Origin of the sequence: Streptomyces sp. NPDC052040 (assembly GCF_044548405.1) — a bacterium.
Classification (GTDB): Bacteria; Actinomycetota; Actinomycetes; order Streptomycetales; family Streptomycetaceae; genus Streptomyces.
The window spans coordinates 114,462-159,178 of the sequence record NZ_JBIUBV010000016.1; the positions used below are offsets into that span (position 1 = coordinate 114,462).

A 44,717-nucleotide genomic window follows, 5' to 3' on the forward strand; every position below is an offset into this window, starting at 1 on the left:
GCCTGCGCCGCGAAGTGCACGGCCTGCTGGGAGGATCCGCACTGCCGGTCGACGGTCACGCCGGGTACTTCCTCGGGCAGTCCGGCCGCGAGCCAGCTGGTGCGGGCGATGTCCCCGGCCTGCGGTCCGACCGTGTCCAGGCAGCCGAACACCACGTCGTCCACGGCGGCCGGGTCCACGCCGGAACGGGTCATCAGGGCTTTGAGCACATGGGCGCCCAGATCGGCGGGGTGGACCGTGCTCAGTCCTCCCCGGCGCCGTCCGACGGGCGTGCGGACCGCTTCGACGACATAGGCCTCGGCCATGGTCAACTCCCTGGCGGTGGACGGTTGGCAGTTACGGTTCGGTGCGTACGGCGATCCCGTCGAGGACCATCGACAGGTACTGCCGGGCGATCTCCTCCGGGCTGTGCCGGCCGCCGGGCCGGTACCAGGAGGCGGCGACCCACACGGTGTCGCGGACGAAGCGGTAGGTGAGCCGGATGTCGAGGTCGGCGCGGAAGACCCGGGCGGCGACGCCGCGCTCCAGGGTCGACAGCCATGCCTTCTCGAATCTGCGCTGTGACTCGGCGAGGAACGCGAAGCGTTCCTGGGCGGCGAGCTGCCGGGACTCCTTCTGGTAGATGGCGACGGCGGCGCGGTGCCGGTCGATCTCCCGGAAGGACTCGGTGACCAGCGCCTCCAGGGTTTCGCGGGGGCCGAGTTCGGACTCCAGGACGGTGTCGTAGCCGCCCCACAGCTCGTCGAGGAAGGAGCGCAGGATCTCCTCCAGCATCGATTCCTTGGAGTCGAAGTGGTAGTAGAGGCTGCCCGCGAGCATTCCGGCGTGGTCCGCGATGGTGCGGACGGTGGTGGCGTTGTAGCCCTGTTCGGCGAAGACCTCGGCGGCGGTGTCGAGGAGTTCGCGGCGGCGTGCGGGGGCGGCGGTCACCTGGGGCTTCTTCTTGGTCGGCACGGGTCCATTGTGGTCCCGGGAGCGCTGGTCCACGGCACGCCTCCGGTACGGCCCTAGGGGTGCTGGCTGCTGACGGCGACGACCTCGCCGGTCATGTAGGAGGAGTAGCCGGAGGCCAAGAAGACGATCACATTGGCCACCTCCCCGGGCTCGGCGGGCCGTCCGTAGGCCTCCCGGGCGGTCAGTTCCCGCAGCAGCGCGGGCGTGGTGGTCTTCGCCAGGTGGGGGTGCAGGGCGAGGCTGGGCGCGACGGCGTTGACCCGCACCCCGTAGGCGGCGGCCTCGATCGCGGCGCAGCGGGTCAGGGCCATCACGCCCGCCTTCGCGGCCGCGTAGTGGGCCTGTCCGGCCTGGGCGCGCCAGCCGAGCACGGAGGCGTTGTTGACGATCACGCCGCCGCCGGTCTCCCGCATCGAGCGCAGGGCGGCGCGGGTGCAGCGGAAGGTGCCGTTCAGCGTGACGTCGAGCACCGTGGACCACTGCTCGTCGGTCATGTCGGCGAGTGCGGCGGTGCCGCCGAGGCCCGCGTTGTTGACGACGATGTCCAGCCGCCCGTGCAGCCGGGCGGCCGTCTCGAAGAGGGCCTCCACCTGGGGCTGGTCGGTGACGTCGCAGCGGGCCGCGGCCACCGCCCCGCCGAACTCCCGGCTCAGCAAGGCCTCGTGGTCCGCGAGTCTGCGCGGATGGGCGTCGCTGATCAGCACGCGGGCGCCCTCCTCCAGGAAGCGCCGCGCGGTGGCGCCTCCGATGCCCGTCCCGGCCGCCGCGGTGATGACGGCGGTGCGGCCCGTGAGCAGCCCGTGGCCGGGCACGTGACCCGGACTCTCGACGCCTGTCATAGCCACACGCTAACCTACCAAACACTTGTTAGGGAAGCCGTCGCCGAAGGGTGCCGCCCATGGACCTCACCCCCTCGCCCGCCGACGCGGCCTTCCGCGCCGAAGCCCGGTCCTGGCTGGCCGTGCATGTGCCCCGGGTGCCGCTGCCCTCCCTGGAGACCGAGGAGGGTTTCGCGGCCCACCGCGCCTGGGAGGCGGAACTCGCCGCGGACCGCTGGTCGGTGGTGTCCTGGCCGTCCCGGTACGGCGGACGGGACTGCGGGCCGGTGCGCAGCCTCGTCTTCGAGGAGGAGTACTACGCGGCGCGCGCCCCGGGCCGCGTCGGGCAGAACGGCATCGGGCTGCTGGCGCCGACCCTGTTCGCGTACGGCACACAGGAGCAGCGGGCCCGGGTGCTGGTGCCGATGGCCGCGGGCGAGGTGGTCTGGGCGCAGGCGTGGTCGGAGCCCGAGGCCGGTTCCGACTTGGCGGCCCTGCGGTCCAGGGCCGTGCGCACGCGGGGCGGCTGGCTGCTGTGCGGGCAGAAGACCTGGTCGTCGCGGGCGGCCTTCGCGGACCGCGCCTTCGGGCTGTTCCGCTGCGATCCGGACACCCCGCAGCCGCACCAGGGCCTGGTGTACGTCATGTTCGACCTGCGCGCGCCCGGGGTCACGGTCCGGCCCATCGGCCGGCTGGACGGCAGACCGGCCTTCGCCGAACTCTTCCTGGACGAGGTGTTCGTGCCCGACGAGGACGTGATCGGCGAGCCGGGCCAGGGCTGGCGGATAGCGATGTCGGCGACGGCCGACGAGCGCGGGCTCACCCTGCGGTCCCCCGGCCGCTATCTGGCCGCCGCCGACCGGCTGCTCCGGCTCTGGCGGGAGTGCGGAAGCCCCGCCTCGGCGGCCGACCGGGTGGCCGACGCCCTGATCGGCGCCCGTGCGTACCAGCTGTCCGCCCGGGCGACGGCCGCCCGGCTGCTGGCGGGCGAGAGGGTCGGTCCCGAGGCGAGTCTCACCAAGGTCTTCTGGTCGGAGTACGACATCGCGCTGCACGAGACGGCGCTCGATCTGCTGGCCGAGGAGGGGGAACGGGCAGACACCGACTGGTCCGAGGGCTATGTCTTCTCCCTGGCGGGCCCGCTCTACGCGGGCACCAACGAGATCCAGCGCGACATCATCGCCGAGCGCCTGCTCGGCCTGCCGAAGGGCCGCCGCTGATGCGCTTTCCGCTCACCGCCGAGCAGCGCGCCTTCGCCCGCTCGCTGGACGCCCTGCTGACGGCCGCCGACACCCCCTCGGTGATCCGGGCCTGGGGCGCGGGCGACCGGCGCGCGGGCCGGGCGCTGTGGTCGGAGATCGCCGGGGCCGGGGTCTTCGCGCTGGCGGTTCCCGAGGCGTACGAGGGGGTCGGCCCGCTGCCGCCGGACCTGGCCGTGGCCTGTGTGGAGCTGGGGCGGCACGCGGTGCCGGGTCCGTTGGCGGAGACGGTGCTCGCGGCGGTCCTGCTGGCGGGGCATCCCGAGCGGGCGGCGCGGCTGCTGCCGCCGCTGGTCGCGGGGAAGACCATGGTCACGGTGGGCGGGGCGTACGCCGTGGACGGTGACGCGGCGGATGTGGTGCTGTCCCTTGGGGACGGGCGGGTGCGGCTGGCGCCCGGCTGCCGCCCCGAGGTGCGGCCCTCACTGGATCCCGCCCGTCGGCTCGCCGTCCCGCTGCCCGGCGGGGAGGTGCTGTGCCCCGCCGTCCCGCCGGGTGCCCTCGACTGGGCCCGGCTGGCCACGGCCGCTCAGGCGCTGGGCGTGGGGCTCGCTCTGCTGGACCGGACCGTCTCCTACGCCGGGCAGCGGGTCCAGTTCGGAGTGCCCGTCGGCTCCTTCCAGGCGGTCAAGCACCGGCTGGCGGACACCGCGGTCGCCCTGGAGTTCGCGGAGCCGCTGGTCTTCGGCGCCGCGCTGTCGATGGCCCCGGCGGACATCGCCGCGGCGAAGGTCGCGGCGTGCGAGGCGGCGTACGGAGCCGCCCGGACCGCGCTCCAGGTGCACGGCGCGATCGGGTACACCGCCGAGTACGACCTGTCGCTGTGGCTGACCAGGGCCCGTGCGCTGCGCGGTGCGTGGGGCACCCCGGCGCAGTGCCGGGCCGCCGTGCTCGCCGGGCGGGAGCAGGACCTCTGATGCTCAGACCACGATGCCCCGGGCCCGGGCCGCCGCCAGCCACTGCGGGAAGCCGCCCACCAGCCGGTCGTACAGCTCGGCGTCGGGCACCGCCCGCGGGTCCCGCCCCGCATGGAAGAAGCCCGCGCTGTCGACGACCCGCTGATCCGGCACCGGCAGCTCGTCCAGCCTGCGCAGAAAGTCGAACTGCCTGCTGTCCGGGTCGCCGAACCCGACGAACTGCCAGTACAGCGGCAGCGCGGCGGCCTTGCAGAGATGGCGCTCCGCGGCGAACCTGCCGCTGGGGCCGCCGTCGGTCTGGAAGACCACCAGCGCGGGGCCCCGGGCGCCGCTGTCCAGGTAGTGGTCGATGACGGCGTCCATCGCGTGGTGGTAGGCGGTCCTGCCCATGTGCCCGAGACCGGCCGCGATCCGTTCGATCCGCCCCCGGTGGTCGGCGAGGGAGATACCGGCGAGGGCGTCGACGTCCGTGGAGAAGAAGACGCCGAAGTTATCCAGATGGCGTATGGGCGGTGACTCCGGTCTTGGGCTGACCTCGGCCTCAGCCGCTCCGCGCTCTACCGGAACTCCGCAAACACCGCGCAGGCACCGCCGTCGAACCCATCGGGCAGGAAGGCTGAACCGGGCCGACAGTTCACGTCTGTCCTTGCTGGCCGCACAAGCTGCGCCGGAAGCGGCGGTCCAGGGAGACTCGGCGTGTGGGATTCCGGGCCTGTGTCGTGAAGGAGTTGGGGCACTTCGTCGGGGGCAGGCGCCACGGCGCGACGGTGGTCTCCCGGGGACACAGAAGTACTCCCTATGGTGGTGAAGCGCTCCCGGTACCACCTGGTGGCGGGGGGAGTTTTCCGGTTGCGTTTCCTTAAGGCGCTTTAGCGCGGGCCGAACGCCTTGGAATCTTGCCGCGCCGTCCTCCCCGAGTCTCTGCCCTCTTTCGTGCGGATGGCGCCTCACCGACCCGCCACCCACAGCAGAGGTGCATGATGAGCAACTCGATAGCCCCGGCCGTGGAACGACCGAGCCTGACCGCCGTATCGCCGACGGCCGCGGTCGTGCGGGCGGTGTCCACGATTCCGGTGGGGGCCAAGCCGCTGGGGGTAGCGACGGATCCCCTGGGGCTGCATGCGTATGTGGCCAACAGTGGCTCTGGCACAGTCAGCGTGCTGGACGTCGGAGAACTGACCGTTTCCACCGCGCTGGGTCCCTACAACACCCCTACGGCGTTGGCGGTGAGCCCGGACAGCACCTTGGTCTATGCGACGGACAGCACCGCGAACGCTGTCCGTACCGGACAAAAGGCCGTGCTCGCGGTCATCGACACGATCGCCGTGGGGAACAATCCCAACGGGCTTGCCGTGAACCCCAGCGGCATCCGCCTCTATGTCACCAATCAGGACTCGGCCACTCTCAGCGTGATCGACACGCTCACCAGCGCCATCCTGACGACGATCCCGGTCGGCTCCCAGCCCACCGGCGTCGCGGTCGACGTCACCGGGCTGGAGGTGTACGTAGCGAACACCGCCGACAACACCCTCAGCGTGATCACCACCCCCAACACCGTGGTAGCGACCATCGGCGGCCTGTCCGCCCCGCTCGGGGTGGCGGTCTCCCGCGACACCCGGCACGTCTACGTGACCAACAGCACAGCGAACACCGTCAGCGTCATCGACACCGCCACCAGGACGATCACCGCCACCATCGCGGTGGGCACCACCCCCTGGGGAGTGGCGAGCAGCTCCGACAACCGCTGGGTGTATGTGGCCAACCACGGATCCGACACCGTCAGCGTCATCGACGCCACCACCAACACGGTTACTGACACCATCACGGTCGGACACCAGCCCGCCGGGATTGCGGTCACCCCCAACAACCTCGACGTCTACGTGGCCAACAACGGTGCGAACACCGTCAGCATCATCCAGACCCTCAACGAGATGGCTCCCACCCTGGGGCCCCAGCAGGGTGGGACGAAGGTGACGATCACCGGCACCGGTCTCGCCGGCGCCACCTCGGTGAAATTCAACGCCGTCGCCGCCCCCATCCTCGCCAGCACAGCCAACCGGATCGTTGTGGCGACCCCGCCCGGCGTCGGTACCGCACAGGTCACCGTCACCACCCCGGGAGGCACCAGCAACCCCAAGCCCTTCACCTACTACCCCAGCGGCAGCGCCTCCTCCCTCACCCCCGCCGCCGGCCCGACGGTCGGCCGCAACACCGTCACCATCGACGGCTCGAAACTTGCCACCGCCAACGCGGTGCTGTTCGGCACCCTGCTGGCCCCACCCCTGATCGTCTCCGACCAGCAGATCACCGCAGCCGTCCCACCCGCCACCGGTCCCGGTGTCGTACCCGTCACCGTCACCACCGCCGGCGGCCTCGCCACCAAAACACTCACCTACACCTACGTCGACCCACCGGCGCTCACCGGCCTGAGCACCACCACCGGAAGCCAATTCGGCGGCAACGTCACCGACCTCACCGGCCGGAACCTGGGAACCGCCACCTACGTCACCTTCAACGGCGTCAACGCCCTGTTCAGCACCGGATCCGACAACACCCTGGCCGCCGTGGTCCCCCCCAGCCCCACCACCGGCACCGTGGACGTCACCGTCACCACCGCCGGCGGCACCAGCACCCTGCCCGGCGCCTACACCTACATCTGACGGCGAGTGCGGAAGACCTGGCCGCCCGGCCCGACGCCAAGCAACGGGCTGCCCTGGAAGGGCTGCTGGTCATCGCGAGTTGCTTCCCTGTGCCGGATACCGCCCTCGTCGACTACCACCCACTGCACACTCCCGTCAGCGGACACAGCACGCTCCGCCCGGTAGTGACGGGGCAGCACATCTGCTGTAACCAACGTGCCTTAACACCCCCGGATATCATGTAGGCAAGTAGAGATCCACCCTACTTACCTCACATAACTCACGACTTCTGGTTGCCCAAGATAAACCGGGACACTTCCGTGGTCGTCGAGGTGCGCGGACAGCCCGAGCACCCGCTCGGCGAGCGCCTGCACACTGCCGTCCCGGTAGTAGGGGCGCATGGATCCGGAGTGGTCCACCACCAGGTAGACGGCGGCCCGCTGGCCGTCCAGCCCGTGCTTGACCAGGGAGACCCCGGCGGTCCGGTACAGACCGGCCAGTCCGGGAGCGGTCTCCTCGACCTTGCTCAGACTGATCGCGGCCATGCGGGCTCCCTGGTCGAGATGTGCGACGGCGCCCGCCCCAGTCCGGTCGGGGACGTGGGGGACGGGCGCCGTCTGTGTTCCGTACGCCTTTGTACGGGACGCTTTGGGTGACCCTGGGGGTCAGTTGTGCACCGGTCAGACCGCCAGGGCGCGGTCCGTCGGACGGATGGGAGCCGGCAGGTCGCTGGCACCCGTGAGGTAACGGTCGACACCGTGGGCGGCCGAGCGGCCCTCGGCGATCGCCCAGACGATCAGGGACTGGCCGCGGCCGGCGTCACCCGCCACGAACACTCCCGGCACGTTGGTGTGGAAGTCGGCGTCGCGGGCGATGTTACCTCGTTCGTCGAGGTCCAGGCCGAACTGGTCGACCAGCCCGTTCTCCCGGTCGGTGCCGGTGAAGCCCATGGCGAGGGTGACCAGCTGCGCCGGGATCCGCCGCTCGGTGCCCGGCTTCTGGACCGGACGGCCGTCGGTGAACTCGATCTCGGCCAGGTGCAGCCACTGCACATTGCCGTCCTCGTCGCCCTCGAAGTGGGTGGTGGAGACCGAGTAGACGCGGTCGCCGCCCTCCTCGTGGGCCGAGGTGACCTTGTAGAGGATCGGGAAGGTCGGCCAGGGCTGGTTGGCGGGGTGCCGCTCGTCGTTCGGGCGGGGCATGATCTCCAGCTGGGTGACGGAGGCCGCGCCCTGGCGGTGGGCGGTGCCCACGCAGTCCGCGCCGGTGTCACCGCCGCCGATCACGACGACGTGCTTGCCCTCGGCGGAGATCGGGGGGCTGACGTAGTCGCCCTCCTGCACCTTGTTGGACAGGGGCAGGTACTCCATGGCCTGGTGGACGCCCTTGAGTTCGCGTCCGGGGACCGGCAGGTCGCGTGCGGTGGTCGCGCCCGCGGCGATCACCACGGCGTCGTACCGCTTGCGCAGATCCGTCGCCCTGAGGTCGCGGCCGACCTCAACGCCGGTACGGAAGCGGGTGCCCTCCGCGCGCATCTGCTCGATACGGCGGTTGATGTGCCGCTTCTCCATCTTGAACTCGGGGATGCCGTAGCGCAGCAGGCCGCCGACGCGGTCCGCCCGCTCGTAGACCGCGACCGTGTGACCGGCGCGGGTGAGCTGCTGGGCGGCGGCGAGGCCCGCCGGGCCCGAGCCGATGACCGCGACCGTCTTGCCGGACAGGCGCTCGGGGGCCTGCGGCCGGACGGTGCCGTCCTCCCACGCCTTGTCGATGATCGAGACCTCGACGTTCTTGATGGTGACCGGGGCCTGGTTGATGCCGAGCACACACGCCGACTCGCACGGGGCGGGGCACAGGCGGCCCGTGAACTCGGGGAAGTTGTTGGTGGCGTGCAGCCGCTCGTAGGCCCCGGCCCAGTCCTCGCGGTAGGCGTAGTCGTTCCACTCGGGGATCAGGTTGCCGAGCGGACAGCCGTTGTGGCAGAAGGGGATCCCGCAGTCCATGCAGCGGCTGGCCTGCTTGCTGATGATCGGCAGCAGCGAGCCGGGGACGTAGACCTCGTTCCAGTCCTTGACGCGCTCGCCCACCGGGCGGGACTCGGCGACCTCGCGGCCGTGCGTCAGGAAGCCCTTGGGATCAGCCATGGGTCGCCGCCTCCATCATCTTCTCGGTGATCTCGGTCTCGGTGAGACCGGCTCGCTCGGCGGCGTCCTTGGCGGCGAGCACTGCCTTGTAGGTGCTGGGGATGATCTTGCTGAAGCGGGCCGCGGCCGTGTCCCAGTCGGCGAGCAGCTTCTCGGCGACCGTGGAGCCGGTCTCCTCGGCGTGGCGGCGCACCACGTCGTGCAGCCACTGCCGGTCGGTGTCGTCCAGGGCCTCGACGGCCCCCTGGTTCCCGGCGTTGACGTGGTCGGGGTCCAGGTCGATGACGTAGGCGACACCGCCCGACATACCGGCGGCGAAGTTGCGGCCGGTCTCACCGAGCACGACCGCGTGGCCGCCGGTCATGTACTCGCAGCCGTGGTCGCCCACGCCCTCGGAGACCACCAGCGCACCGGAGTTGCGGACGCAGAACCGCTCGCCGGTGCGGCCGCGCAGGAACAGCTCGCCGCCGGTGGCGCCGTAGGCGAGGGTGTTGCCCGCGATGGTGGAGTACTCGGCGAGGTGCTCGGCCGCGCGGTCGGGGCGGACGACGACCCGGCCGCCGGACAGGCCCTTGCCGACGTAGTCGTTGGCGTCGCCCTCCAGCCGCAGGGTGATGCCGCGCGGCAGGAACGCGCCGAAGGACTGGCCCGCGGAGCCGGTGAAGGTGATGTCGATGGTGTCGTCGGGCAGGCCCGCGCCGCCGAACTTCTTCGTCACCTCGTGGCCGAGCATGGTGCCGACCGTGCGGTTGATGTTGCGGATCGCGACCTGGGCGCGCACCGGCTGGGCCTCGGCCTGCGAGTTCGCGGAGAGGGCGTCGGCGGCGAGCTTGATCAGCTCGTTGTCGAGCGCCTTCTCCAGGCCGTGGTCCTGGGCGACGACCTGGTGGCGCACCGCGCCCTCGGGCAGCTCGGGCACGTGGAACAGCGGTTCCAGGTCCAGGCCCTGCGCCTTCCAGTGGTCGACCGCGCGGGTCACGTCGAGGGCCTCGGCGTGGCCGACGGCCTCGTCGATGGAGCGGAAGCCCAGCTCCGCGAGGAGTTCGCGGACCTCCTCGGCGATGAAGCGGAAGAAGTTGACGATGTACTCGGCCTTGCCGGTGAAGCGGTCGCGCAGCACCGGGTTCTGGGTGGCGATGCCGACCGGGCAGGTGTCCAGGTGGCAGACGCGCATCATGATGCAGCCGGAGACCACCAGCGGCGCGGTCGCGAAGCCGAACTCCTCGGCGCCCAGCAGGGCGGCGATGACGACGTCCCGGCCGGTCTTCAGCTGGCCGTCGGTCTGCACGACGATGCGGTCGCGCAGGCCGTTGAGCAGCAGGGTCTGCTGGGTCTCGGCGAGGCCCAGCTCCCAGGGGCCGCCCGCGTGCTTGAGCGAGGTGAGCGGGGAGGCGCCCGTGCCGCCGTCGTGGCCGGAGATCAGGACGACGTCCGCGTGCGCCTTGGACACGCCCGCGGCGACCGTGCCGACGCCGACCTCGGAGACCAGCTTCACATGGATGCGGGCGCCCGGGTTGGCGTTCTTGAGGTCGTGGATCAGCTGGGCCAGGTCCTCGATGGAGTAGATGTCGTGGTGCGGCGGCGGGGAGATCAGGCCGACGCCGGGGGTGGAGTGCCGGGTCTTGGCCACCCAGGGGTAGACCTTGTGGCCGGGCAGCTGGCCGCCCTCGCCGGGCTTGGCGCCCTGGGCCATCTTGATCTGGATGTCGTCCGCGTTGACAAGGTACTCGGAGGTCACGCCGAAGCGGCCGGAGGCCACCTGCTTGATCGCCGAGCGGCGGGCCGGGTCGTAGAGGCGCTCGGGGTCCTCGCCGCCCTCACCGGTGTTGGACTTGGCGCCCAGCTGGTTCATGGCGATGGCCAGCGTCTCGTGCGCCTCCTGGGAGATGGAGCCGTACGACATGGCGCCGGTGGAGAAGCGCTTGACGATCTCGGAGACGGGCTCGACCTCGTCCAGGGGGATCGACGGGCGGCCGCTCTTGAAGCCGAACAGGCCGCGCAGCGTCATCAGGCGCTCGGACTGCTCGTTCACCCGGTCCGTGTACTTCTTGAAGATGTCGTACCGGGCGGTGCGGGTGGAGTGCTGGAGGCGGAAGACCGTCTCCGGGTCGAACAGGTGGGGCTCGCCCTCGCGGCGCCACTGGTACTCGCCACCGATCTCCAGGGCGCGGTGCGCGGGGGCGATGCCGGAGGCGGGGTAGGCCTTGGCGTGGCGGGCGGCGACCTCGCGGGCGACGACGTCGATGCCAACACCGCCGATCTTGGTGGCGGTGCCGTTGAAGTACTCGTCGACGAAGCCCTGGTCCAGGCCGACGCCCTCGAAGACCTGGGCGCCGCGGTAGGAGGCGACGGTCGAGATGCCCATCTTGGACATGACCTTCAGGACGCCCTTGCCGAGGGCGTAGATCAGGTTGCGGATGGCGTCCTCGGCCTCGACACCCGGCAGGAACGTTCCCGCCCGGACCAGGTCCTCCACGGACTCCATCGCCAGGTAGGGGTTGACGGCCGCGGCGCCGTAGCCGATGAGCAGGGCGACATGGTGGACCTCGCGGACGTCGCCGGCCTCGACCAGGAGGCCCACATGGGTGCGCTCCTTGGTGCGGATGAGGTGGTGGTGGACGGCCGCGGTGAGCAGCAGCGAGGGGATCGGCGCGTGCTCGGCGTCGGAGTGGCGGTCGGACAGCACGATCAGCCGGGCGCCGTTGTCGATGGCGGCGTCGGCCTCGGCGCAGATCTCGCGGATCCGGGCGGCGAGGGACTCGCCGCCGCCGGAGACCCGGTAGAGGCCGGAGAGGGTGGCCGCCTTCATGCCCGGCATGTCGCCGTCGGCGTTGATGTGGATGAGCTTGGCCAGCTCGTCGTTGTCGATCACCGGGAAGGGCAGCAGCACACTGCGGCAGGAGGCCGCGGTGGGCTCCAGCAGATTGCCCTCGGGGCCCAGCGAGGAGCGCAGCGAGGTGACCAGTTCCTCGCGGATCGCGTCCAGCGGCGGGTTGGTGACCTGGGCGAACAGCTGGGTGAAGTAGTCGAAGAGCAGCCGGGGGCGCTCGGACAGCGCGGCGATCGGCGAGTCGGTGCCCATGGAGCCGATCGGCTCGGCGCCGGACCTGGCCATGGGGGCGAGGAGGACGCGCAGTTCCTCCTCGGTGTAGCCGAAGGTCTGCTGGCGGCGGGTGACCGAGGCGTGGGTGTGGACGATGTGCTCGCGCTCGGGCAGGTCGCCGAGTTCGATCTCGCCCGCCTCCAGCCACTCCAGGTAGGGCTGCTCGGCGGCCAGGCCGGCCTTGATCTCGTCGTCCTCAATGATGCGGTGCTCGGCGGTGTCGACGAGGAACATCCGGCCGGGCTGGAGGCGGCCCTTGCGGACGACCTTGGCGGGGTCGATGTCCAGGACGCCGACCTCGGAGCCAAGGACGACGAGGCCGTCGTCGGTGACCCAGTAGCGGCCCGGGCGCAGACCGTTGCGGTCGAGCACCGCGCCGACCTGGGTGCCGTCGGTGAAGGTGACGCAGGCGGGGCCGTCCCAGGGCTCCATCATCGTGGAGTGGTACTGGTAGAAGGCGCGCCGGGCCGGGTCCATGGAGTCGTGGTTCTCCCACGCCTCCGGGATCATCATCAGCACGGAGTGCGGCAGCGAGCGGCCGCCGAGGTGCAGGAGTTCGAGCACCTCGTCGAAGGAGGCGGAGTCGGAGGCGTCCGGCGTACAGATCGGGAAGATCCGCTCCAGCCGCTCCTGGGGGCCGAAGAGGTCGGAGAGCAGCTGCGACTCGCGGGCACGCATCCAGTTGCGGTTGCCCTTGACCGTGTTGATCTCGCCGTTGTGGGCGACGAAGCGGTACGGGTGGGCGAGCGGCCAGCTCGGGAAGGTGTTGGTGGAGAAGCGCGAGTGGACCAGGGCGATGGCCGAGGCGAAGCGGCGGTCGGAGAGGTCCGGGAAGAAGGGCTCCAGCTGGCCGGTGGTCAGCATGCCCTTGTACACAATCGTGCGCGCGGACAGCGACGGGAAGTAGACACCGGCCTCGCGCTCGGCGCGCTTGCGCAGCACGAAGGCCGTGCGGTCCAGGTCGATGCCCCGGCTGGCGCCGTCGCTCACGAAGAGCTGGCGGAAGACCGGCATGGTGGAGCGGGCGGTGGCACCGAGCAGCTCGGGCGCGACGGGGACCTCGCGCCAGCCGAGGACGGTGAGACCTTCCTCGGCGGCGATCGTCTCGATCTGTGAGACGGCCTCGGCGGTCGTCGCCTCGGGCAGGAAGGCGATGCCCACGGCATAGCCGCCCGCCTCGGGCAGTGCGAATCCGGCCACCTCGCGGAAGAAGCCGTCGGGCACCTGGGAGAGGATGCCGGCCCCGTCTCCGGAGTCGGGCTCGGAGCCCGTGGCGCCGCGGTGCTCCAGGTTGCGCAGAACCGTGAGCGCCTGCTCGACCAGCGCATGGCTCGCCTCGCCGGTGAGGGTGGCCACAAAGCCGACGCCGCAGGCGTCGTGCTCATTGCGGGGGTCGTACATACCCTGCGCAGCAGGGCGAGCATCCATGAACGACCAGTTCCGGCCGTTCGTGGAATGCTGGGACGGCTGGCGCGGCGTACGCATCGGCTCTCCCGTCGTCGTCAAGTGGCATGTGCGGTGCCGAGGGACGACGTTGGCCCTCTGCGTCGGGTGCAAAATTTCGTGCAGGTTACATGATGGAGTGGATCTCGGAAAGTGGATAGCCCATTCCAGCATGCGGACATCGGGAGTGCGGCACGGGTTTCCCGCACGGTGACGGAAGCCTGGGGGGCGCGAGCGGACAGATCGGTGTCCGTCGGGCCGGGAGGCGGGCGTCGTCGCCCGCCGGCGGTGTGGTGGCGCAGGCTTCATTGCCCGCGGCGCTTACGGCTCATGCCCTGTGGTCAGGCACTCGAAACCGTGACGTAACGACTACTTATGCGATCCCTCGCATACATAGCGCGTTCTCTATCCTACGGCGGTCCCGAACAGGCTGCCCAGGGCGTACGTCACACCCGCCGCGGCGCCGCCGAGCACCAGCTGCCGCAGTCCGCTGTACCACCAGCTGCGTGCCGTCACCCGGGCCACGACCGCACCGCAGGCGAAGAGCCCGAACAGGGCGAGCAGCACCGCGGGCCACAGGGAGTGGGCGCCGAGCAGATACGGCAGCACGGGCAGCAGCGCGCCGAGCGCGAAGGAGCCGAAGCTCGACACGGCCGCCACCAGCGGGGAGGGCAGGTCGCCGGGGTCGACGCCGAGCTCCTCGCGGGCATGTATCTCCAGCGCCTGCTCCGGGTCGCGGGAGAGCTGCCGGGCGACCTCCCGCGCGAGTGCGGGCTCGACTCCCCGGCTCTCGTAGAGCGCCGCCAACTCCCGCTGCTCGTCGTCGGGATGCTTGTGCAGCTCGCGGCGCTCGACGTCCAGCTCGGCCTGGACCAGCTCACGCTGGGAGGCGACGGAGGTGTACTCGCCCGCCGCCATGGAGAAGGCCCCGGCGGCCAGGCCCGCGAGGCCGGTGATGATGATGGTCTGCTGGCCGACGGCCCCACCGGCGACACCGGTCATCAGGGCCAGGTTGGACACCAGTCCGTCCATGGCACCGAAGACCGCCGGCCGCAGCCAGCCGCCGTTGACATCGCGGTGGGTGTGGTTGTCCCGGTGCGCCTCGTGCAGCGTCGCCTCGGTCTCGATGATGGCCATGCCCTGGTCCCCCAAGCAGCTTGTTTGGACTGTTTCCACTTTTCGACAACGCCAAAACTACGCCGTTCCTGACCGCGCCGCCAGCAAGGAAAGGCTGCGCTAACCTGCGCCTTTGGCACTGAGTGCTCATCCATGCACGGCTGTCGGACGGGTGATGCTGAGGCCGGTGAGGCTCGCCGCGAGGGCCCCGGTGGCACAGATCCGCAAAGCGGTCGGCGCCGCGGACCGGGGACGGGGCGCCCAGAGAGAAGAGGCTCCCTATGGCTTCCATCGCCTGCCCTCCCCCGGCCCCGGCCCCCGGAGCGATGTCCGCCCTGCGGGACCGGGCGCGCGGCGCGCTGCTGGGGCTCGCCGTCGGGGACGCGCTGGGCGCCCCCGCCGAGAATCTGAAGCCGTCCGAGATCCGCGCCCGCTGGGGGCGCATCACGGGATACGTCACCGAGCGGCCCTGCGGCACGGACGACACCGAGTACGCGATCTTCTCGGGGCTGCTGCTGGCCCGCCACGGTTCCGCGCTCACCGTGGCGCATGTGGAGGCGGCCTGGCACCGGTGGATCGCGGACCGGGACGAGGGCCCCTTCCGCGGGGCGGGCTTCAGCGAGCGGGGCACGCTGGAGAACCTCCGCCGGGGCCTCGCGGCGCCCGTCTCCGCACAGCACCGGCACGCCTGGAGCGACGGCCTGGCCATGCGGGCGGCACCCTTCGGCGTCTTCGCCGCGGGCCGCCCCGTGGAAGCGGCCCGGCTGGTGGCCGTCGACGGCTCGGTGAGCCATGAGGGAGAGGGCATCTACGGCGGTCAGGCGGTCGCCGCCGGGGTGGCGGCGGCGATGGCGGGGGCGCCGACGGCCGCCGTGGTGGCCTCGGCCCTCGCGGTGGTCCCGGACGACTCCTGGACGGCCCGCTCCCTGCGGCGCGCGGTCGCGGCGGCCCACGGGGGCGCCCGCGCGGTCCGCTCCGCGGTGGTGATCGGCGGCTACCCCTGGACGGACCTCGCCCCCGAGGCGGTGGCGCTGGCCTTCGGCGCGTACGCGGCGGCGGACGGCGACTTCAGGGAGTCGGTGCTCACCGCGGTGAACATGGGCCGCGACGCCGACACCACCGCGGCGGTCGCGGGCGCGCTGGCGGGCGCGGCCCGCGGCCTCTCGGCGATCCCGGCCGACTGGGCGGCGGCGATCGGCCCGGTCCGCGGCCGCTGCCTGCCCTCCATGGCGGGTCACCACGTACTGGAGGTGGCCGACCTCCTGACTCCGGAGACCGCCTCCCGGCACACCCCCGCCATGACTCCCCGGGCGCAGCTCGCGGCCCCGCCCCTGCCTGCGGAAACCGGCCGACGGGGGCAGCCCGCCGGTACCGGTGCCATGCGGCCGCACACGGCCGACGGGACGGCGCGACCGGCCGCGGAAGCCGGGCCCGCCGGAACCGCTGTCGCGGCCCCCGGCAGAGGCGCCGCCCCCGGGGGCGAGCCGCCGCGGCGCGGCGGACCTCCGCTCCGGGACGCCCGGACGCAGCCCGATCCCTCGGCCTACGCGGAGGCGGCGTATGTGGCCGCGGTGGACGAGGACGAGGTGGAGTCGTGAGCGCGCCCGCCGGGCCCTGCCCACGCGCCGGGAACGAGGGCGCACGCGCAGGTGAGGCCGTACGCAAAGTACGGGACGGCGTGGCCGTACGGGACGGCGTGGCCGTACGCAAAGGCTCAGACGGAGGCGAACGCAAGGCCGAACGCGAAGGCGCGGAAGGATGCGAGCGGGAGGCCGTGCGCAAAGGCACGGACGGAGACCACGTCGTGGCCGTACGCAAAGACGTGGCCGTGCGCGAAGGTACGGCCTCCCGGCGGATCGAAGGGCTCCTGCTCGGGCTTGCCGCCGGGGATGCCGCCGGGTGGCCGGCGGCCCGGCACCGGGCCGCCCGGATGCCCGAGTGGACCCGGCGGCTCACCCGTGAGCTGGACAGCTTCGCCGAGCAGAACGCGACCACCACCCTGCCCGTGCCGATCGCGCTCAATCAGCCGCCGGAGCCGCTGCGGCTGGGGCCCTCGGACGACGCCGAGTGGGCGGCGTTCGCGGCGGAGGCGGTACTGCGGGCCGGGGACGGCAGCGCGCTCGGCGACCTCGACCGGCCGCGCAGAATGCGCGCGGCCCTCGATCTGTCCTGGAACACCCTCGCCGCCGAGGTCGCCGCGGCGGCCGACCGCGCGCCCGAGGCGGAGTCGGCGGTCCTGCCGCTGCGCGCCCGTATCTCCGTGCGGGCGGGCCTCGGCAATCTGGCCACCGGTCTGCGCCCGCCCGCCACCGGCCACGACAATCCGCACTACTTCGACGACGCGGCCTGCGTACGGGCCTGTGTGCTGGCGGTGGCGCACCCGGGAGAGCCGCGGCTCGCCGCCGAACTGGCGGAGTTCGACGCCCGTTACACCCAGGACGGCGACGGGGTGCACGGGGCGCGCGCCATGGCCGCGGCCCTCTCGCTCGCCCTGTCCGGGGAACCGGTGGGGCGGTGTGTCGCGGCCGCGCTGGCCGAACTCCCCGAGGGCACTGAGATCGGCCGCAACGCCCGGCACGCGCTGGCGCTGGCCCGGGAGGGCGACGGCGCCTTCTCCGTCGTACCCCTGCTCGAACACCAGATCGTCGACCATGTCTACAGCTACGGTGTGGCGGCCGCGGAGACCGTCCCCGTCGCACTCGCCCTGGCGGCCGCGGCCCGCGGCCGGATCGCCGAGGCCGTGCCCGCCGCCGCCTGCCTGTCGCGGGTCGCCGACTCCGCACCGGCCCTGGCGGGCGCGCTGACCGGGGCGATCGACGGCGGCGGGGCGATCCCGGCCGCCTGGCGCGACGCCTGCCGCACCCTGTCCGGCTGTGCGCTGCCACGGCTCGGCGGCACCGACCTCGTACACCTCGCCGAACTCCTGGAGACCACGGAACTGACCGCTCCAGGTGGATGATTCGGGACATGACGCCCACTTCTGACGAGACGCCCCCTCTCGACGAACGCATCACCGGCGCCCTGGTCGGCGCCGCCGTCGGCGACGCCCTCGGCGGCCCGGTCGAGGGCTACTCCCCCGCGCAGATCGTCGAGCGGCACGGCGGCCGGGTGCACGGAATCGTCGGACCCTGGCACGGCGACGCCTGGCGGACCGCCCGCCCCCTGGCCCCGTACCACAAGGGCGACGGCCATGTCACCGACGACACCTTGATGACGCATGCGCTGGTGCGGGTGTACGCGGCGGTCCGCGACCACCTCGACGCCTACGCGGTCGCCGACCACCTGGTCCCGGACCTGATGACCAACCCGCGCTGGATCCCGGAGCTGGAGGCGGAGACCGTCCCCCTGCGACGGCTCTTCCTGGCGGAGAAGTGGCTGGTGAGCAGGGTGCACTACGGCCATGTCGACCCGCGCGAGGCGGGCAGCGGCAATATCGTCAACTGCGGTGCGGCGATGTACATGGCACCGGTGGGCCTGGTCAACGCGGCCAATCCGGCGGGGGCGTACGCCGAGGCGCTGGACGTGGCGGGCGCGCACCAGTCGTCGTACGGCAGGGAGGCGGCCGGGGTGTTCGCCGCGGCGGTGGCGGCGGCGTGCACACCGGGCGCGACCGCCGACTCGGTCGTGGGCGCGTGTCTGTCGCTGGCGAAGGACGGTACGCGCGCCGCCATCGAGGCGGTCTGCGACACGGCGTCCCGCCATGCGGACTTCGAGTCCGCGCTGCGTCCGCTGCGGGAGGCGGTGGCCCCCTACGACACGGTCGGACCGGACTACCGCACCCCGTCGCTGGGCGCCCGCCGCCCCTCCCGGCTGCACGCCATCGAGGAACTCCCGGTGGCGCTGGGCATGGTGGTGGTGGCGCGCGGCGACTACCGGCACGCGGTGCTCGGTTCGGTCAACTACGGCCGGGACTGTGACTCCATCGCGACGATGGCGGGCGCCATCACGGGCGCGCTGGGCTCGGAGGTGCCGTCCTACTGGGCGAAGGAGGTCGCGGAGGCCAGCCGTCTGGATCTGCACGCCCCGGCGCGGGCGCTGACGGAGGTCGCCCGGGAGATCTTCGCCCGGGACGTGCACCGCCGCCGGGCCCATGAGGCGGCGTTCGCCGGGATGGAGGGCCCGAGATGCTCCGACTGACCTGGGTCCAGTCGGAGGACCTCCTCGGCCATGAGCTGCGCCAGTCGGCGCACGAGGGGCGCGAGACGGCGGCCGTGGCGGCGCGCTGGCACCGGGCGGGCGGCCCCGAGGCCCCGGCGCGCGCGGGCGCCTCCGCGGGCCCGGTATCCCCGTATCTGCGGATGCTGGCCGAGGACCTGCTCGACGAACTGGCCGATCTGCCCAGCCCGTCCGCGGACCGCGAGCCAACCTGTCTGGAGCGCATCAAGGCCCTGTGCCCCGACTGGCCGGACCGGGCCCAGGGCGCCGCGGTCCCGGCCGAGGCCCGCTACGAGGCCGCCTGGCTCGGCCGGGCCATCGGCTGCCTGCTGGGCAAGCCCGTGGAGAAGCTCCCGCTGGACGGCATCCGCGCACTCGCCCGCGCCACGGACAACTGGCCGCTGCACACCTGGTTCACGGCTCGCGGGGTACCGGCCGACCTCGCCGGGCGCCACCCCTGGAACCGCCGCTCCGCGGGGAACTCCCTCGCCGAGAACATCGACGGCATGCCCGAGGACGACGACCTCGACTACCCGCTTCTGAATCTGCTGCTCCTCGCCCGCCACGGCAAGGACTTCACCACCGACGACGTGGCCCGGCTCTGGCTCGGTGAACTGCCCGCGGGACGCACCTTCACCGCCGAACGCGTCGCCTACCGCAATCTGCTCGGCGGGATCGAGCCCCCGCGCACGGCCCGCCACCGCAACCCCTTCCGCGAGTGGATCGGCGCCCTGATCCGTGCGGACGTCCACGGCTGGACCAGCCCGGGCGACCCGGCCGCCGCGGCCGGGCGGGCCCACCGCGACGCCGTGCTCACCCACACCGCGAACGGTGTCTACGCGGCCATGTTCACCGCCGCCGCGCTCGCCGAGGCGGCCACCGGCACCCCCGATGTCCACCACTGTCTGCGCACCGGACTCACCGTGGTCCCGCCCGGCTCGCGGCTGGCCCGCGCCGTCCGGCACGCGATCCAACTCGCGTGCCGTACGCGGGACTTCGATGCCGTGGTGGACGAACTCCACGCCGTGCACCGGATGTACCACTGGGTCCACGCCGTCCCCAACACCGCCCTGATCGCGGCGGCCCTCACCCACGCCGACGGCGACTTCACCGGCTCCGTGTGCCGTGCGGTGTCCGGGGGCTGGGACACGGATTCCAACGGCGCCACCGCGGGCAGCCTCGCGGGGCTGCTGGCCGGACGCCCGGCGGCGCTGCCCGAGCGCTGGCGGGCCCCGCTCAAGAACCGGCTGACCACCTCCGTCGGCGACTTCAACGGCATCGGCTTCGACGCCCTGGCCCACCTCACCCACCGGGAAGCCCACCGCTCATGACCGCGCCCCTCACCGGCCTCCGCGTCCTCGATCTCGCGACCCTCTTCGCCGGTCCCCTCGCCGCCACCCTCCTCGGCGACTTCGGCGCCGAGGTCGTCAAGGTCGAGCACCCGACCCGTCCGGACCCCTCGCGCGGCCACGGCCCGGCGAAGGACGGGGTGGGCCTGTGGTGGAAGCTGCTGGGCCGCAACAAGCGCACCATGACCCTGGATCTGTCCCGGCCCGGCGGGCGGACGACCCTGCTGCGGCTGGCCGCCACCGCGGATGTGGTGATCGAGAACTTCCGCCCGGGCACGCTGGAGAAGTGGGGCCTGGGCTGGGAGGAACTGTCGGCAGCCAACCCCCGGCTGGTCCTCGCCCGGGTCACCGCCTTCGGCCAGTACGGGCCCTGCGCCCACCGGCCCGGCTTCGGCACGCTCGCGGAGGCGCTGAGCGGCTTCGCGGCCATCACCGGGGAGCCGGACGCCCCGCCCACGCTGCCGCCGTTCGGACTGGCGGACTCCATCGCGGCCCTGACGACGGCCTACGCGGTGCTGACCGCCCTCGCGGGCCGGGACCGCACCGGCCGGGGGCAGGTCGTGGACCTGGCAATCATCGAGCCGATCCTCACCGTCCTCGGACCGCAGCCGATCTGGTACGACCAGCTGGGCCATGTCCAGGGGCGCACCGGCAACCGCTCCCAGAACAACGCCCCGCGCAACACCTATCGCACCGCGGACGGCGGCTGGGTCGCCGTCTCGACCTCCGCGCAGTCCGTCGCCGAGCGGGTGATGCGCCTGGTGGGCCGGCCCGAGGTGATCGAGGAGCCGTGGTTCGCGACCGGGGAGGGCCGGGCTCGGCACGCGGAGGTGCTGGACGAGGCGGTCGGCGGGTGGATCGCCCGCCATGGCCGCGCGGAGGTGCTGAAGCGGTTCGACGAGGCCGAGGCGGCCGCGGCGCCGGTGCAGGACGTACGGGACGTGATGACCGACCCGCAGTACACGGCCCTGGAGACGATCACCACGGTCCCCGACCCGGAACTGGGCCCGCTGCGGATGCAGAACGTGCTGTTCCGGCTCTCCGGCACACCCGGCGCGATCCGCTGGGCGGGCCGCCCGCACAGCGCGGACACCCGGGAGATCCTCGGCGAACTGGGCCTCACCGACGAGGAGATCGCCGCGCTCGCGGCGGAGGGGGCCCTGTGAGCGGCGGCACGGGCCATCCCCCGCTCACCCTGCTGTACGCGCCCGGGGACCGCCCCGAGGTGGTCGGCAAGGCCCTGCGGGCGGGCGCGGACGTGGTGCTGGTCGACCTGGAGGACGCGGTCGCCCCGGACCGCAAGGAGTTCGCCCGGTCGGCGACGGCGGAGCGGCTGTCCGAGCACCTTCCGGTGCCCGTCCATGTCCGGGTGAACGCGCCGGACAGCCCCTGGGCGGAGGCGGATCTCGCGGCGCTGTCGGCCCTGCCGGGGCTGGCGGGCCTGCGGCTGCCGAAGGTGACCTCGCCGTTCGACGTCGTGGAGGCGGCGGGGCGGGCCGCCCTCGTGGCGGGCCGTACGGTCCCGCTCTGCGCGCTGCTGGAGACGGCGCTCGGTGTGGAGCGGGCGTTCAGCATCGCCTCGGCGCATCCGGCGCTCCGGGGCATCGCGCTGGGCGAGGCGGACCTGCGGGCCGATCTCGGCGTACGGGAGGACACGGGGCTCGACTGGTCTCGGTCCCGGGTGGTGGTGGCCGCCCGGGCCGCCGCGCTGCCGCCGCCCACCCAGTCGATCTACCCCGACACCCGGGACCTGGAGGGGCTGGCGGTCTCCTGCGCCCGCGGCCGGGCCCTGGGCTTTCTGGGCCGGGCGGCGATCCACCCCCGCCAGCTCCCGGTCATCGAGCGGGCCTACGCGCCGACCGCGGACGAGATCTCCCGCGCGGAGGAGGTCCTGAAGGCGGCGGCCCGCGACCCGGGCGCCCAGGCCCTGCCCGACGGTCGCTTTGTCGACACCGCGGTGGTACGGGAGGCCCGGACCACCTTGGCCCTGGCCCGCCGCAGACGCTGAGGAGGCGGCCACGGGCCCCGCCGGGGCCGGGACGCGACAGGCCCCGCGCGGGCCGAAGGGCCTGGCACGCCGCGAGGGCGCCGTATCCGCGGATACGGCGCCCTCGGCCTGCACAGATGCGGGACTCAGCCCTTCTTCGCGGGCCGGGCTTCGTCCGCCGCCGGAGTCTTCGCGCCCTCCGGGGCGCCGGACGCACCGGGAGCCTCCGCCGAGGGCGCGGGCGCCTCCGGAGTCCGGTCCGCCTTCCCCGCGACCGCTTCCTCCGGCTCCGGGCCCTGCTCACCGGCCACGGGCTCCGCCGTCGCGTCGACCGGCTTCGCCTTGCCGTCGGCCGACTTCCCGGCCACCGGCTTCGCCTTGACGTCGACCGGCTTCGTCTTGACGCCGACCGGCTTCGCCTTCTCCTTGGCCGGGTCCGCGTCGCGGAGGCCCGGCTGCTCGCTGCGGCCCGGCTTGCCGTCGGTTCCGCCCTGCTGCTCGCGCAGGTCCGTGGAGTCGTCGTCGCTGCCGGGCTCCTCGCCGGGGGCGCCGCGTTCCACGATCTCCTCGCGGCCCGGACGCAGTCGCGAGGACACCACCATGTACACCACGGCGCAGACGAACACCAGCATGGCGGTCCAGTCGTTCAGCCGCAGGCCCAGGATGTGGTGCGCGTCGTCGACCCGCATGTACTCGATCCAGCCGCGGCCGACGCAGTACGCGGCCACATACAGGGCGAAGGCCCGCCCGTGCCCGAGCTGGAAGCGGCGGTCGGCCCAGATCACCAGGAACCCGACCCCGACGCACCACAGCGACTCGTACAGGAAGGTGGGGTGGTAGTAGCCGGGCACTCGGCCGCCTGCCGAGGACGTGATGTGCAGCGCCCACGGCAGGTCCGTCGGCTTGCCGTACAGCTCCTGGTTGAACCAGTTGCCCCAGCGGCCGATCGCCTGGGCGAAGGCGATGCCGGGCGCGACGGCGTCGGCGTACGAGGGGAGTGTCATGCCCCGGCGGCGGCAGCCGATCCAGGCGCCCAGCGCACCGAGGGCGATCGCGCCCCAGATCCCGAGGCCGCCCTGCCAGACCTTGAACGCGTCCACCCAGTCGCGGCCGTTGCTGAAGTACAGCTCGTAGTCCGTGATCACGTGGTAGAGACGGCCGCCGACCAGGCCGAAGGGCACCGCCCAGACGGCGATGTCGGCCACTGTGCCCGGTCGGCCGCCGCGGGCGATCCAGCGTTTGTTGCCGAGCCACACGGCCACGAAGACGCCGATGATGATGCAGAACGCGTAGCCGCGCAGCGGAACGGGGCCGAGATACAGCACTCCGCGCGACGGGCTGGGGATGTAGGCAAGTTCCATGGCAGGAACGACGCTACCGTGCCGGGCACGGAGCACGGCAACCCACCCGGCTACGGGTCCATAACGTAGGGCGCCCCCGGCGTGGCGGATCCGGGGGCACGCCGGGCGGGCGCCCTTCCTCAGGACTTGTTCGCCGCCTCCACCATCTGCTTCAGCTTGGCGGGGGTCATGGTGCGGTCGGCGTAGATGTTCTTGCCGTCGAGGAGCACGGTGGGGGTGCCGCCGAAGCCGCCGCTCTGGAAGGCGTCGTTCGACTTGGCCACCCAGCCGTCGTGGGTGCCGTCGTTCACACACTTCTCGAAGGCGGGCGTTCTCAGGCCGGGCACCTTGTCCGCCAGGCCGAGCAGTTTCGCCTTGTCGGAGAAGGTGTCCTCGGTCTCGCCCGGCTGGTTCTCGTAGAGCACGTCGTGGTACGCGCGGAACTTTCCGGCGTCCTGGGCACAGGCGGCGGCGTTGGCCGCGTTGTGCGAGCCGCTGCCGCCCGTGTTTCCGTCGATGAGCGTCGCCAGGTGGTATTCGACTCTGAGCTTTCCGGAGTCGACCAGCTGGTGGATCGTCGGGCGGTAGGCGGTCTCGAAGGCCTCGCAGGCCGGGCAGCGGAAGTCCTCCCACACCGTGAGGGTCGACTTGGCGGAGGCCTGGCCGACCGGGATCGCGAGACTGTCCTTGCCCGTCGCCCCGGAGGGCGCCACGGCGGGTCCGGAGGCGCCGTTCTTGCCGCTCTTCCCGGCGTTGGCGGCCAGCAGGCCCACCACCGCCGCAAGGCCCAGGACGCAGACGACCGAGGCGCCCACGATCAGCGCCCGGCGGCGCCTGTCCGCGGTCCTCTGCTTCTCTCGCTCGACCGCCAGCCGCTCACGGGCGGTGCGCTTTCCGTCACGGTTCTTCTCGCTCACATCCGGCAGAACGAACCGGGGAGGCGCAGCGCGCCTCCCCGACCCCAGGTCCATCCGTTCGAGTGAGAACCGGCCCGGGACTCCCGCACTTCACCCTCACGGGTGAGCCTCACCGGGGGTCCCGGGGTGTTCCGTCACGCGGTGCCGCGCACTCCCCGGGCCAGTTCGCCCGCCAGGGCCCGTACGGCCGCCAGGCCCGCCGTCTCGTCGGGGGCGTCCAGCATCAGCTTCACAAAGGCCGAGCCGACGATCACTCCGTCGGCGAAACCGGCCACCTCGGCGGCCTGCGCGGCGTTGGAGACGCCAAGACCGACGCAGACGGGCAGCTCGGTGGTCGCCCGGGTGCGCCCGACCAGGTCCTGGGCCTGGTTGCCGACCGACGCACGGGTGCCGGTGACGCCCATCAGGGAGGCCGCGTAGACGAAGCCGGAGCCCGCCGCGGTGATCTCGGCGAGCCGCTCGTCCCGGCTGCTGGGCGCGACCACGAAGACCGTGGCGAGCCCGTGCTTCTCGGCGTGCTCCCGCCACAGCGCCGACTCCTGCACGGGCAGGTCGGGCAGGATGCAGCCCGCGCCGCCCGCCTCCGCCAGCTCGGCGGTGAAGCGCTCCACGCCGTAGCGGTCGATGGGGTTCCAGTACGTCATCACGAGCACCGGCTTGCCGGTCGCCGCGTGGGCCTCGCGGACGGTGCGCATCACATCGGCGATCCGGACGCCGCCGCGCAGGGCGATGTCGTCGGCGGTCTGGATGACGGGCCCGTCGAGGACCGGGTCGCTGTGCGGCAGGCCCACCTCGACGATGTCGGCGCCGCCGTCCAGGACCTCCTTGATCGCGGCGATCCCGCCGTCGACGGTCGGGAAGCCGGCCGGCAGATAGGCGATGAGCGCGGACCGCCCCTCCGCCCGGGCGGCGGCGAGGGTGTCGGACAGCAGTCGGATGTTCCCGCTCACTTGGCGTCCCCCTCGATCTCCGCGGTGTCGCTGTCGGCGTCCGCGGCGACGGACGCATCGGTGTCGTACAGGTCGAAGTACCGGGCGGCGGTGTCCATGTCCTTGTCGCCGCGCCCGGACAGGTTGACCACGATCAGCCCGTCCTCGCCCAGTTCCCGGCCGATCTCCAGGGCGCCCGCGAGGGCGTGGGCGCTCTCGATGGCCGGGATGATCCCCTCGGTGCGGGACAGCAGGCGCAGGGCCTGCATCGCCGCGTCGTCGGTGACGGCCCGGTACTCGCCCCGGCCGCTGTCCTTGAGATACGCGTGCTCGGGGCCGATGCCCGGGTAGTCAAGACCGGCGGAGATCGAGTACGGCTCGGTGATCTGGCCCTCGTCGTCCTGGAGGACGTAGGAGCGGGAGCCGTGCAGGATGCCGGGTTCGCCCGCGGTGAGGGTGGCGGCGTGCTCGCCGGTGTCGATGCCGTGGCCCGCGGGCTCGCAGCCGACGAGGCGGACGGAGGTGTCGGGGATGAAGGCGTGGAAGAGCCCGATGGCGTTGGAGCCGCCGCCCACGCAGGCCACGGCGGCGTCGGGCAGGCGTCCGGCGCGTTCGAGGATCTGCCGCCGTGCCTCCACGCCGATCACGCGGTGGAAGTCGCGCACCATGGCCGGGAAGGGGTGGGGTCCGGCCACCGTGCCGAAGAGGTAGTGGGTGCGGTCGACGTTGGCGACCCAGTCGCGGAACGCCTCGTTGATGGCGTCCTTCAGGGTGCGGGAGCCGGACTTCACGGCGATGACCTCGGCGCCGAGCATGCGCATCCGGGCGACGTTGAGGGCCTGCCGCTGGGTGTCGATCTCACCCATGTAGATGGTGCAGTCGAGCCCGAAGAGGGCGCAGGCGGTGGCGGTGGCCACGCCGTGCTGGCCCGCGCCGGTCTCGGCGATGACCCGGGTCTTGCCCATCCGCTGGGTGAGGAGGGCCTGCCCGAGGACGTTGTTGATCTTGTGGGAGCCGGTGTGGTTGAGGTCCTCGCGCTTGAGGAACACCCGGGCGCCCCCGGCGTGCCGGGCGAACCGCGGCACCTCGGTCAGGGCGCTGGGGCGGCCGGTGTAGTGGACGAGCAGCGCGTCCAGCTCACGGGCGAACTCGGGGTCGGACTTGGCCTTGTCGTACTCGGCGGCCACCTCGTCCACGGCGGCCACCAGGGCCTCCGGGATGAACTTGCCGCCGAACGCGCCGAAGTAGCCTTCGGCGCTGGGAACCCGGCCCTCGGGGTCGGGAACGAAGAACTCGCTGGGCATACGAATACCTCACAGGGGCAAAGGCCCCGGGTCGGTCGGAACAGGGATCACATGCGGTCGGCGTGCGCACGGCATCCCGGTGGCCGCGGCCGGAGCACCTGGCTCCGCCGGACGGGGGAATGTCCCGCTTCAGGGCCCGCAGGCCCCGCTCACAACCCGGAGGGCGTCAGCCCGTCCGGACGTCGAGGGAATGTCGGGGGAATTCCGCTTCGGCTCACCGCGCGTGGCGCGCACGCGGGCGACGCCATCGCATCCCGTTCACCTGGCCCGGCTCGTCACCGATGACATAGCGCACCCGCCGCCCGTGCACCCGCCGCGCGGGCGCCCGGCAGCCACGCGGCCGGCACCCGCGGGCGAGCCGGGCATACGGGTCCCTGGTCGCCACGGTGATCGAAAGCATCATCGAAGCCAACCCTACCGGGCCGGGGCCGTCCGGGTGGCCGCCGCGCAGCGCGGGGGCCCGGTCCGGTCCCGGCGTCATCTCAGTCCCGCCCGTGCCGCAGCGCCGGGTGGGCACCCGCCGCGACCAGGTCGGCGACCGCGGTCCTCGGGTCCCGCCCGGTCACCAGGGACTCGCCCACGAGTACGGCGTCGGCGCCCTCGTTGGCGTAGGCGATCAGGTCGTGGGGGCCCCGGACGCCGGACTCGGCGATCTTCACGATCCCCTCGGGGATCTCGGGGGCGACCCGCCCGAAGGTGGTGCGGTCGACTTCGAGGGTCTTGAGGTTGCGCGCGTTGATGCCGATCACCTTGGCTCCGGCGTCCACCGCCCGCTCGACCTCCTCCTCGTCGTGCACCTCGACGAGCGGGGTGAGCCCGATGGACTCGGCGCGCTCGATCAGGGACTCCAGGGCGGGCTGGTCCAGGGCGGCCACGATCAGCAGCGCGAGGTCGGCGCCGTAGGCACGGGCCTCCCAGAGCTGGTAGGAGGTGACGATGAAGTCCTTGCGCAGCACCGGGATGTCGACCCGGGCGCGGACCGCCTCCAGGTCGGCCAGGGAGCCGCCGAAGCGGCGCTGTTCGGTGAGGACGGAGATGACGGCCGCGCCGCCCGCCTCGTAGTCCGCCGCCAGAGCCGCGGGGTCGGCGATCGCGGCGAGCGCGCCCTTGGACGGGCTGGAGCGCTTCACCTCGCAGATCACCTTGACGCCGTCTCCCCGCAGGGCCGCGACGCCGTCCTTGGCGCTGCGCGCCTTCGCCGCGCGCTCCTTGAGCTCGTCGAGGCTGACGCGCGCCTGCCGCTCCGCGAGGTCGGCACGGACTCCGTCGATGATCTCGTCGAGCACACTCACGCGAGCGGCCCCCTTCCTGACGGTTGGGTGTGAAGAGGCTGGATCGCCCCAGGGCTCGGTCCACCGGGACCGCCCGCGGGCGGAACCACTGGTCACTGCGATGGTATCCGCAGGAGGGCGTGGATCTCGCATCCGGTTGACGCCCGCCCCCCTACCTGGGGCTTCACCCGCCGGTCAAGGATGCAGCCAGCCGCCGAAGGGCAGATTGCGGACAACGGTGAAGACCAGTAGCAGGGCGCCCAGCCCCCACAGCGGCACCGGCCCCGGGTCGAGGCGCAGCGGCCGCCCCCGGACCGCCTGGACCGCCCACAGGGTCCACACCACGGCGAACCCGAGGAAGCCCGCGACGGCGAACGCGTTGTCCTGGAGCGCGGTGAGGAAGTCCCCGTGCACAAAGGCGTGCGCGCTGCGCAGTCCGCCGCAGCCCGGACAGTACAGGCCCGTGAAGCGCAGCAGCGGGCAGACCGGGTAGTGGCCGGGCTGGTTGGGGTCCACGGCGCCCACATAGGCGAAGGCGCCGACGACGGCCGCGAGCACCCCGGCGGGTACGGCGGCGCGGCAGAGCACGGCGGGCGCTCCGGCCCGCGCGGGGGTCGGCACCACGCTGGGGAATTCGGCGTTCACGGGGAGCATTCTGCCCGGGCCGTGCGCGCATTGCTCGGGGAGCACGGCGGGGCGCGTCGGGCGAGGGGCGTGCCTCTGCGGGGGCGGGCCGTGCCCCTGCGGGTGCGGGCCGTGCCCCTGCGGGGGCGGCATCGCGTCCCCTGCGCGCCGTGCCCGGAAAGCAGGGGAGGCGGCCGCCGGACGAGGCCGGGGGCCGCCTCGGATGCACACGGGTGCGGATGCATACGGGTGCGTACGGGACGGACGCACCCCGTGCGCGAGGAGGTCGCGGAGGGGTCAGCTACCGGTGCGCGCGGGGGCGGGCTGGTGCGCCGAGTGCGTCGCGGTCTTCGGCTGGCCGAGTCCCATCTGCCGCATGATGCCGCCCACGACGCCGCCGAGGACGACGATCACCAGGCCCGCCCAGAAGCCGGCCGGCTGGGCCATCACGGTGAAGGCGCCCGAGACACAGAAACCGATGACGGCGATGATGACACCGGTCCAGGCGGCCGGGGTGTGACCGTGGCTGCTGCCCGACATGACTTGCTCCTTGCTGGCTGTATGTGGGTTGTGTGAGCCGGGGCTCGGCGTTCATTCTCCCGCACCCGCGTGGATGAGGGTGATCGGGGGGTCACTCCCGCCGAACCCTGCGGGCGGAGCCGCGGGCGGCCCCGGGCCGTCAGGCGCCCGTCGGGTCCTCGCCCCGGTCGAGGGCCTTCCAGAGGTCCTCGGGGCGGTCGGGGTCGAGGGGCTTCTCCTTGCGCGGCCGGGGAGTGCCGTCGCGTTCGTAGCGGCCGGACATCGCGGGCCAGAGCCGCCCGTAGCGCAGGGCGAGCAGTCCGGCGAGCAGGATCAGCGCGCCGCCCGCGGCCGCCACATACGGCCAGGCCGTATGGGTGAGCGCGACGGCGGTCGCGGAGGTGTCGCCGGCCGCCTGGGCCGCCTTCTCGTCGAGTGCCGAGCTGTCCTTGGCGCCCAGGAGCGCCGCGGCGACGATCCCGGCGCCGGAGAGTGCGAGCAGTCCGGCGACGAGGAAGCGCCCGGCCCTGCGGACGGCGAAGACGGCGACGAGTGCGGCGAGGCCCACTATGGCGAGGGCCGCGGGCACGCCCGTGACCTCGCTGCCCTTGGCGGTCAGCGGGAAGTCACCGCCGGCCACGGACACGGTCCCCGCCGCCCAGCCCTGCCGGGAGGCGAGCAGCGCCACGGCCGCGCCGACCGCCCCGCTCAGCAGGGCGAGGGCGAGGCTGCGGCGGCCGGACCGTACGGGTGCGGCGGCCTCGGTTCGGGGGTGAGGTACGGCAGTCACGTACTCCACTATCGCCTGAAGCCCGGGTGAACCGTCACCCGGGCCCCTTTTCGGACGCCCGTCCGGGTCCGGTGCGGTCCGGCGTCAGCTCCCCAGGCGGTTGGCCGTGTGGACGGCCCGCAGGACCGCGGCCGCCTTGTTGCGGCACTCGTTGTCCTCGGCGACCGGGTCGGAGTCGGCGACCACGCCCGCTCCCGCCTGGACATACGCCGTGCCGTCCCGCAGCAGCGCGGTGCGGATGGCGATGGCGGTGTCGGAGTCGCCCGCGAAGTCGAGGTAGCCGACGCAGCCGCCGTACAGGCCCCGTCGCGACGGCTCCAGTTCGTCGATGATCTGCATCGCGCGCGGCTTGGGCGCGCCGGACAGCGTGCCCGCCGGGAAGCAGGCGGTCAGCACGTCGAAGGCGGTGCGGCCCTCGGCGACCCGGCCCGTCACGGTCGAGACGATGTGCATCACATGCGAGTACCGCTCGACGGACATGAAGTCGACGACCTCGACCGAACCGGGCTCGCAGACCCGCCCCAGGTCGTTGCGGCCGAGGTCGACGAGCATCAGGTGCTCGGCCCGCTCCTTGGGGTCGGCGAGCAGCTCCTCGGCCAGCGCCTGGTCCTCCTGCGGGGTCGCGCCGCGGTGCCGGGTGCCGGCGATGGGGTGGACCATGGCCCGGCCGCCCTCGACCTTCACCAGCGCTTCCGGGCTGGACCCGACGACGTCGAAGCCGTCGAACCGGAAGAGGTACATGTACGGGGACGGGTTGGTGGCCCGCAGCACCCGGTAGACGTCCAGCGCGCTCGCCGTGCACGGCGTCTCGAAGCGCTGGGACGGGACGACCTGGAAGGCCTCGCCCGCGCGGATGCGCTCCTTGATGTCCTCGACGGCCGCCTGGAAGTCCGCGCCGCCCCAGCGCGCCCGGTACTCGGGCAGCTCGGAGGGCGGGAGGGCGGCGGGCGGCTGCGGGACCGCGCGGGAGAGGTCGGCCTCCATGGCGTCGAGGCGGGCCACGGCGTCCGCGTAGGCCTCGTCCACGCCGGTGTCCAGGTCGTTGTGGTTGATCGCGTTGGCGATCAGCAGGACCGAGCCCTCCCAGTGGTCCATCACCGCCAGGTCGCTGGTGAGGAGCATGGTCAGCTCGGGCAGCCGCAGCTCGTCCCGCTCACCGGGGCCGATCTTCTCCAGCCGCCGCACGATGTCGTAGCCCAGATAGCCGACCATGCCGCCGGTGAACGGCGGCAGGCCCTCCTGGTGGGGCGTGTGCAGGGCCTCGATGGTGGCCCGGAGGGCGGCCAGCGGGTCGCCGTCGACGGGGACGCCGACCGGCGGGGTGCCCATCCAGTGGGCCTGTCCGTCCCGCTCGGTGAGGGCGGCGGAGCTGCGGACGCCGACGAAGGAGTAGCGGGACCACTTGAACGCCGAGCGGCCGTTCTCCGCGGACTCCAGCAGGAAGGTGCCGGGGCGCTCCCCGGCGAGTTTGCGGTACAGCGCGACCGGGGTGTCACCGTCGGCGAGGAGCTTGCGGGTGACCGGGATGACCCGGCGGTCGGTGGCCAGCTTGCGGAACGTCTCGAGGTCCATGGCGGCCGACCCTACTGATCTGCGGTGGCGGCGCCGGTCACGGCGTCCCCGAGCAGCACATCGGCGTCGAAGCAGGTGCGGTCGCCGGTGTGGCAGGCGGCGCCGACCTGGTCGACCTTGACGAGCAGGGTGTCCGCGTCGCAGTCCAGGGCGACCGACCTGACGTGCTGGACATGGCCCGAGGTGTCGCCCTTGACCCAGTACTCGCTGCGGCTGCGCGACCAGTAGGTGCAGCGGCCGGTGGTCAGCGTGCGGTGCAGTGCCTCGTCGTCCATCCAGCCGAGCATCAGCACCTCGCCGGTGTCGTACTGCTGGGCGATGGCGGGGATCAGGCCGTCGGCGCTGCGCCTGAGGCGCGCGGCGATCCGGGGGTCCAGACCGCTGGGCCTGGCGGGGTCGGGCGTACTGGTCATGACGACCATTGTGCCGCGCTCCGCCGTCGCCACCGGTCACCGTCCGGTGGGCGGACCGGGCTCCCGGCCTTACGCTGACTGCATGTCGACCCATGCGAAGCGTGAACGCCTTCTTCTCGCCGACCTGTTGGAGGCCGTGGGCCCGGACGCGCCCACGCTGTGCGAGGGCTGGAACGCCCGGGACCTCGCCGCGCACGTCGTGGTGCGCGAGCGCCGCCCCGATGCCGCGGGCGGGGTGCTCGTCAAGCAGCTCGCGCCGCGCCTGGAGAAGGTGATGGAGGAGTACACCGCGAAGCCCTACGAGGAGCTGATCCAGCTGATCCGCACCGGGCCGCCGCGGTTCTCGCCCTTCCAGCTCAAGCAGCTCGACGAGGCGGCGAACACGGTCGAGTTCTACGTCCACACGGAGGACGTCCGCCGGGCCCGGCCCGACTGGACCCGGCGGGAGCTGGACCCGGTCTTCCAGGACGCCCTGTGGTCGCGGCTGGAGCGCACGGCCCGGCTGACCGCCCGCAAGGCGCCCACGGGGCTGGTGCTGCGCCGACCGGACGGGCAGACGGCGGTCGCGCACCGGGGCACCCCGGTGGTGACGGTGACCGGCGAGCCCTCCGAGCTGCTGCTGTTCGCGCTGGGACGGCAGCGGGTGGCGGACGTGGAGCTGGAGGGCGACAAGGAGGCGGTCGCCAAGGCACAGGACGCCAAGGAACTGGGCATCTGATCCGGGGCCGGGCCCGGCCGGGCCCGGGGCCTCAGTGGGGCAGTTCGGCGCGGCGGAGGGCCGGTACGGCCAGGGCGACGAGGCCGCCGAGTCCGCAGACCGCGGCGCTGGCCAGGAACACGGGCCCGGCGCCCCACGCCCCGACGGCCGCGGCGGACAGCGGCAGGCCGAGCGGGGCGACGCCGAGGCTGACGATTCCGGCGACGGCGTTGACCCGGCCCAGGTAGGCGGGGTCGGCCAGGGAGTTCAGCAGGGCTCCGCACAGGGCCCCGCTGAGCCCGGTGAGCAGGCCCACCAGCAGCGCGGTCCCAACGGCGGCGGGCAGGTCGGGCATCCGGGCGAGGGCTCCGATGGCGGCCGAGCCGCCCAGGACGGCGAGCCCGGTGAGGCGTCCGGCGTGCGGCAGCCGCCCCCGTACGGCGAGTGCCAGCGCCGCGATGCCCGCGCCGGTGCCGAATCCGGCGAGCACCCAGCCGACGCCTTCCGCGCCCCAGCCCCGCTCGTCGGCGAGCAGGGCCAGCCCGACGTTGAGCGGTCCGACGAAGCCGAGGTCGCCGAGCGCGATGGCGAGGACCAGCGGGGCGAGCACCCGGTGGCCGCGCACATACCGGAGGCCGTCGCGCAGATCGCGCCACGGCGTCGCCCGGCCGCGCGCGGCCACCGCGTCCTGGGGCAGTTCCCGGGTCCGTACGCACATCAGCAGGGGTACGGACCCGGCGATCAGCAGCCCGGCGAGGGCGAACGCCCCGGCGGACCGGCCGAGCGCCACGCCCAGTCCGCCGAGCGGCGCCCCGACGACCCCCGCGAAGCGGATCGCGAGGCCGCGCAGGCCCTGGACGCGGGCGAGCTGGCCGGGGCCGGTGATCCGGGCCGGGAGGGCGCTCACGGCGGGGACGAAGACGGCGTCGACGGCGCCGAAGACCAGGGCGAGGACGGCCAGCAGCCAGAGCCCGGGGCCCGTCAGATGCAGCAGGGCCGCCGCGGCGAGCGCGGCCGCGCAGCGCACCGCGTCGCTGACGACGACCACCCGGCGCGGTCCGAACCGGTCGGCGACCACTCCCCCGCCCAGCATCAGCAGGGCACGCGGCACGGCTCCCACGGCCGTGACGATCCCCGCCTGCGCGGGCGTTCCGGCCTGAACGGCGGTCCAGGCCAGGGCCAGGGAGAAGACGCTGTCGCCGACCATCGACGCGGTGTAGGCGGCGAGCCAGCGCAGCACATTGCCGTCGCGGTGGGCGGGGGTCCCGTGGGCCCCAGGGCTCCCGGAAGTCTCGAGTGGGAGCTGTTCCGCGGGTATCGCGGGTACGGGGGTCACTGCGGCGCGTCCGGGGTCACCGCACCGGGTGACCGGCCTCCCGCAGTGTCGCCTTCACCTCGCCGATGCGCAGGTCCCCGAAGTGGAACACGGAGGCCGCGAGCACCGCGTCCGCGCCCGCCGCGATGGCCGGGGGGAAGTGGTCCGGCCTGCCCGCGCCGCCGGAGGCGATCACCGGGACCGTCACATGCTTGCGCACGGCCGCGATCATCTCCAGGTCGTAGCCGTCCTTGGTGCCGTCCGCGTCCATCGAGTTCAGCAGGATCTCGCCCGCGCCCAGCTCGGCGGCCCGGTGCGCCCACTCGATCGCGTCGATGCCGGTGCCCCGGCGGCCGCCGTGGGTGGTGACCTCGAAGGTTCCGGCCTCCGTGCGGCGGGCGTCGACCGACAGCACCAGCACCTGCCGCCCGAAGCGCTCGGCGATCTCCCGGATCAGGTCCGGGCGGGCGATCGCGGCGGTGTTCACGCCCACCTTGTCGGCGCCCGCCCGCAGCAGCCGGTCCACGTCCTCGGCCGTACGGACGCCGCCGCCGACCGTCAGCGGGATGAACACCTGTTCGGCGGTGCGGCGGACCACGTCGTAGGTGGTCTCGCGGTTGCCCGAGGAGGCGGTGATGTCCAGGAAGGTCAGCTCGTCGGCGCCCTCCGCGTCGTACACCTTGGCCATCTCGACGGGGTCGCCCGCGTCGCGCAGGTTCTGGAAGTTGACACCCTTGACGACCCGGCCGTTGTCCACGTCCAGGCAGGGGATGACTCGGACCGCCAGGGTCATGAATCCACGGCTCCTCTTGCTGCGTGCAACCACTGAAGGCTGCTGCTTCCAGCCCCCGAGGGGTGCTGCTTCTAGCCTCTGAAGGCTTCCAGTTCGACTTCGACCAGGATGCGCGGGTCGATGAAGCCCTCCACGACCAGCAGGGTCGACACCGGGCGCACGGAGTCGAAGATCTCCTTGTGGGCCCGGCCCACCTCGTCGACGTCCCGCGAATGGGTCAGATACATCCGGGTCCTGACCACCGACTCGGGGCCGAGCCCGAATTCGGCGATCGCCTCCAGCGCGCCGGTGAACGCCACCTTCGCCTGCTCGTAGGGATCGCCCTCCCCGTACAACACCCGGCCCCGGAAGGAGGTCGTGCCGCCCACCAGCACCCGGTCGCCTGCGGCGACGGCACGCGCGAAGCCGATGGTCTCCTCCCAGGGGCTCCCGCTCTGCACCCGCCGCACGGCATCGGCCGTCATGACGTCGCGCCCTTCTTCGAGGGGCCGGCCAGGGCAGCCGGGGAGCTTCGCACGGGGCGGTTCGGGGAGTGTTTCAACGGGTGGCCTCTTTCAGGACGTGGCCGCCAGGGCCTCTTCCAGGGTGAACGCCTTCGCGTAGAGGGCCTTCCCTACGATCGCTCCCTCGACACCGAGGGGGACCAGACCGGCGAGGGCGCGGAGGTCGTCGAGCGAGGACACCCCGCCGGAGGCGACCACCGGGCGGTCGGTGGCCGCGCAGACGTCCTTCAGCAGCTGGAGGTTGGGGCCCTGGAGGGTGCCGTCCTTGGCGATGTCGGTGACGACATACCGTGCGCAGCCCTCCTTGTCGAGGCGCTCCAGCGTCTCGTAGAGGTCGCCGCCGTCGCGGGTCCAGCCGCGGCCGCGCAGGGTCGTGCCGCGTACGTCCAGGCCGACCGCGATCTTGTCACCGTGCTCCGCGATCACCCGGGCGACCCACTCGGGGGTCTCCAGGGCGGCGGTGCCGAGGTTGACCCGGGTGCAGCCGGTGGCGAGGGCGGCGGCCAGGGTGTCGTCGTCGCGGATGCCGCCGGACAGCTCCACCTTGATGTCCATGGCCTGGGCGACCTCGGCGATCAGCGCGCGGTTGTCGCCGGTGCCGAAGGCCGCGTCCAGGTCGACCAGGTGCAGCCACTCGGCGCCCGCCCGCTGCCAGGCGAGGGCGGCCTCCAGCGGGGAGCCGTAGGAGGTCTCCGTGCCGGACTCACCGTGGACGAGGCGCACGGCCTGGCCGTCACGGACGTCGACGGCGGGGAGGAGTTCGAGCTTGGCCATGGTCTACAGGGTTCCGATCCAGTTGGTGAGCGCTTGCGCTCCGGCGTCGCCGGACTTCTCGGGGTGGAACTGGGTGGCCCACAGGGCGCCGTTCTCCACGGCCGCCACGAACGGCTTGCCGTGCGTCGACCAGGTCACCCGGGGGGCGAGCAGTGTCGGGTTGTGGGACTCCAGCTCCCAGTCGTGCACCGCGTAGGAGTGCACGAAGTAGTAGCGGGTGTCCGCGTCCAGTCCGGCGAAGAGCTGGGAGCCCGCGGGCGCCTCGACCGTGTTCCAGCCCATGTGGGGCACGACATCGGCCTGGAGCGGGCCGACCGTGCCGGACCACTCGTCGAGGCCCTCGGTCTCCACCCCGTGCTCGATGCCGCGGGTGAAGAGGATCTGCATGCCGACGCAGATGCCCATCACCGGGCGGCCGCCGGACAGCCGCCGGCCGATGATCCAGTCGCCGCGCACCTCGCGCAGGCCCTGCATACACGCGGCGAAGGCGCCGACGCCGGGCACCAGCAGGCCGTCGGCGTTCATGGCCCGGTCGTAGTCGCGGGTGATCTCCACCTCCGCGCCGACGCGGGCGAGGGCACGCTCGGCGGAGCGGACGTTGCCGAAGCCGTAGTCGAAGACGACGACCTTCTTGGGCGCGGTCAACTCCACACCCCCAGACGCACCACACCGGCCGCGAGGCACATCGCGGCGCCGACCGAGAGCAGCACGATGAGGCTCTTGGGCATCTTCTGCTTGGCGAAGGAGATGATCCCGCCGACGAGGAAGAGCCCGACGACGATGAAAACGGTCGAGATGCCGTTCATGGGACTACAGCGCGCCCTTCGTGGAGGGGAGGATTCCGGCCGCGCGGGGGTCGCGCTCGCTGGCGTAGCGCAGGGCCCGGGCCAGCGCCTTGAACTGGCACTCCACGATGTGGTGCGCGTTGCGCCCGTAGGGCACGTGCACATGCAGCGCGACCTGGGCCTGGGCGACGAATGACTCCAGTATGTGCCGGGTCATCGTGGTGTCGTAGGCGCCGATCATGGGCGCCATCTTCTCGGGCTCGGTGTGCACCAGGTACGGGCGGCCGGACAGGTCGACGGTCACCTGGGCGAGGGACTCGTCCAGCGGGACGGTGCAGTTGCCGAAGCGGTAGATGCCGACCTTGTCGCCGAGCGCCTGCTTGAAGGCGGCGCCGAGCGCGAGGGCGGTGTCCTCGATGGTGTGGTGCGAGTCGATGTGCAGATCGCCCTCGGTCTTCACGGTGAGGTCGAACAGACCGTGCCGGCCGAGCTGGTCGAGCATGTGGTCGTAGAACCCGACGCCCGTCGAGATGTCGGTCCTGCCGGTGCCGTCGAGATCGATCTCGACGACCACCGAGGTCTCCTTGGTGGTGCGCTCCACGCGTCCTACGCGGTTCATGCGCTCTGCTCCTTCCTGAGTTCCCGGACCGCGTCGAGGAACGCGTCGTTCTCTTCGGGGGTCCCGGCGGTGACCCGCAGCCAGCCCGGTACGCCGTTGTCCCGGACCAGGACGCCCCTTTCGAGGATGGTCCGCCAGGCGGCGCCCGCGTCCTCGAACCGGCCGAACTGCACGAAGTTCGCGTCGGACTCGGTGACGTCGAAGCCGATCGCGCGCAGCTCGGCGACCAGCCGGTCCCGCTCGTCCTTCAGCTGCTCGACGTACTTCAGCAGCGTGTCCGTGTGCTCCAGCGCGGCCAGCGCGGTCGCCTGGGTGACCGCCGAGAGGTGGTACGGCAGCCGGACGAGCTGGACGGCGTCCACCACCGCCGGGTGCGCGGCGAGGTAGCCGAGGCGCAGTCCGGCGGCGCCGAACGCCTTGGACATGGTCCGCGAGACGACGAGATTCGGCCGACCTTCGAGCAGGGGCAGCAGCGAGTCGCCGTGGCTGAACTCGATGTATGCCTCGTCCACGACGACCATGGACGGCCCGGCGGCCTGCGCGGCCTCGTAGAGGGCGAGGACCGTCCCCGCGGGGACCGCGTTGCCCGTGGGGTTGTTCGGGGTGGTGACGAAGACGACGTCGGGCCGGTGCTCGGCGATCGCCTTCTCGGCGGCACCGAGGTCGATCGTGAAGTCCTCGTTCCGGGGACCCGGGATCCAGCCGGTGCCCGTGCCGCGCGCGATGAGCGAGTGCATCGAGTACGACGGCTCGAAGCCCATCGCCGTACGGCCCGGGCCGCCGAAGGTCTGGAGCAGCTGCTGGATGACCTCGTTGGAGCCGTTGGCCGCCCAGACGTTCTCGGTGCCGACCCGGTGGCCGCCGGTCCTGGTCAGATACGCGGCGAGCCGGGTGCGCAGCTCGACCGCGTCGCGGTCGGGGTAGCGGTTGAGGCCGCGGGCGGCCTCGCGCACCCGCTCGGCGATCCGTTCGACCAGCGGTTCGGGCAGCGGGTAGGGGTTCTCATTGGTGTTCAGCCGTACGGGGACGTCCAGCTGCGGCGCGCCGTAGGGGGTCTTGCCGCGCAGCTCGGGCCGTACGGGGAGATCGTCGATTCCGAAGCTCACTTGCTCGCCGGTACCTTCCAGCCGAACCTGGCCTTGATCGCCGCGCCGTGCGCGGGCAGGTCCTCCGCCTCCGCCAGGGTCACCACATGGTGTGCGACCTCGGCCAGCGCGTCCCTGGTGTAGTCCACGACATGGATGCCGCGCAGGAAGGACTGCACGGACAGCCCGGAGGAGTGGCAGGCGCAGCCGCCGGTGGGCAGCACATGGTTGGACCCGGCCGCGTAGTCGCCCAGGGAGACGGGGGCCCAGGGGCCGACGAAGACCGCGCCCGCGTTGCGCACCCGGTCGGCGACCGCGGCGGCGTCCGCCGTCTGGATCTCCAGGTGCTCGGCACCGTAGGCGTCGACCACCTTGAGGCCCTCGTCGACGCCGTCGACCAGCACGATCGCGGACTGCCTGCCCGCGAGTGCCGGGCGGATCCGGTCCTCGATGTGCCGGGTGGCCTCGACCTGCGGCTGGAGTTCCTTCTCCACCGCGTCGGCCAACTCCACCGAGTCGGTGACCAGGACGGCGGCGGCCAGCGGGTCGTGCTCGGCCTGGCTGATCAGGTCGGAGGCGACGTGCACCGGGTCGGCGGTGTCGTCCGCGAGGATCGCGATCTCGGTGGGACCGGCCTCGGTGTCGATGCCGATCCGGCCGGTGAAGTAGCGCTTGGCGGCCGCGACCCAGATGTTGCCGGGGCCGGTGACCATGGCGGCGGGCGGGCAGGACTCGGTGCCGTACGCGAACATCGCGACCGCGGTCGCGCCGCCCGCCGCGTACACCTCGTCGACGCCCAGCAGGGCGCAGGCGGCGAGGATCGTCGGGTGCGGCAGTCCGTCGAACGCGGCCTGCGGCGGGGAGGCGAGGGCGATCGACTCGACGCCCGCCTCCTGCGCGGGCACCACGTTCATGATCACGGAGGAGGGGTAGACCGAGCGTCCGCCGGGCGCGTACAGCCCGACGCGCTCCACCGGCACCCACTTCTCGGTGACCGAGCCGCCGGGGACCACCTGGGTGGTGTGCGCGGTGCGGCGCTGGGCGCGGTGGACCAGCCGGGCGCGGCGGATGGACTCCTCCAGGGCCGCGCGCACGGCGGGGTCGAGCTGCTCCAGGGCGTCCTTGAGGGCCCGGGCCGGGACCCGTACCGATTCCAGCCGTACCCCGTCGAACTTCTCTGCGAAGTCGATCAGCGCCGCGTCGCCACGATGATGCACGGCCTCGCAGATCGGACGCACCTTCTCCAGGGCGGCCGAGACGTCGAAGTCGGCTCGGGGCAGCAGGTCACGCAGAGCGAGACCCTCGGGGAGGGCATCGCCGCGCAGATCGATTCGGGAGATCACAGGGCCAATTCTCTCAGACGGCGACGGAACGCCGGACGGCCGTATCAGTGACTGATACGAAGCGTGGACGGCCGGACGGGCGACGCGCCCGGGGCCCGGCACGGCACCGTTCCCGGGCGGCGCGGGCACGCGGCACACCCCCGGTGCCGCGCGGAACGGGGCCCGGCACCACGGGGCACCGCCGCGGAAGCCGCGGGGCGCCCGGGGGGGGTGGGTGGGTGCGGGTTCCCTGCCGGGACTGGGGGCTTCGGCGTGTCGGCGGAGCCGTGTCGCCGGGACCGCCGGGCCGGGCGGCGCGGCGTTTCGCCGGGGCGGGCGGCGAGTCGCCGGGGCAGCGCCGCGGGGCCGGGCGCCGCACCGTGTCAGCGGGGCGGGCGCCGAGCCGCCGGGGCAGCGCCGCCACGCCGGGCCGCCGCACCGTGTCGCCGGGCGGGCGCCGAGCCGCCGGGGCAGCACCGCCAGGCCAGGCACCGCGCCGTACCGAGCCAGGCGCCGAGCCGCCGGGCGCAGCACCGAGCCCCGCCGCCCGGCCCGTCGGCCCGGCGCGACTCGGCGCTCGGCTCGACGCCTGGCTCGGCGTTCGGCTTGGCGGTACGGCCCCGGTGCCGTGTTCGGGCTCGTGGACGCCGTCCACCCCGTCGCACGCGGCCGCCCGGACCGCGCCGTTCGGCGCCGGTGTGCGCCGGTCGTGCTTCCGCTGCCCTCGGCGGGGTCCGACGGGCGGGGCCCAACGGGCGGGGATGGCCGGATCGTGTGGTTCGGGGGCCGTCCGGGGCCTTCGGGGATGGCCGGATCGGTCGGCCCGCACGGCACCCGGAAGATCACCGTCACCGATGGCGTTCCGCCCGTCACACAACGGGCATGAACGGTCGTACGAAACTCGCGAGTAGCCGGGGGAGGGACGCGCCATGACCGAGGGTGTCGGCCTCCGCGCCGGAGAGCTGCCGGACGACCTCACCGCCGCCGAGGCGGGCATGTGGCAGGCCTTCCGCAACGGCAGCACGTACGACCTGCGCAGCGGGGACGCCACGGTGGACGATCCGCACGGCGGCCACCCCTGGGGCCCCGAGCGCTGTGTCCGGGCGCGCATCGTGGCCTGGCTGCTGCTGGACGGCCCGCCCGCGCTGGCGGGCCGTGTGTCCGCGCTCAAGCTGACCGGTGTGCGGATCACCGATCCGCTGGATCTGGCGGGCGGCACCGTCGTTCCCTTCACGGAGCTGAAGGACTGCCGCTTCGACGAGGAGATCCTGCTGCCCGAGGCGCACTTCACGACCCTGCGGCTGGTGAACTGCGCGGTGCCGCGGCTGGAGGCGGCCCGGGTGCACACGGAGGGCGATCTGCATCTGCCGCGCTGCCGCTTCCAGGGCGGCGTACGGCTCACCGACGCCCACATCGGCACCGATCTGCTGCTCAACCAGGCCGTGGTGCACCGGGACCGGCGGGGCCGCGCGATCACCGCGGACGGTCTGAGCGTCGGGCAGGACCTCCAGGCCGAGATGCTGGAGTCGCACGGCGAGCTGAGCCTGCGCAGCGCCACCGTCGGCGTGTCGCTGAGCCTGCGCGGCGCCCGGCTGACCAGCCCGTACACCCGGCTGGCGCTGAACGCCCCGCAGCTGACCGTCGAGCGGACCCTATACCTGACCCCGGCGGGCCTCGGCAATCCGCTGCTGAACAGCGGCATCACGCCCGCGCGCGGCACCCGGGTGCAGCCCTTCGAGTGCCGGGGCGGGGTCCGGCTGGACGACGGGCGGTTCGGGGACGCGGTCGATCTGGACCGGGCCCGGTTCGTCCTCGACGACGGCCAGGAGATCTCCCTGCTCCGCGTCCAGACGCCCGAGCTGCGTTTTCTGGGCGAGCGGCCCGAGCGCGGCAAGGTGATCCTGTCGGGTGCGCGGATCGTGAACCTGGTCGATCGCTGGACCAGCTGGCCGGGCCCGGGCGATCTGCACATGGGCGGTTTCGCGTACGAGAACCTGGTCCCGCAGGACGCCTTCCCGCTCGCCCGGCGGCTGGAGTGGGTGGCGGCCGCGACCGCCGAGTACAACCCCGAGCCCTATGAGCGGCTCGCGGCCGTGCTGCGCGGCTCCGGGGAGGACGAGGACGCCCGCGAGGTGCTGCTCGCCAAGCAGCGGCGGCGGCGCGAAACCCTGCCGGTCGCGGCGAAGCTGTGGGGCTATGTGCAGGACTGGACGGTCGCCTACGGCTACCGGCCCGGCCGGGCGGCGGTCTGGATGGCGGTGCTGTGGGCGGCGGCCTCGATCGCGTTCTCGCACGCGAGCCATCCGCCGGTCGACAAGGACGGGCATCCGCCCTGGAATCCCTCCCTGTTCGCCCTGGATCTGCTGCTGCCGGTCATCGACCTCGGCCAGGCGGGCCAGTGGCAGCTGAGCGGCGGGTGGCAGTGGGTGTCCACGGCGGTGATCCTGCTCGGCTGGATCCTGGCGACGACGGTCGCGGCCGGGGCGACCCGGCTGCTACGGCGCAGCTGACGCCCCGGTGGCGGCCGACATCCGCGGAACGGCGAGCGACCTGCCGCCGCCCGGCGACCTGCGGAGGGCGCGCAGACCCATTCCCCACGAAACAGACACCTTTGCCGATTTTTGACTATTGACCCTACAACCAAGCGCGGGTTACGCATTTGTGCTGGCGCCCCCCGACCTGCGCCTTTTCAATGGTCGGCACCATGGCACTGCTGCACGCACTCAGCCGTACGACCCGGACGGCACGTACCGCACGGACGGCACTGACCGTACGGACCGCACCGGCGTCCCCCCGCCCCGCCGACGGACTGCCCGCGGACGACGAGGTCCTGCTCGACGCGCCCGACGAACGGCTGGCCCCGGTGCTGGTGGCGGCCGGGCTCGGCGACCACCGCCCGGCTGCCGCGCTGCTGGCGGCCACCCGGGCGGACGGCGCCTGGGAGGAACGCGACCTGTATGTGACCCGGCTCGCCGCCTTCGCCCGCCCGCGCGGCGAGTGGTTCGCCCAGTGGTGTGCTCTCGCCCCCGACGACCCGGACGTCCTGCTGCTGCGGGCCGAGCTGGCGGTGACCGCCCACTGGGAGTCACCGGCCCGCGTCGAACTGCTGCGCGGAGCCGCCGCGTTGGTCGCGGCGGCCACCGGGGGCGACCCCCGGGACCCGGTTCCCTGGCGGGTGGCGCTCGACCATGCGCGCGGGGCCGACGCGGATCCCGCCGAGTTCGAGCGGCTGTGGGGCGAGGCGGTCCGCCGCTCCCGGCACCACTACGGCTGCCATGCCACCGCCCTCGCCTATCTGGCGGCACTCCGCCACGGCTCGCACGGCGAGTGCTTCGACTTCGCCGAGACGGCCGCGCAGGACGCGCCGCCCGACTCCCTGGTGCAGGCGCTTCCCCTGCGCGCGGCCTTCGCCTGGCTGACCGACGGCGGCCGGTCGGCGATTCCCTCCGAACGGCTGCACGCGGCGGCGGACCGGGCGATCGCGCTGTCCTCGCGGTACGCGCCCGCCGACCCCTGGCCCGCGGAGGTCCGCAATCTCCTCGCCTGTGTCCTGGCCGCGCTGGGGCGCCGCCCGGAGGCACTGGGTCAGTTGCGCCTGACCGGCCCGTACGCCACCTCGTTCCCCTGGGACCGCTTCCCGGGCGATCCGCTGGGCCGTTTTCTGGATCTGCGCAGGGGTGTGGCCCGGGAGACGGGGGCCCGCGGAGCGGTCCGTCCGGCGGGGCCGGTTCTCCCACGGAGTGAACGCGCCGGACGCATGCCGGCCCTGGACCATTAGGCTTGCCGGTCGTGACCACCGTCCGGCTCCCGCTCTTCCCACTGAACTCGGTGCTGTTCCCGGGGCTCGTGCTCCCGCTGAACGTCTTCGAGGAGCGTTATCGCGCCCTGATGCGCGATCTGCTGAAGACTCCCGAGGACGAACCGCGCCGCTTCGTCGTCGTCGCCATCCGCGACGGCCACGAGGTGGCCGCGAGCGCTCCGGGCATGCCGGATCCCACGGCACTGCCCGAACGCGGACCCTCGGCGGGCTTCGGCCCCGACCCGGCCAAGGCCTTCCACAGCGTGGCCTGCATCGCGGACGCGGCGACCGTACGGGAGCGCCCCGACGGCACCTTCGAGGTGCTCGCGACGGGCACGACCCGGGTCCGGCTGCTGTCGGTGGACGCGTCGGGTCCGTATCTGACGGCCGAGCTGGAGGAGTTGCCGGAGGAGCCAGGCGACGAGGCGGGCGCCCTCGCCGAGGGTGTGCTGAGGGCGTTCCGCCAGTACCAGAAGCGGCTCGCCGGGGCGCGTGAGAGGTCCCTGTCGGCGGGCGCGGAGCTGCCGGACGAACCGGCGGTGGTGTCCTATCTGGTGGCGGCCGCGGTGATGCTGGACACGCCGACGAAGCAGCGGCTGCTCCAGGCCCCGGACACCGCCTCGCGCCTGCGCGACGAGCTGAAGCTGCTGCGCGCGGAGACCGCGATCATCCGCAGTCTGCCGTCCCTGCCTGCGTCGGACCTGACGCAGTCGCCGACGAGTCTGAACTGACGTACGAGCCGACAACGTACGAGCCGACGAGTCCCAACTGACGTACTGGTGTGAGGAACGGCCGGGATGGCGAAGAAGGCGAAGAAGCAGCAGGCGGGCGGTACCCCGGCGACGGTCGCGCTGACCGCCGCGGGCGTGGATTTCATGGTCCACTCCTACGACCACGACCCCGGCCATCCCTCCTACGGCGAGGAGGCGGCCGAGGCCATGGGGGTCTCCCCCGACCGGGTCTTCAAGACGCTGGTGGCCGACGTGGACGGCGCGCTGGTGGTCGGGGTGGTCCCGGTGGCGGGCCAGCTGGATCTGAAGGCGCTGGCGACCGCGGTGGGCGGCAAGCGGGCGGCGATGGCGGACCCGGCCCTGGCGGAGCGCACGACGGGCTATGTGCGCGGCGGGATCTCCCCGCTGGGCCAGCGCAAGAGGCTGCGCACGGTTCTGGACGCCTCGGCGTCCTCCCACTCCACGATCTGCGTCTCGGCGGGCCGCCGCGGGCTGGAGGTCGAGGTGTCCCCCGGCGACCTGGCCACCCTCACCGACGCCACACTGGCCCCCATCGGCCGCGCCTGACCCGCAGACCCGCCCCGGCGCGGGGGGGGGGGGGGGGGCCGCGCCCCCCCCCCCCCCCCCCCCCCCCCCCCCCCCCCCCCCGCCCCCCGGCGCCCCCCAAAACCCCCCCCCCAAAAAAACCCCCAAAAACACCCCCACCGCCGCGGGGGGAAAACCGGCACAGT

40 protein-coding genes and 2 pseudogenes (1 of these 42 only partly in view) are annotated in these 44,717 nt (G+C 73.0%); 14 read left to right on the plus strand and 28 right to left on the minus strand.

All coding sequences use genetic code 11. The annotated features are described in order from the left end of the window. The 3 genes in view from ACIHAA_RS26345 to ACIHAA_RS26355 are tightly spaced (at most 53 nt apart) and all read right to left on the minus strand, a layout consistent with a single transcriptional unit that may run on beyond the window. Window positions 1–305, minus strand: the 5' end (the start) of a protein-coding gene (locus ACIHAA_RS26345; RefSeq protein WP_399821280.1) for an acetyl-CoA C-acetyltransferase. 853 nt of this gene lie to the left of the window's left edge; the window shows 305 of its 1,158 coding nt (coding positions 1–305); the start codon lies at window positions 303–305; the stop codon falls past the left edge of the window. 31 nt (window positions 306–336) lie between these two features. After that, entirely contained in the window at window positions 337–954 is a 618-nt protein-coding gene (locus ACIHAA_RS26350) for a TetR/AcrR family transcriptional regulator (protein WP_399821282.1), read from the minus strand. A gap of 53 nt (window positions 955–1,007) precedes the next feature. After that, window positions 1,008–1,793: an SDR family oxidoreductase gene (locus ACIHAA_RS26355; RefSeq protein WP_399821284.1), complete on the minus strand. Its 786-nt coding sequence runs from the start codon at window positions 1,791–1,793 to the stop codon at window positions 1,008–1,010. Window positions 1,794–1,852: 59 nt separating this feature from the next. Here ACIHAA_RS26355 and ACIHAA_RS26360 point away from each other — a divergent pair, with 59 nt between their 5' ends. Beyond that, window positions 1,853–2,992, plus strand: coding sequence for an acyl-CoA dehydrogenase family protein (locus tag ACIHAA_RS26360; RefSeq protein WP_399821286.1), 1,140 nt, complete (start codon window positions 1,853–1,855; stop codon window positions 2,990–2,992). After that, window positions 2,992–3,948 (plus strand): acyl-CoA dehydrogenase family protein, encoded by a 957-nt coding sequence (locus ACIHAA_RS26365; RefSeq protein ID WP_399821288.1) that lies wholly within the window; start codon window positions 2,992–2,994, stop codon window positions 3,946–3,948. The genes ACIHAA_RS26360 and ACIHAA_RS26365 overlap by 1 nt, the downstream gene beginning before the upstream one ends. Before the next feature lie 3 nt (window positions 3,949–3,951). On the opposite strand, the pseudogene ACIHAA_RS26370 reads toward ACIHAA_RS26365, so the two are convergent. Beyond that, a pseudogene (locus ACIHAA_RS26370) lies at window positions 3,952–4,449 on the minus strand (VWA domain-containing protein); the annotation flags it as partial. Window positions 4,450–4,928: 479 nt separating this feature from the next. Here ACIHAA_RS26370 and ACIHAA_RS26375 point away from each other — a divergent pair. Continuing rightward, window positions 4,929–6,608, plus strand: a complete 1,680-nt coding sequence (locus tag ACIHAA_RS26375) for an IPT/TIG domain-containing protein (RefSeq protein ID WP_399821290.1) — start codon at window positions 4,929–4,931, stop codon at window positions 6,606–6,608. A gap of 263 nt (window positions 6,609–6,871) precedes the next feature. Here ACIHAA_RS26375 and ACIHAA_RS26380 read toward each other — a convergent pair. From ACIHAA_RS26380 to ACIHAA_RS26395, 4 genes and pseudogenes are all read right to left on the minus strand, one after another. After that, window positions 6,872–7,132, minus strand: a pseudogene (locus tag ACIHAA_RS26380) (VWA domain-containing protein); the annotation flags it as partial. Window positions 7,133–7,267: 135 nt separating this feature from the next. After that, window positions 7,268–8,731 (minus strand): glutamate synthase subunit beta, encoded by a 1,464-nt coding sequence (locus tag ACIHAA_RS26385; RefSeq protein WP_399821292.1) that lies wholly within the window; start codon window positions 8,729–8,731, stop codon window positions 7,268–7,270. Next, the gene (gene gltB / locus ACIHAA_RS26390) at window positions 8,724–13,319 is read right to left on the minus strand and encodes a glutamate synthase large subunit (RefSeq protein WP_399821294.1); all 4,596 of its coding nucleotides are present in this window, start codon (window positions 13,317–13,319) and stop codon (window positions 8,724–8,726) included. Before gltB ends, ACIHAA_RS26385 begins: the two co-directional genes overlap by 8 nt. 363 nt (window positions 13,320–13,682) lie before the next feature. Further along, the gene (locus ACIHAA_RS26395) at window positions 13,683–14,414 is read right to left on the minus strand and encodes a VIT1/CCC1 transporter family protein (RefSeq protein WP_399821295.1); all 732 of its coding nucleotides are present in this window, start codon (window positions 14,412–14,414) and stop codon (window positions 13,683–13,685) included. A 260-nt stretch (window positions 14,415–14,674) separates the two neighbouring features. Between ACIHAA_RS26395 and ACIHAA_RS26400 the strand changes: the two genes are divergently transcribed. The 6 genes from ACIHAA_RS26400 (at window position 14,675) to ACIHAA_RS26425 (ending at window position 21,905) form a co-directional block, all read left to right on the plus strand. Beyond that, window positions 14,675–15,991, plus strand: coding sequence for an ADP-ribosylglycohydrolase family protein (locus ACIHAA_RS26400; protein WP_399821297.1), 1,317 nt, complete (start codon window positions 14,675–14,677; stop codon window positions 15,989–15,991). Between the two features lie 206 nt (window positions 15,992–16,197). Beyond that, a complete protein-coding gene (locus ACIHAA_RS26405; RefSeq protein ID WP_399821300.1) occupies window positions 16,198–17,352 on the plus strand; it encodes an ADP-ribosylglycohydrolase family protein in 1,155 nt (384 codons plus the stop codon). An 8-nt stretch (window positions 17,353–17,360) separates the two neighbouring features. Continuing rightward, the gene (locus ACIHAA_RS26410; protein ID WP_399821301.1) at window positions 17,361–18,530 is read left to right on the plus strand and encodes an ADP-ribosylglycohydrolase family protein; all 1,170 of its coding nucleotides are present in this window, start codon (window positions 17,361–17,363) and stop codon (window positions 18,528–18,530) included. Next, the gene (locus ACIHAA_RS26415; protein ID WP_399821303.1) at window positions 18,518–19,879 is read left to right on the plus strand and encodes an ADP-ribosylglycohydrolase family protein; all 1,362 of its coding nucleotides are present in this window, start codon (window positions 18,518–18,520) and stop codon (window positions 19,877–19,879) included. Before ACIHAA_RS26410 ends, ACIHAA_RS26415 begins: the two co-directional genes overlap by 13 nt. Beyond that, window positions 19,876–21,063: a CaiB/BaiF CoA transferase family protein gene (locus tag ACIHAA_RS26420; RefSeq protein WP_399821306.1), complete on the plus strand. Its 1,188-nt coding sequence runs from the start codon at window positions 19,876–19,878 to the stop codon at window positions 21,061–21,063. Before ACIHAA_RS26415 ends, ACIHAA_RS26420 begins: the two co-directional genes overlap by 4 nt. Beyond that, on the plus strand, window positions 21,060–21,905 hold the full coding sequence (locus tag ACIHAA_RS26425; protein WP_399821308.1) for an HpcH/HpaI aldolase/citrate lyase family protein: 846 nt from the start codon (window positions 21,060–21,062) through the stop codon (window positions 21,903–21,905). The genes ACIHAA_RS26420 and ACIHAA_RS26425 overlap by 4 nt, the downstream gene beginning before the upstream one ends. A 125-nt stretch (window positions 21,906–22,030) precedes the next feature. Here ACIHAA_RS26425 and lgt read toward each other — a convergent pair whose 3' ends face one another. From lgt to hisI, 11 genes are all read right to left on the minus strand, one after another. Continuing rightward, window positions 22,031–23,245, minus strand: a complete 1,215-nt coding sequence (lgt, locus tag ACIHAA_RS26430) for a prolipoprotein diacylglyceryl transferase (protein ID WP_399821310.1) — start codon at window positions 23,243–23,245, stop codon at window positions 22,031–22,033. Window positions 23,246–23,364: 119 nt separating this feature from the next. Continuing rightward, complete coding sequence (locus tag ACIHAA_RS26435; protein ID WP_399821312.1) at window positions 23,365–24,141, minus strand: DsbA family protein; 777 nt, start codon at window positions 24,139–24,141, stop codon at window positions 23,365–23,367. A gap of 134 nt (window positions 24,142–24,275) precedes the next feature. Beyond that, a complete protein-coding gene (gene trpA / locus ACIHAA_RS26440; RefSeq protein WP_399821314.1) occupies window positions 24,276–25,091 on the minus strand; it encodes a tryptophan synthase subunit alpha in 816 nt (271 codons plus the stop codon). Next, window positions 25,088–26,374, minus strand: coding sequence for a tryptophan synthase subunit beta (trpB, locus tag ACIHAA_RS26445; RefSeq protein ID WP_399821316.1), 1,287 nt, complete (start codon window positions 26,372–26,374; stop codon window positions 25,088–25,090). The genes trpA and trpB overlap by 4 nt, the downstream gene beginning before the upstream one ends. A 214-nt stretch (window positions 26,375–26,588) precedes the next feature. Then, window positions 26,589–26,855 (minus strand): tryptophan biosynthesis modulator TrpM, encoded by a 267-nt coding sequence (gene trpM / locus ACIHAA_RS26450; protein WP_399821317.1) that lies wholly within the window; start codon window positions 26,853–26,855, stop codon window positions 26,589–26,591. Window position 26,856: 1 nt separating this feature from the next. Beyond that, on the minus strand, window positions 26,857–27,666 hold the full coding sequence (trpC, locus tag ACIHAA_RS26455) for an indole-3-glycerol phosphate synthase TrpC (RefSeq protein WP_399821319.1): 810 nt from the start codon (window positions 27,664–27,666) through the stop codon (window positions 26,857–26,859). Window positions 27,667–27,840: 174 nt separating this feature from the next. Further along, window positions 27,841–28,299 (minus strand): DUF2752 domain-containing protein, encoded by a 459-nt coding sequence (locus ACIHAA_RS26460; RefSeq protein ID WP_399821321.1) that lies wholly within the window; start codon window positions 28,297–28,299, stop codon window positions 27,841–27,843. Between the two features lie 267 nt (window positions 28,300–28,566). Then, window positions 28,567–28,809: an HGxxPAAW family protein gene (locus tag ACIHAA_RS26465; RefSeq protein ID WP_399821323.1), complete on the minus strand. Its 243-nt coding sequence runs from the start codon at window positions 28,807–28,809 to the stop codon at window positions 28,567–28,569. Between the two features lie 139 nt (window positions 28,810–28,948). Beyond that, window positions 28,949–29,587, minus strand: a complete 639-nt coding sequence (locus ACIHAA_RS26470) for a TIGR02234 family membrane protein (protein WP_399821325.1) — start codon at window positions 29,585–29,587, stop codon at window positions 28,949–28,951. A gap of 75 nt (window positions 29,588–29,662) precedes the next feature. Continuing rightward, window positions 29,663–31,150 carry an anthranilate synthase component I gene (locus ACIHAA_RS26475; RefSeq protein ID WP_399821327.1) on the minus strand — a complete coding sequence of 496 codons (1,488 nt, stop codon included), beginning with the start codon at window positions 31,148–31,150 and terminating at the stop codon, window positions 29,663–29,665. An 11-nt stretch (window positions 31,151–31,161) separates the two neighbouring features. Continuing rightward, the gene (gene hisI / locus ACIHAA_RS26480; protein WP_399821329.1) at window positions 31,162–31,563 is read right to left on the minus strand and encodes a phosphoribosyl-AMP cyclohydrolase; all 402 of its coding nucleotides are present in this window, start codon (window positions 31,561–31,563) and stop codon (window positions 31,162–31,164) included. 82 nt (window positions 31,564–31,645) lie between these two features. On the opposite strand from hisI, the gene ACIHAA_RS26485 reads away from it, so the two are divergent. Beyond that, a complete protein-coding gene (locus tag ACIHAA_RS26485) occupies window positions 31,646–32,281 on the plus strand; it encodes a TIGR03085 family metal-binding protein (protein WP_399821331.1) in 636 nt (211 codons plus the stop codon). A gap of 31 nt (window positions 32,282–32,312) precedes the next feature. Here the strand turns inward: ACIHAA_RS26485 and ACIHAA_RS26490 are convergent, their stop codons facing one another. The 9 genes from ACIHAA_RS26490 to hisD form a co-directional block, all read right to left on the minus strand. After that, window positions 32,313–33,578 carry an MFS transporter gene (locus ACIHAA_RS26490; protein ID WP_399821370.1) on the minus strand — a complete coding sequence of 422 codons (1,266 nt, stop codon included), beginning with the start codon at window positions 33,576–33,578 and terminating at the stop codon, window positions 32,313–32,315. A 34-nt stretch (window positions 33,579–33,612) separates the two neighbouring features. After that, complete coding sequence (hisF, locus tag ACIHAA_RS26495; RefSeq protein WP_399821334.1) at window positions 33,613–34,368, minus strand: imidazole glycerol phosphate synthase subunit HisF; 756 nt, start codon at window positions 34,366–34,368, stop codon at window positions 33,613–33,615. Between the two features lie 71 nt (window positions 34,369–34,439). Further along, entirely contained in the window at window positions 34,440–34,832 is a 393-nt protein-coding gene (locus ACIHAA_RS26500) for a RidA family protein (protein WP_399821336.1), read from the minus strand. A 90-nt stretch (window positions 34,833–34,922) separates the two neighbouring features. Then, entirely contained in the window at window positions 34,923–35,645 is a 723-nt protein-coding gene (priA, locus tag ACIHAA_RS26505) for a bifunctional 1-(5-phosphoribosyl)-5-((5-phosphoribosylamino)methylideneamino)imidazole-4-carboxamide isomerase/phosphoribosylanthranilate isomerase PriA (RefSeq protein WP_399821338.1), read from the minus strand. Between the two features lie 3 nt (window positions 35,646–35,648). Further along, window positions 35,649–36,296 (minus strand): imidazole glycerol phosphate synthase subunit HisH, encoded by a 648-nt coding sequence (hisH, locus tag ACIHAA_RS26510; RefSeq protein WP_399821339.1) that lies wholly within the window; start codon window positions 36,294–36,296, stop codon window positions 35,649–35,651. Then, a complete protein-coding gene (locus ACIHAA_RS26515) occupies window positions 36,287–36,451 on the minus strand; it encodes a hypothetical protein (RefSeq protein WP_399821341.1) in 165 nt (54 codons plus the stop codon). The genes hisH and ACIHAA_RS26515 overlap by 10 nt, the downstream gene beginning before the upstream one ends. 4 nt (window positions 36,452–36,455) lie before the next feature. After that, window positions 36,456–37,049 carry an imidazoleglycerol-phosphate dehydratase HisB gene (gene hisB, locus ACIHAA_RS26520; RefSeq protein ID WP_399821343.1) on the minus strand — a complete coding sequence of 198 codons (594 nt, stop codon included), beginning with the start codon at window positions 37,047–37,049 and terminating at the stop codon, window positions 36,456–36,458. Beyond that, the gene (locus ACIHAA_RS26525; protein ID WP_399821345.1) at window positions 37,046–38,155 is read right to left on the minus strand and encodes a histidinol-phosphate transaminase; all 1,110 of its coding nucleotides are present in this window, start codon (window positions 38,153–38,155) and stop codon (window positions 37,046–37,048) included. Before ACIHAA_RS26525 ends, hisB begins: the two co-directional genes overlap by 4 nt. Continuing rightward, the gene (hisD, locus tag ACIHAA_RS26530; protein WP_399821347.1) at window positions 38,152–39,477 is read right to left on the minus strand and encodes a histidinol dehydrogenase; all 1,326 of its coding nucleotides are present in this window, start codon (window positions 39,475–39,477) and stop codon (window positions 38,152–38,154) included. Before hisD ends, ACIHAA_RS26525 begins: the two co-directional genes overlap by 4 nt. Window positions 39,478–40,385: 908 nt before the next feature. Between hisD and ACIHAA_RS26535 the strand changes: the two genes are divergently transcribed. The 4 genes from ACIHAA_RS26535 to ybaK all read left to right on the plus strand — a co-directional run bounded on the left by ACIHAA_RS26535 (window position 40,386) and on the right by ybaK (window position 44,553). Next, a complete protein-coding gene (locus tag ACIHAA_RS26535) occupies window positions 40,386–41,966 on the plus strand; it encodes an oxidoreductase (RefSeq protein WP_399821349.1) in 1,581 nt (526 codons plus the stop codon). 182 nt (window positions 41,967–42,148) lie between these two features. Beyond that, entirely contained in the window at window positions 42,149–43,234 is a 1,086-nt protein-coding gene (locus ACIHAA_RS26540; RefSeq protein WP_399821351.1) for a hypothetical protein, read from the plus strand. An 11-nt stretch (window positions 43,235–43,245) separates the two neighbouring features. Further along, window positions 43,246–43,986 (plus strand): LON peptidase substrate-binding domain-containing protein, encoded by a 741-nt coding sequence (locus ACIHAA_RS26545; protein WP_399821353.1) that lies wholly within the window; start codon window positions 43,246–43,248, stop codon window positions 43,984–43,986. A 66-nt stretch (window positions 43,987–44,052) separates the two neighbouring features. Then, window positions 44,053–44,553 (plus strand): Cys-tRNA(Pro) deacylase, encoded by a 501-nt coding sequence (gene ybaK / locus ACIHAA_RS26550; RefSeq protein ID WP_399821354.1) that lies wholly within the window; start codon window positions 44,053–44,055, stop codon window positions 44,551–44,553. Window positions 44,554–44,717: the final 164 nt, after the last annotated feature.

Coding starts and splice junctions, on each gene's coding strand:
- ACIHAA_RS26355 (WP_399821284.1), bottom strand. CDS start 1,793: ATGACAGGCGTCGAGAGTCCGGGTCACGTGCCCGGCCACGGGCTGCTC.
- ACIHAA_RS26360 (WP_399821286.1), top strand. CDS start 1,853: ATGGACCTCACCCCCTCGCCCGCCGACGCGGCCTTCCGCGCCGAAGCC.
- ACIHAA_RS26365 (WP_399821288.1), top strand. CDS start 2,992: ATGCGCTTTCCGCTCACCGCCGAGCAGCGCGCCTTCGCCCGCTCGCTG.
- ACIHAA_RS26375 (WP_399821290.1), top strand. CDS start 4,929: ATGAGCAACTCGATAGCCCCGGCCGTGGAACGACCGAGCCTGACCGCC.
- ACIHAA_RS26385 (WP_399821292.1), bottom strand. CDS start 8,731: ATGGCTGATCCCAAGGGCTTCCTGACGCACGGCCGCGAGGTCGCCGAG.
- gltB (WP_399821294.1), bottom strand. CDS start 13,319: ATGCGTACGCCGCGCCAGCCGTCCCAGCATTCCACGAACGGCCGGAAC.
- ACIHAA_RS26395 (WP_399821295.1), bottom strand. CDS start 14,414: ATGGCCATCATCGAGACCGAGGCGACGCTGCACGAGGCGCACCGGGAC.
- ACIHAA_RS26400 (WP_399821297.1), top strand. CDS start 14,675: ATGGCTTCCATCGCCTGCCCTCCCCCGGCCCCGGCCCCCGGAGCGATG.
- ACIHAA_RS26410 (WP_399821301.1), top strand. CDS start 17,361: ATGACGCCCACTTCTGACGAGACGCCCCCTCTCGACGAACGCATCACC.
- ACIHAA_RS26415 (WP_399821303.1), top strand. CDS start 18,518: ATGCTCCGACTGACCTGGGTCCAGTCGGAGGACCTCCTCGGCCATGAG.
- ACIHAA_RS26420 (WP_399821306.1), top strand. CDS start 19,876: ATGACCGCGCCCCTCACCGGCCTCCGCGTCCTCGATCTCGCGACCCTC.
- lgt (WP_399821310.1), bottom strand. CDS start 23,245: ATGGAACTTGCCTACATCCCCAGCCCGTCGCGCGGAGTGCTGTATCTC.
- trpB (WP_399821316.1), bottom strand. CDS start 26,374: ATGCCCAGCGAGTTCTTCGTTCCCGACCCCGAGGGCCGGGTTCCCAGC.
- trpM (WP_399821317.1), bottom strand. CDS start 26,855: ATGACGCCGGGACCGGACCGGGCCCCCGCGCTGCGCGGCGGCCACCCG.
- ACIHAA_RS26460 (WP_399821321.1), bottom strand. CDS start 28,299: ATGCTCCCCGTGAACGCCGAATTCCCCAGCGTGGTGCCGACCCCCGCG.
- ACIHAA_RS26465 (WP_399821323.1), bottom strand. CDS start 28,809: ATGTCGGGCAGCAGCCACGGTCACACCCCGGCCGCCTGGACCGGTGTC.
- ACIHAA_RS26475 (WP_399821327.1), bottom strand. CDS start 31,150: ATGGACCTCGAGACGTTCCGCAAGCTGGCCACCGACCGCCGGGTCATC.
- hisI (WP_399821329.1), bottom strand. CDS start 31,563: ATGACCAGTACGCCCGACCCCGCCAGGCCCAGCGGTCTGGACCCCCGG.
- ACIHAA_RS26485 (WP_399821331.1), top strand. CDS start 31,646: ATGTCGACCCATGCGAAGCGTGAACGCCTTCTTCTCGCCGACCTGTTG.
- hisF (WP_399821334.1), bottom strand. CDS start 34,368: ATGACCCTGGCGGTCCGAGTCATCCCCTGCCTGGACGTGGACAACGGC.
- ACIHAA_RS26500 (WP_399821336.1), bottom strand. CDS start 34,832: ATGACGGCCGATGCCGTGCGGCGGGTGCAGAGCGGGAGCCCCTGGGAG.
- priA (WP_399821338.1), bottom strand. CDS start 35,645: ATGGCCAAGCTCGAACTCCTCCCCGCCGTCGACGTCCGTGACGGCCAG.
- ACIHAA_RS26515 (WP_399821341.1), bottom strand. CDS start 36,451: ATGAACGGCATCTCGACCGTTTTCATCGTCGTCGGGCTCTTCCTCGTC.
- hisB (WP_399821343.1), bottom strand. CDS start 37,049: ATGAACCGCGTAGGACGCGTGGAGCGCACCACCAAGGAGACCTCGGTG.
- ACIHAA_RS26535 (WP_399821349.1), top strand. CDS start 40,386: ATGACCGAGGGTGTCGGCCTCCGCGCCGGAGAGCTGCCGGACGACCTC.
- ACIHAA_RS26540 (WP_399821351.1), top strand. CDS start 42,149: ATGGTCGGCACCATGGCACTGCTGCACGCACTCAGCCGTACGACCCGG.
- ybaK (WP_399821354.1), top strand. CDS start 44,053: ATGGCGAAGAAGGCGAAGAAGCAGCAGGCGGGCGGTACCCCGGCGACG.